Consider the following 54,381-nt stretch of genomic DNA (forward strand, 5'->3'; position numbering starts at 1 on the left):
CCTGGTTAAAGAATGATTTAAGAATAAGGGAGCAGCAACTACCAGATATCATAGAAAAACTAGAAAGAAATGAAGCGATTCTACCTACATATGACGCCGTTTTGATTGATGAAGGGCAAGACTTTGAAGCTGAATGGCTCCGATTAGTTAGTTTACTGATTAATGCAGATACACAGTCTCTATTATTAGTAGAGGACCGCGCTCAAACTATTTATCAGCGGAAGCGTTCCTATGTGCAGGATACGGGCTTAAATTTTCAAGGAAGATCAAAGGTTCTGTCCATCAATTATCGCAACACTCAACAAATTGTAAAGTTTGCTTGGGAATTTTACCGCAAGCATTCGATGTTTAAAAATAAAGTGGTCAATCGTGAACTAGAAGGTGAGATTATAGCACCACAGAGCACGAAGCGTAGAGGCCCAGAGCCTGGTATCGTAAAGGCGGATACTTTTTTTGAGGAAATGAGAATTGTTGCTCGCTCCATAAAGAAATTACATATGGAGAAAAAAGTCCCGCTAGAGGACATCTTAATTCTTTACCGTGTTAAACGGACTCATAAATATCCTATAATTGATATTATCAAGCGTAATTTGAGGGATGAAGGATTACCTTACTATTGGATCACGGAGAACGACGTCTCAAAGCGCTCGTATGCAAAAGATGATGGTAAAGTTAAAATCAGTACCATTGATAGCAGTAAAGGATTAGATTTCAGAGCCGTCTTTATCAATGTGGATTCCATGCCGTTTCCACTTGAGGAAAATAAGGAGAGGGAAGTTTCACTCTTATACATAGGAATGACCAGAGCAAAAGAATACTTATGTCTTTCTTATTCTGGGGAATCTGAATTTACTGCCTACCTAGACAGAATAATGGTAGAGAGAAAACAGAAAAAACCTGGTATTGAAAAAGTTAATTAAGAGTAATCGAAAGAGCCTATGATTGAATATAGACTCTTTCAAATTCCCTATTTTTGTTCGATCAATCCAGTAATCCCAATGCTCTATGAGCATCAGATTAAAGGGTCTGGTACTAAATTTACTCATTTCGCACATTATTATTTTTTTAGTATAAAATATCTATATGTGGTGCTATTATTTAACTAATTTCTCACATACTAGATTAGTGGATTAGTAGGATAAGCATTGTAAAGCTAAAAATGAAAGGTGAAAAAAATGAATACAAATAGAGAAATGATAGAAGAAAAAGACGAAAAAATTGCGCAGCTAGAAAGACAATTAATAGAAATAAAGGAAGCACAACAGCAAAGTGCTGCAACAATTGCGGTAGGTCATAACTTAAGATCTTTATCTCCACCGAAAGGAATATTTAAGTCTTTTTTAAAAGTTGGTGGATTGAAGATTATTTTGGCCTTGGTCATCCTTGTTTTTTTAATCGGCATCACTTTTCGGCTATTAACGGGCAGTACCTCCAAACAAGAGTCTGTTACGTTTGTTGAACAAGTTCAAGAGTTAGCCACATTGGCAACAGCTGAAGCTTATATGAAAGAGGTTATACACGTAGAGGATAATAAGATTTTCGGGAAAGACATCGCTAAGAATCTACCAGGAACAAAGCGAGAACTACTACTCATTGTACCTGCGACGGTTATTGCAGGTGTTGATTTGAAAGGGATTACTTCGAAGGACATGGATATTAATGAAGAAACAAAAGAAATAGATATTACCCTTCCTCATGCAGAGCTCATCCAGGAACCATCCGTACAGATGGATAAAATACAAGCCTTGGACAAGAATGGGCTTCTCCGTGCTGATATTAAAATGGATGAGGGGTTTGAGTTGGCCGCTGAAGCACAAGAGAAAATTCGTCAAGGAGCCATTTCTAGTGGTTTACTAGATACTGCAGAGAAAAATGCAGAAAAAGTGTTAAAGGGATTTTTTAAGAATATTGGTTATACGGTTAATGTCACGTTTAACTAATATGACGGCCTGCTCATATTACTTGGGACAGGCATAGAGGTTGTCGAAATCTACGTATTTTAATCTACTAATCATTGGAGTGATTGGATGTTAAAAAATTTATTTAAGAAGAAAACAGATCTAGTCGACTTATCCTCATCTCATATTGATGAAGTCGACGAAATTGAAATGGAAGAAGAATTAATTGCAGATTTAAAAGATGAAGCAGAAAAACTGAATGCTGAAGATATAAACCAACACGAAGAGCATTTTTCAGAGGAAAGGTTTTGGACTAAAGTTCAAAAGTTTTCTAAAAAAGCTGGAACTTCTGTAGTCTACGCCGTTCTATTACTCTATTACACACTTCAAAAGCCAGATGTACCATTAAAAGTTAAAGCAACCATTGTTGGGGCTTTAGGTTATTTTATTTTACCTCTAGATCTTATACCCGACTTAGCAGTTGGTGTAGGATATGTTGACGATTTAAGTGTTGTACTATTCGCTTTAGTTCAAGTAGCTTTATATGTGGATGATGAAATTAAAATGCAAGCCAAAAATAAACTAAAAGATTTATTTGGCGAGATGGTAGATACAACTGAGATTGATAATAAACTAGGTAGATAATGATCGTATGAGTCTGTTTCCAAGGTTATAGGCAACAGACTTTTTTTCTTGGATTTATAGTAAGAACTTTAACGTCAATAAGAACCATCTAAAATTGGAACTTATAAGCAATTAAATCGACTAATTTTAAGGGAATAATTAGGGAGGGATTTTATGGTTTTCATTTTATTGTTGTACGGAAGTATAGCGGGAGTTGTTATTTCAAAGAGAATAATGAAAATGTCTCAAGCAGTAATCCCAATGATAGCATTCGCCATTCTATCAAGTGTTTCTTTAGCTCAAAATTACACAGCGAGATTAATTCCTGAAGTGAATGATGGTATAGGAATCTCCAATTTATTAGCTGCATTTTTATTGCCAGAAGCTGGTTGGACAAAAGAAATGTTTTTATCAAAATTCGAATTATATCTGGGCATTTCAATTACATTCACTTTTATATATTTTTTACTCGTCATTGTTGAAAATATAAAATCAACTGGTAAAGCATAAAAGATCTTATTGTACTCAAATAACGCATATAAATAGAGCAGGTTGCTATAGCGGACCTTTTCTATAAGTAATATTATCGTTTTAAATATTCAGTATAGTTATAATATTATGTTTTATTGAAAAGGGGGATATGATGATTAGAGGGTCTTGGAGAGCGTTAGCATGGATTGGATTAGCTGAATTATGCGCCTTAAGCTTGTGGTTTAGTGCTTCTGTTATAGCACCCGAACTCATTCAAGTATGGAATCTTAGCTTAAACTCAGAAGCATGGTTGTCTGCTTCTGTCCCCATTGGTTTTGTAATAGGTGCATTCATGAGTTCCTATTTCGGGATAGCAGATCGTTTTAATCCCCGAAAGGTTTTTGCACTTTCAGCGTTTCTAGGGGCACTATTGAATGTCTCACTTATACTAGTAGATCATGCTTTTTTCGGTATCCTACTTAGGATCTTAACTGGTGTATCACTCGCTGGTGTATACCCGACTGCTGTAAAAATTTTATCACAATGGTTTCCAAAAAAACGCGGGCTGGCTATTGGTATTTTAATAGCCACCTTAACACTAGGGTCCTCTTTGCCACATTTTATTGTGATGTTTTTTTCTTCTTTTAATTGGCAATTAGTGATTATTTGTAGTTCAATATTGGCACTACTGGCAGCTATCATTGTCAATTGGGTTTTAGAAGATGCTCCAGTAACAACTAATAAGTTACCTTTCTCTTTCAAATTAATTAAAAAAGTTGTATCGAATAAACCAGTCATGCTTGCGAACTATGGTTACTTTGGGCATATGTGGGAATTGTATGCGATGTGGACGTGGATTCCGATCTTTTTGACCGCTAGTTTTACAAGCTATTCTCCAGGGATTTCTCCTTGGTTCATTGCATTATCCTCTTTTATTACCATCGGAATTGCTGGGGGAATTGGTTGTGTAGTAGGTGGATTAGTCTCAGATAAAATTGGAAGAGCCAACTTAACGATTATTTCTATGTTGATCAGTACTATTTGCTGTATCTTGTTTGGTTTTACTTTTGGTCAATCTATTTGGTTAACTCTAATCCTTTCTATTATTTGGGGAATGTCTGTCATATCTGATTCTGCCCAGTTTTCTGCCGCGGTTTCAGAAGTTGCAGATGTTGAGTATGTAGGAACAGCCCTTACTTTTCAGATGTGCATTGGTTTTCTAATCACTATATTTTCTATAAATCTAATCCCCATTATTCAGAGTTTTGTTGGTTGGGAATGGGTCTTTGCCTGTTTAGCGATTGGACCGATTCTTGGTATCGTATCTATGGTCAAATATAAACGGCATGAAATGAATAATGTCAAAGGGACAATTGGTCATTAAAGAACGACTAACCAAAACAGTTTATTGCACAGTACAAAAATACTGTGCAATAAAAGCTGGTAGTCCAATTTCTGGCGCGACCACGGGAAAGCTTAACAAAAGCCTAATTCAGAATTGAGAGGGGCGATTATAGTAAATAAACAAGCCTGCTTTTATAGGCTTGTTTATCTATGCCTGTTTTTTTAACAACTGATTTTGGTTGCTTAAAAACAAGCTTCTACATATTTATCCTGGCTAGGGTTTGGCCAGTGAATGAGGTATAGATCATAGTAATCTAGGTTAGCTCGGTATAGAGACTCTTGAATGGTTGCAACTGCTTTGTCGTATTCATGATAACTTCTTCATGTAAAGAATTTTGGAACTACTAAACCATTAAAAGGAATAATGTATAATGAATGCAAAATAAAAGTATAGGAGCTAAATTGCATGGAGAATAGGAAAGATGATATTTCAGTAACGGATGAACCTCAAAAAACATATACACTTATGGGTGCAGATAAAAGACCTTATGTGAGTAAAACACCTGGTACATATGGCGGTCACCGCAAAACGGACATTGGGGTCAGTCCCTCGGTGAAATAAAGCTTTAACGCACCGGGGGACTGACCCTAATGCCACAGCTTCTTTACAGAACTCATAAAATGGTCCTTAAGATTGCTCAATTTACATCATTAGAAACCCATTTTTTAGAGAATTTTTGGGAACTTTGTCGTTTAACAACTCATGAGCATGTGATGATGGACCTAAATCTATTAGTCGGAAATAATGTTTTTTGAAGCACCCCATGCAGGAGATAGCTAGTTTTTTGTGTGAACTTTTCTTGCCTTCAATCCACAAACTTGAAATTCCACATATGTACAAAATACTTTTCTCCAATGTATCTGTCTTAAACTTCAACAATCTCACCATCAACATCAACTCGAATTTCTTGAAAAGCATCTGAATAACCTTCAAAGTGATAGAAGTCGTCGGTGCTAAAATCATCAACAATATCAAAATATCCATTGTCTTTAAGGATATTTATGATTTTTCGACCAACCAGTATATCCACCACGATCAATTATTTAAGCAACTTCTCCACACCTTTTTCACTGAGTTTTTGGAAGCCTTTTTTCAGAAGTCCACAGAAATATTGATTTTTCATCACTAAAACCTCTATCTGAAGAATTGTTTACCGATTTAATTGTAGGCGAGAGCCGAAGAGCTGACATTATCATTGAAACAAAACTGAAGGATCTGGAAACACTAATTATTGTTCATGTTCAATTTTTGATGCTTGAATTTAAGAAAATGAATTGGCGTACTTTTGTTGATACAAATAATCCGGTGGCTGCGGCACTTCTTAGTAAGATGGGATACACTAAAAAAAGAAAAAGTCCAAGTAAAAAAAAGAATTTTTGCGATTGTTAGTAAAAATGCAACTAAACTCAGCAAAAGCAGAACTTATTAATGGCTTTTTTGAAACATTTCTTACCTTAAATAATATTGAGGAGGAAGAACTTATGGAAGAGATTAAACAATTAGATCAACAAGAATCAGAACAAATATTTAAGCTGCCAAATTCCTGGCGAGAAAAAAGGAATAGCAGAGGGAATTCATAAAGAGAAAAGACAAATGGCTCTTGAAATGCTAAGAGAAGGTTTATCTATTGAACTCATTGCAAAGGTTACTAAGCTTAGTCGTAATGAGATTGAAGATTTAAGGCGAACTCTTTAACAATAAAGAGAATAAATTCACTCATTTGAGGTTTGATAGCTTGTGGAAGAAAACTCTACAATAACTGTTATGAACGCTGCAATAATTTTGAAAAACTATAGGATTGTTTATTATGAGAGTTATATTTGATATGGTAATACAAAAAAATCCTCGAACCCATATTTGGAGTCGAGGATTTTTTTGCATTATTTCTTTTTAAGAACACCCTTTTTTAAAAGATTAATAAGCGTACCCTTATTTTTTTAGCGATTATAGGCAATTAATCTATTAAGGTCTTTTATCGTTAACATGGATGGCTCAATCACCAGTTCAAATTCATCTTTTACTTTGTCTATCAACGATAGCGCATACTCAACTTACTTTGCTGATAAAGTGTAATCCTCATCCTGCCTAGGAAGTTTTTGTTGGTTTACTTGTTCTGCCAGGGTGGTTTCTAATGCAGTGGCATGCTCTTTTAACTTGGCATCAACAAGTGCCTCTACATATGCTTGGCTGATTGTTTGACTTTGTGGTTTGATGTTTACTGTTTGGGAGTTTCTCTTTATAGGATGCGGTTGGTTTAATCCAGAGGCTAGTGCTTCTGGACTTTTTTGCTAGTTTAATAAAAAACTGATTACCATCTTTTGAGAGAAAAATAAGAAAAAAATAGATGGACAGTCATCTTTTTTTATGTGTGTAAAATCTTTACCTTGGTGGTTAAAATATTGCATAGGATAAATGGTTGTAAAAGTTTATTATCAAAGGAGTCAGATTATTCAAACTAGCAAAATGAAAACACTTACATTATATCGAAAGAGGTGAGTAGAAAAAAGGTTTGCACATATAAGGGAGAATGTTTTTCAATTTTTGATGGATTAAATGAAAATTCAATACATCATCAAATGGATTACATATGATCTTCTGTTTTACTTTTTAACCAAAGAGGAGGATTAAATTGACAAATTTATCTACGATAATGGGTACAATGATTTTAGCTTTTGTGGTTGTTATCGCCACTGTAGTTGCACCACTGGGTGTCCAATATGGTTCTGCCGAAGAAGAAACATTCGACGAGTTTGATATGCTTAGAGAAAAGTGGAAGTCCTATTTGGTGGGGGGCGACTTCTCGCCCGATGATCCGGATGTGGCAGGTAAGGTTGAAATGATTGCCAATACCGCAAATAATCTCTGGGATACCATGGTTAAAACTGACCCAGACAATTATATCTGGCCAGATTTAGACGATAGCTTGATAACAGTAGAAAAGAGTAAATCCAGCCCGATGACTCTGGCCTTTCAACGTTTGGAAGATATGGCGATGGCTTACTCCACGAAGGGGACTGCTGTAAAAAAGAATAATGGGGAAATAGTCCAGTTATATCAGAACCCTCAATTATTGACAGATATTAAAAATGGATTGAACTGGCTATATTCCAAAAAATATAACGAAAATAAGGTCATTGGCAAAACCAATTGGTATGACTGGAGTATCGGGACACCGCTTGTCCTCAATAATATAGTTGTGCTTCTTTATGATAATTTATCACAGGAAGAAATAACAAACTTTATGACAGCAGTTAACAAATTCACCTCGGATCCGACGATAGCCAATGGGAAAAAGGCGACGGGGGCAAATCTTATGTACGTTGCCAAAGTCGTTGGAATTCGCGGTATAATCGTGGAGGATGGCGCAAAAATAGCTGCAGCAAGAGACGCCATTAGTCCGATTTTTAAAAATGTTACAATCGGTGATGGTTTCTATGAAGACGGTTCGTACCTTCAACATGGCTCACATCCTTATACCGGAGGATATGGAAAGGCTCTGCTTGCCAATTTGGTTCCCTTTGTTTCTTTACTGGACGGATCAACGTGGAAAGTAACTGACCCGAATTTGGACAATATGTACCAATGGATTTTTGATACTTTTGAACCTGTAATTTATAAAGGCGGATTGATGGACTTCATTCGCGGCCGGGAAATGGCCAGGGTAAATCAGCAGGATCATGTGATGGGCCATATCACCATTGAACCAATTGTTCACCTTTCACAATTTGCCCCCCCAGAGTATGGTGGAAGACTGAAAAGTATGGTAAAAGAATGGATTCAATCAGATACATTTCTGAATTTTTACGAGTCAGCACCTATCTTTCATGTGGTGTTAGCGAAACAAATTGTTCAAGACTCCAGTATTAAACCAAGAGGGGAGCTTGTGACAAACCGTCAATTTAATAGCATGGGCCGTACTGTCCATCTGCGTCCTGAGTTCGGTTTTAGTATTGCCATGTCTTCAAACCGTATCTATAATTATGAATCTATTAACGATGAAAACCTTAAGGGCTGGTATACAGGAGATGGGATAACCTATTTGTATAACAGTGATTTGTCACAATATAGCGACGGCTTCTGGGCAACTGTAAATCCGTATAGACTTCCTGGGACAACTGTGGATACACAAATCAGGGAGGATGGCTCTGGACAAGGCACCTTGAGCTCAAAGAATTGGGTTGGGGGTACAAATATTGCCGGGCTTTACGGAGTTTCTGGTATGGAATTAGATGCTTGGGACAGTACGTTAACTGCAAAGAAATCTTGGTTTATGTTTGACGATGAGGTGGTAGCACTAGGGATAGGCATTAATAGTAATGACAACCGTACAATTGAAACAACGATCGAAAACAGGAAAATCAGTGAAGATGGCAATAATGAGCTTACGGTTAACGGCAGTACAAAACCATCGGAATTAGGGTGGACTGAGACGATGGAGAATGTAAAATCGATTCATCTACAAGGCAGCAATCCTGGTTCTGATATTGGATACTATTTTCCAAATCCAACAACGATCAATGGTTTACGTGAAGCAAGAACCGACAAATGGAGTACGATCAATAAGTATCCTAAATTTACAGATTCAGCAGATATAACGAAAAATTACGTAACACTATGGCAAGACCACGGAAAGAATCCATCTAACGGGACGTATGAATATGTGATTCTTCCGAACAAATCAATCAATGCTGTTACTAAATATGAGAAACAGCCAGATATTCAAGTATTAGAAAACTCACCTGATGTTCAGGCTGTCAAGGAAAAGAACCTGAATGTTATTGGTGCTAATTTTTGGAATGACGGTAACAAAACTGTTCAGGTAAACGGGAAAAATTTTCTCACTAGCGATAAAAAGGCCACTGTGATGACGATGCAAACCGGAAATGAACTGGAAATCTCCGTTTCAGATCCAACGCAAGAAAACAGTGGCACGATCAATATTGATATTCATAACCCTGCAGCCTTTGTCATTTCAGCTAATGATGCTGTCAAAGTAACGCAGACCTACCCTTCTATTAAATTGTCTGTAGATGTGAATGAAGCAAAAGGAAAATCGTTCAGAGTGAAAGTAGCGCTGTTAAGCATAGACGCAGTTGATCAACTTGTCGAACGCTATGCACAGTCAGGGGAATTGGATGGTGCAATGCTTGTTCAACTTAAAGCCAGCTTAAAGCAAGCACAAAACCATTATAATAAGCAGCAAAATACTCAAGCGATTAAGAGTCTGCAGAACTTCTTAAAGCATATAAATAACAAAACTCAGCAGGATCATGTTTCTAATGAGGCGAAAAATGAATTGAGTATCAAGGTGGAACAATTGATTGAATATTGGTCCCAATCGTAATTTTACCACTAGTTGTATCTCAATTTTTTTAGAGATGATTAGATTGATAAGGCCCTTTCCGAGCGTTCAGCCCAGAGAGGGCCTTTTTTTATTGATCATATTTTCCGTTCTTCTTTCTCTTTTTTTATCCAGTCTTTTTTCATTTCCTGTAACAATCAGGGTTATCTTTTCTGTTGCGAAATGTCTTATCTTTTTTTCCATGGATTATTTTCCCGCATAAACAGGAGGTAGCTAGTTTTTTAGTACTCTATTCTTGCCTTCAATCCGCAAACCTGAAATTCCCCATATGTACAAAATGCTTTTCACCAATGTATCTGTCATATACTTTTACCATTTCACCGTCAACATCAACTCGTATTTCTTGAAAGGCATCTGAATAACCTTCAAAGTGAAAAGAGTCGTCATCCCGAAAATCAAAAACAATATCATAATAGCCATTTTCTATAAGGATATTTATGATTTTTTTGACCAGTTCATCTTTCAATTCATTATCTTCCGAGTCATCCCCTAAATAGGTTACATAAGGACTTCCACTTATTATTTGATAAATCCAAACCTCATTAAATCCACTGCCTTTTAAGTAATGATATTCTTCTTTTAGTTTTTCAAAAGCATCCACCACTGAGTCCGCTTGAACAAAACCTAATACTTGAAAGTTTTCAACTATTATTTCATTTGATGATATGGTTGTACCATCCGGAGAAATGATAATCCAGTCATTCATTTACCTTGCACCTCTTCAAATTTCCTATTCTTTTAAGCCGGATCAGCTTTTACTAAATTACACATTTATATACCTAGTTCATTAAAGATTTCCTAACCAAAAAGAGCGTTGCAATCTATGTAGTTTAAAAGGCGGAAGCCTGTTTTTATAATAATGTTCAGTTATATTTATTTTCATTTCCTTGTAAACGGGATGATTTTTTCTATATGAAAATAGTGTATATAGCCATGCAAAAATGCCATCTCTGCCATTTTTCAGTGCCACTTCGGACAGAATTTAGAGCCACCCTAGGATTCGTTAACGGACTAGATGTGCACATTATATATAGAGCGGCAGGCATGATAGCCTTGTTGGACTAGCCAGCCCTCATGGATCCTGGCTTTTTGGCTGGGAATCCATGCCCGTAGAGGCTCCATGTAAAGTCACGAGTTGATATGTAAGTTTATTGATTGTTTCATAGCTTCTCTGGAATTGATCCGAGTGGTTAGTGGAAAAAGAAGGGGATTTATTTGTGGTTGTCGAAATACGTTACATAGAAAAGATGGTTTTAATTAGGAGATGACAATGGGGATAGGGAGTGCTAATAAATGATATTTATATATTTCATAATTGGCTACATGGCATTATATTCAGTAATTTGGCTCCATGAGGTTGGTCATGGAATAATGTATGCCAAATACAAATGCAAAGAGAATCCTTTCAAAGTCCATGTGCCATTTTACTTATTTTTTTCTACACCAAGTCCTATTGATGAAGAGAAAGCCAAAACTCTAAGTCTTAAACAAATCTATAATGTTGGCATTGGCGGAATAATAGTTAATCTAATATTCGGTGTTCCTATTTCCATTGTTTTGCTGCTAATGGACTTTGGTAACACTCTATTAGTCTACTTTATATTTTCTTTTGCCTTATTTCATTTGGTAGAAGTTGCAACTTATTTAGTGATTAGCAACATTTTCCTTTCAAGTGATATGATATTAGTACAACAATACAAGCCTAAATTGAGAATACCATTTTTTATAATCGGTTTATTTATAGTTGGTCTAATGATTTATATGCTTATCAATTGTCCCGAAAGCTGGAAACTTGGATATATCATAGCTATTGTTATTATGACACTTTGTATGGGTTTAGGGAGGATTATTTTTACTAGATTAAATACATCTAACTAAAACTGTTTCTTCAACTAATGGGATGCGATACTTGAACAAAGGTATCGCTTTTACTAATTGTAGTAACGAAGCTGAATAGTTGAAAGAGCAATTCTAAAATTAAAGAGGGATATATGAAAAAATATTATCTGGTATTCTTTTGCTTAGCAATTACATTACATAATTTAGAAGAAGCCTTATGGTTACCTAAATGGTCTCAGCTCGATACATCTTTTCAAAAAACAGTTACACCCAATGAATTTCATTTTGCAGTGTTGATTATTACCGCACTTGCATATTTAGTGACCTTTCTGTATATAAACTTTTCCAAATCAAATGTAATAAAGTGGGCATTCATTGGCTTCTTAGGATCTATGATTTTTAATGCAATTTTTCCGCATCTAATAGTTACATTATTAATGAAAACATACGCACCTGGCTTAGCCACAGCTCTAATATTAAATATACCAATCAACACCGTTATACTATATAAATTAAATGCTTTAAATTTGGTTACTCTCAAAGAAATAGTTATTTCAACAGTTGTAATTGGAATGATTTTATTAGCTATGATACCTCCTTTGTTTATGTTAGGAGGAAGTTTAATAAATTATTAATCGAATGTAATCTTTCAATCGAAGAAATCACTTTTTCATACTAATAAAGAAGGTTAGTAGAAAAATACTTGTCGATATACATCTGATGAAGCTTTTTTCAGTTGAAGGACCCAATACAGTAATCAACATAGTAGTGAAGAATTATACTTAAAGTAACGGGTTGCTTATGTTGAATAGGAAAGACGAAAAAATATCAGAGTCAGTTGCTGCGCAGTACAACGATACTATGCAATAAAAATAATATTCCAGAATCGGGCGTATTGCGGAAGACCATCAGCCTAAAGATTTTTAGACTCCAAAAAAAATATCATCATATAAAAAATTAGAAGTGGGTGAAGGTTTGTTAGATCTTACATATTATCAATCTCTTTTTAATGAAGACAATACAGAAATTAGATGCCGAAAAGTACTGGATGAGATATCTCCAGCGGTCAAACCGATATTCCAACGGTTTGTTGAAGCGATAGGTGTTCCTCTTGGAAGTGAGTATATCGTTAAAAGCTATGACGTGACACTTTCGACCACTTATAGTGACTCTCGCAATCCTACTTATGCAGAAAAGAAAAAGGACTCGGATATCGGTCGTAAATATTTCGTTAAACTCAATCGTAAAGTTGATGAAAAAGAATACAATTTTTTGACACTCGAATTTGATGGATTGAATAAAATGATGGTTATCCATATGGAGTTAAATTTCATCCCTTTTTGGGCATGGGTTAGGAATGAAAAAATACAAAACGTTTTGAATGCCATTCCTGCCAATTATTCGACTTTTACAGGCTGGGCAGAAAAAAACATTTTAGCAAAAGACGAATTTGTTTCGTTTGTGAAGGGATGTATTAAGCCGCGCAAACGACCTTGGTTTCAAATCGGGACAAGCTTACCGTTAGAAGGAACGATTGATGAAGAAACCTTATTAAAAGCTCTTCATGATTCTTGGGAGGAATTAGGTTCATTTCGTCGTTTTTATATGGAAGAAATCGATGTTTCAAAAAAAGCATATGATGCTCTTTTGAAATTAGCAGCAACAAGAAATATTAAAGAAATAAAATTACTTGGTCGTGAGTATTCAATTGATATTGCTGCATTAGAAAATGAAAAATCAAATGGGAAGCGCCAGGCCTTTTATATTAATGAGGGAAATCAACTGGTAACGAAAGGGTTTATTTATTACCTCCAGTATCATGATAAGAATTCCCCATTTCAAACCATTATCGTGCAGCTAGAAGGTCATAATCATATTTTTACAAGTGCAAGAGAGATAATAGGAACTAGCTCCAAGGAATGGTGGATTACCAAAGTGTTTGCTACTCACAAACTCGACAATCATGCCATTATGACTGAAGCCATGCGGTTGTTAAGGGAGCATGATTTTGATGTCAAAGGCTATTCATATTGCGTCGGTACCTTCAATAATGATACAGAGTCATTTGCCGAAGGGGTGGAACGTGTAAAGAAAAACTTTATTCAATCTGCTCTTTTATTTGCCCATGCCAGCAAAAAACTGGAATTATCGTCGGAGGAACCAATAGGGGAAACGGATGTTGTTAATAGTACAGATCCAGAGGAAGGCTTGGAACCAAATTTTACATTTAACGAAATAATAAATACGATTTCCGCTAGTCAATTTACCTTTTCAAACGATATTATCCGCGACTTACATCTAAATCTAACTGCATTAGATGACAAGCATTTTGTTCTGTTAAGCGGGATATCGGGAACAGGGAAGACACAGCTTTGCCGATTATATGCAAATGCTGTATATGGACTGGAATTTGAGAGTGAGAATCCATATTTTACAATCATCCCTGTCAGACCGGACTGGACCGATGCAAGTGCACTATTCGGTTATTACAGTTCATTTGAAAAACGGTATGTAAAAACAGAATTTCTTAATGTTCTATTGAATTCCCTAAAAGAGCGGGAAAAACCTCATTTTATCTTATTGGATGAGATGAACTTGGCTAGGGTCGAGTATTACTTAAGTGATTATTTAAGCGCAGTGGAATCACGAAAGGAAATTCCTTTGCATCAAGACGATTCCATTATTGATATTCCAAAGAAGCTTTTGATTCCACCCAATGTGTATGTGTTGGGAACAATAAATGTAGATGAAACTACACATTCCATCTCCGATAAAGTCCTTGACCGTGCATTTGTCATGACGCTTTCTGATGTGGATTTTGATTCCTTCTGGGAGCGTGTGGACCAGGACCTAAAAGCAGCGCTTACGAGAGAATTCCAGATACTAAAAGAATTACACCATACCTTATCACGCTTTGAACTTCATTTTGGCTACCGGACGATGGGGGAAATGTTGCAAAAATTATATGCCAACCATCAACTTCCTGAAGAACACCAGATGGATCCGATGGATGCTATGGACCGCGTCATTTCTGAAAAAGTGTTAACCAAAGTCAGGGGAGATGAACGAATTTCCGAAATGCTAACAGAAATGGAGCAGTGGATGGAAGGAAATTTACCTCCTAACTCGATCTCACTTCAGCACGTAAAAAGGATGAAAGAGGAGCTGGAGTACTATGGAGCAACTCAATTCTGGAGGTAGTATTCTTGAATTATGGGATATCCAGCAAGGGTGGATTCCATTTCTCGATGCATTTTTAACAGAGGCTACAGAATATAAGCTTCGACATAAAGGGGATTATTTGGATGTCCGGATACAGGATATTCCACTGCCCTTTTACCAGCAACAAGGTTGTTATTATACAGCGTTCATTACTCCGTTTCAATTCGGAGAATTAAAGGTATATATTAACGGTGGAAACTATGAAACCTATATTTATCCTGATGGTCGAAAGATGACGGTAGAACAGTTTACACTGATGCTGGTGGAAATCCTCGAGGAGGCAAATTGTTGCTTTCAGTTAAGCGGTTTAGAGACGCAAGTGAGCGCGTCTGGGAGAAATCGGGATATTTCTTGGACTCAATGGTGTTATATAGAACAGTCCTTTTTTCAATTAAAACAACTCTTTCCAAAAATAGAAAAGCAGCCGTTTCGACACTTAGAAAAGTTTTCCATGACGATGAAAAGAGAGAAAGTAAAACAATCTGAACACTTAACATTACAATGGTTGGACAAAAGTGGCCATGGGGATGTTATTCCGAGTAATGTGCAAAATGTAAAAATCCTTGAAACGAGTAACCTTTACGAAAATCAAGTATTAAAGCAACAGCTGCACGAGTTATACCGGTTGCTTCGACAATATGAGCGTTTAGCGTTTGAGGGTGCTGCAGGTAAAGCAGCCAAATATAAAGGTGTTGTGGAACGTTGGCTAAACAGTCCGTTTCTGACAGAAATAACCGAAAACAAAGGCCCTTATAGCATTACGCAAAAATTTCGGAAGCATCCAGTCTACCGCCTCTGGTACCTTTGGTTTGACAACCTTTATAAACACAATCGTGAAGGCATCGGGTTTGATTATCCGATTTCCCTAAAGGACACATTTCAATTGTATGAAATGTGGTGTTACATGAAGATCGTCAAAATTCTAAGGGAGTCCGGTTTCGTCCTTAATACGAGCGGTTTATTTAAAACAACAAAAGATGGGATTTTTCTAAATCTAGCTGAAAATAAAGTAAGTCAAATACATTTAACCGGTGGACTTTCCATTTATTATCAACGAACCTATCAATATGATTCAAAGGACTTCCATACCTATACACAAAGAATGATCCCGGATATTGTAATAGAAGGGAAGAAGGATTTCATTATTTTTGACCCTAAGTATCGAGTGCCAAACAATCTCGGAACGGCTCTCGGTGAAATGCACAAATACCGGGATGGTATTATCAATCGGGACACAGGTAAGAGAGCAGTCAGAGTAGTATTTATCTTAACACCCACTAAAGATGAACAGCTGGAAGGGTTAAGGTACTTTCGAGAAGATTTTCAACAAACGTATGGGTTGGGTGCTATTCAAGTATTGCCTGGCTTTGAAGATGAGTATCTAAAGGGAAAAATTCTAAAGAGTATCAAGAGTTTACGGGGTTAATAATAGAACTCATTATAACAAATTACAGCCCTGCGAATGTATATAAAGTATAAGAGACATAGGAGGTGAAAAACCTTTGTTAAAACATGGTTTAAGCAGAACGAAAATATATGGTGTTTGGAAATCTATGCGAGTTAAGTGCTATAGCAGCAATAAAGATAATCACCATAAAAAGGGTCAGATATGGATTTGTGATGAATGGAAAGATGATCCTGTAGCTTTTGATAAATGGGCAAAAGAAAATGGTTATCATGAGGGTTTACAATTAGTAAGAAAAGACAAAGAAGATGGATATCATCCAGGTAATTGCGCTTTTCTAAAAATTGAAGAAGCAAGTAAAACTCATGGAATGAGACGAACAAGATTATATAATACATGGACTCAAATTAAACAAAGGTGTACAAATAAAAATAATGACCGTTATGAAGAGTATGGTGGGAGAGGAATTAAAGTATGTAAAGAGTGGATGGAATCATTTGAAGTTTTTAAAGAATGGGCTCTAAAAAATGGTTACAGAAATGACTTGTCGATTGATAGGATTGATGTGAATGGTGACTACGAGCCTATTAATTGTAAATGGAGTACAGAAATCGAACAACAGAGGAACAAAAGGAATAATCATTATAAAACTATTAATGGTGAAACAAAAACTGTAGCTGAATGGGCGGAAATAAGCGGATTACCATATAAGACGCTCCAAAGAAGAGTTTATACTGGTTGCAAAGAGGAAGATTTATTAGCTCCAGTAGGAAAAATATATGAGCATAAATACCTGATTGAAATAAATGGCGTAAAGAAGACAATGAATGCTTGGGCAAAAGAAGCTGAATTACCTTTTTCTACTGTTAAAAGAAGATATCAAAGAGGTGTTAGAGGAGAAAACTTGCTTAAAAAGGAAGGCTGAATAGCAAAAAACATGATAATCAATTGTCGCTGGATATATAATGTTGGAATTGAAAAAAGGAATAACTATAAATTATCGCACTAAAAACTCTATTAATATGAAAACGGCGTGTTAAAACTGTTGTCAGTTTGCACGCCATTTTCATTGTCATATATATTATATGCACCTCGAAACGGAACGGTTTACTATGTTAATAGGCTTGTTTAGTTATGACCATTTTAAAGTTTAATATCCCCAAAATGGACAAAGTGTTTTTCTGCAATGTATCTGTCATATACTTCAATCGTCTCATCTTTAACATCTACCCGTACTTCTTGAAAGGCATCTGAATAAGCCTCAAAGAAATAGGAGTCCTCTTCGAAGTAGTCATAAGTAATATCCGTGTAGCAGTTTTCTTCAAGGATACAAGTAATTTTATGAACCATCTCTCTTTCAAAATCGTCTTCGAATTCATCTTCTTCTTGTTCTATTCCTAAATATGTGATATTTGGGTTACTAAATCGCAATTGGTAAATCCATACCTCATCAAAACCACTTCCATTAATATATGAATAATTTTCTTTTAATTTCACAAGAGCAGCTTCTTTTGTCGTAGCGGTAACAAAACCTAAAACTTGAAAGTTTTCATAAAATGTATCATTTGGTGATTTAGTGATTCCTTCTGGGGTTATAATAATCCAATTATTCATAGGCCTCACCACTTTTTATTTTGTTTGGAAAAATTTCAAATTGCTCACCATTCGATGCCTCTAGCTGGATCATCTTTAACAAATTTACTGGGATTCATACCCTAACATAGACCAGGACATTTGATTTTATATAAATTTTTCAAAATCCGAACTATCGTTATATAATGGTGGTCAAAGATGCGAAAAAGTAGGTGTAATCCGTACTAAGGGGATTTATCACATCCAGAACGTCAACAACTATCACAGTAGACTAAATGGATGGATACAACGATTTATGGGTGTTGCAACGAAGTATCTGTTTTAAGCGAATTAGAATTTCGAACAAACCTTACACGAAAACAGGTATTGAATATAACAGGAACATAGGAGGTATGGGATATGAAGATCAATAGAATCGATCATGTGAGTATAAACGTAAATGATCTTTCAGCGGCTAAAGCGTTTTTTCTTGATTTAGGACTTGAAGTGCAGGCGGAATGGGAAATGGATGGAGAACTGTTGGACAAAATAGTTGGGCTTAATGATGTTAAAACGGCATGTGTAGGGTTGGGGATGCCAGATGGTCAGGCATGGATAGAGTTAGTCAAATTTTATACGCCGACAGATGAAAAAGATATTCAGCAACCTTTTGCAAATACGCTAGGTATCCGACATATTTGCTTTGCTGTTGAAGATATTGAAGCTATTGTTGCCAAATTGAAAAAGAAGGGCACGGAAATCTTTAGTGAGATACAGCAATATGAAGAAAGTTATAAGTTGTGCTACGTTCGTGGTCCAGAGGGAATTATTTTAGAGTTGGCGGAGAAAATCAGATAAATGTGGAAATTCAACACGTCAAAGTATTCACTCTAACAGATATTGGGACAGAAATCAGGAAAGATAAGAGGGAAGGAAAGGGGCTTTTCGAATTGCTGTCGCAAAACAAAAAGAGTCAATACTAGACTCTTTTTGTTTTGCGAAACATCGCTTTTTAATATAGTTTTATTAACAGACATGGGGTCTGTCCCCCGATTTTTTCGATTTTCAAGTGTTTATTTTTTATTCGTCTCTCTGCATTCGTTTACGTTTAAACAATTTGGCGATCCCAGTGACGGTGAGCAGAAATAGATTTTACAAAATTCTCTGCGAACTCTCTCATATCATCTCCAACTACAACGCCGGGACTGTTCATCCATTTCCACGCTAGCAGCCATTTTTTTCCTTCGTGTGTGGCACCAATCGGCTTGAAGTGAGAGAATGCCTCGTTAATGAAATAGGCTCCCTTTTGGTTAAACTTCGTACATTCTACATTTCCACCAACCGCATAGATAGCATCAAACAATACGGAATCCACCGTTAAAAAAGTGTGGTCAACTTCCAGCTCTGTACCATCAGAACCTTTGCATATTCCGAGCTTATCGCTAATGATTTCAACTTGAATGCCTTCTGCTTTTAGGTCTTTCAATACTTCCGATACATCAGCACCGTTAAAATCGTTGCTAATAATCACTCCTACTTTACGTGTTTCAGGCTGTTTCTTTGTATTTACCTGGCTAAGTGATGGAGATAATTTCATTCCTTCTGATTGTGAGACTTCTCCTTGTGGCGGGTTTGCACCTATCTCATCCGCAATGGTCGTTGCGAGCTCTAAACTAACGTTAGCAAACATATCGACCACTTGCTGCTGCACATCTTTACTCTTTACTTTTCCAAGCTCAAAACAGAACGCGTCAATGATATGCGCTTTTTCAGTTTTACTCATACTGTTCCAAAACAGGCTAGCTTGAGAGAAATGATCTTTAAAGCTTTCGCTTCGGTTTCGTACCTTTCTGCCTTCAATTTTTTCCTGATAATGAACATACCCACCTTCTTCTTCATTTGCGGGAATAGGGGTATTTGAGGCTAGTGAATTATTATGGTAGCTCACTTGCCCTTTGTTAATGGTTTGACGTCCAAAGCCATCACGCTGATTATTATGGAACGGACAAACAGGTCGATTAATCGGCAGCTCATGAAAATTTGGTCCTCCAAGGCGAATTAATTGCGTATCTGTATAGGAAAATAAGCGACCTTGAAGCAAAGGATCATTCGTGAAATCGATACCTGGTACCACATGACCTGGGTGGAATGCTACTTGCTCCGTTTCAGCAAAAACATTATCGACATTACGATTCAATGTCATTTTCCCAATGATCTTTACCGGTACTTCTTCTTCAGGCCATAATTTCGTTGGATCAAGCACATCGAAATCAAATTTAAATTCATCTTCTTCCTCTATCATTTGAACTCCTAATTCATACTCAGGGAAATTGCCGCTCTCGATTGATTCCCATAAATCACGACGATGGAAATCAGGATCTTTTCCTGCTATTTTTTGCGCTTCATCCCATACAAGTGAATGAACACCCAATTTAGGCTTCCAATGAAACTTTACAAACCGTGCTTTACCTTGATGATTAACAAAGCGGAAGGTATGAACACCAAACCCTTCCATCATACGAAAGCTTCGTGGAATTGTACGATCTGACATATGCCACATAATCATATGGGCTGTTTCTTGATTGTTCGCTACAAAATCCCAAAATGTGTCGTGAGCCGTTGCTGCTTGGGGGATCTCATTATGAGGCTCGGGTTTGATCGCATGCACTAAATCTGGGAATTTAATGGCATCCTGAATGAAAAAAACCGGAACATTATTTCCAACTAGATCATAATTACCTTCTTCGGTATAAAATTTTGTCGCGAAGCCACGGACATCCCTAACAGTCTCAGCTGATCCGCGTGAGCCTGCTACAGTGGAAAATCGGACAAAAACAGGCGTTTTAACGGATGGATCCTGCAAAAAACCTGCCTTTGTATACTCTTTCATCGACTCGTAAACTTCAAACTCACCATGGGCAGCATAGCCGCGTGCATGCACAATACGCTCTGGAATACGCTCATGGTCAAAGTGGGTCATCTTTTCACGAAAATGAAAATCCTCCATTAAAGTCGGACCACGTTCGCCAGCTTTTAAGGAAAACTCATCCTCCGAAACCATTAACCCCTGATTGGTCGTCATATGTTTGCCTTCGTCATTAACCCGGAACTGCTCCAGTTGCTCATTTTTACTGTTTTCATTCACTTTCTTCCCCTTGTTGTTCATGATCGTTCCTCCCTATCGGTATTTATTATGTAAAAACATTACATTATTTCGTACCCTAGTTAGAGTTAGATTAAACATTTTTTGTAAATTTCTGTAAATTTAATTCTCGAAAAATCTGGAGTATTTCAGTCTTGGTGCTGGATGTGACTTTCTTCCTGTTTTGACAAGAAGTTGGTTTATTAGACAGAATCCTGGGTATATCTACTGTAGAAAAAAGATTCTAGGAATCTTTTAAAACCAACTAGGGAGGGGCTAACATATGAAAAAAGTAATTGGAAGTATTTCACTTATAGTAATCCTGCTCTTGTCAACAATCCTGTCAGGATGTTCGAACAAGAGCGATGCTGCTAGTTCAAATGGTAAGGTAGTGGTCGACTTTTGGACGTTCTGGGGGTCGGAAACAAGACGACCGGTCATTGAAAAAATTGTCGACGAATTTAACAAATCACAGGACAATATCTTGGTTAAACATACCTTTATTCCTTGGGGAGACATTTGGACCAAAAACCTTGCTGCCGTGGCTGCTGGAAATCCTGCTGACATCGTAATCAATGATATCAATAGTGTTTCGCAGCGCGCCGAAAACAATCAAGCAGAAGATTTATCAAAATACATAGATCAAGATACATTTAAAGAACAATTTTATTCTAATCTTTGGGAAACAGTTTTATATAAAGATAAGCCATATGCGGTTCCGTTCACAACCGATACGAGATTGCTATTTTACAATAAAGACGCATTTAAAGAAGCGGGTTTAGATCCTAACAAACCGCCAGCCACCTGGAAAGAGCTTGAAGAATATGCCGAGAAGCTGGATGTAAAACAAGACGACAAATATACCCGCATCGGATTTTATCCGTTGTTTGGCGGCTTTGGTGCTCCCAGCTGGCTGAAAAATGCGGATAATGGCACTGGATACCTCGAAAACGGAGAGTTAACAATCAACACGCCAAATAAAGTGAAAGCGTTAGAATGGTTAGTTGAATGGCAAAAACGCTACGGAAAAAAGACGATCCAAAACTATCAAGCCGAATTCAGCAACGGGCAAACCAATCCATTTATTGGAGGAAAGGTTGCCATGTTTACAGATGTAGCCACCTTCTATACGCAAATCCGGGACTCAGGTACAAAGATGAATTTTGGTGTGACAACAATGCCTACATTTGATGAAAACAGTAAGCCGTGGAGTGACGGCGGCGGATTTGTGGCGGAGATTCCAAAAGGAGCCAAACATCCAAAAGAAGCCATGGAATTTATAAAATATTTAACTGGGGAAAAAGCTCAAAAATTCTGGGCAGAGAAGAACTATGATAACGTCGCCAACATAAAGGCGGCAGAGAGCGTTTTAAATGGTTTAACAGGTGACGCTAAAACGGTATACCAAAATGCAGTAGATTCTATGCAATATACTACTCTATCACCAGTTCCTAATCAGTATCCTGACTATCAGGAACGTATTAATCCACTGGTAGAGTCAGCGATCGACGGCAAAATAACAGCTGAAGAAGCATTAATTGAGGCCGAAAAAGATGTCGCAAAAATGAAAAAATAACGACGAGAAAAGAAAAGAGAAGCGCTCGACGCTTCTCTTCCTCGTGTAAGAAAGGAATGAGCAGGATGGAAAAAGTGACAGCGGACCAAGCAAAAACAAGATTGCCGAGTATTTCGTTAAGCCCAAAGAAGACGAGAGCCGTGGCTCCGTCGGTTTCCAGTGTAAGGAAACGTAATCTGATAGGCTATATATTTATTTTACCCTGGCTGATTGGTTTTGTTGGATTGATAGCGGGCCCTTTGTTATTTTCCTTATTTGCTAGCTTTACAGATTATAATATTACCTCCAAGATGAATTTTATCGGACTGGAAAACTATAAAAGAATGTTCACTTTAGATGATATGTTCTGGACAGCGCTTTGGAATACTCTTTACTATGTGATTTTTTCTGTTCCATTGACAACGGCGGGAGCGATTATGATTGCCGTTTTATTAAACCAACAGGTGAAAGGAATGAAGGTGTTCCGTACCATCTATTATCTCCCATCTATCCTGTCCGGTGTAGCGGTCTACTTCTTATGGATGCAGCTGTTAAGTCCCTCTACAGGGTTAGTCAACCAATTTTTACATATATTTGGAATCGAAGGTCCCTCATGGCTGTTCGACCCCAACTGGACAAAGCCGGCGCTGATATTGATGAAAATGTGGAGTGTCGGGGGAGGTATGCTTTTATATCTCGGCAGAATGCAAGGCATTTCTCCGTCATTATATGAAGCGGCCGATTTAGATGGGGCGAGCGGTTTTCGAAAATTCTTCCATATTACCCTTCCGATGATAACGCCGATCATTTTCTTTGATATCATTACGAGTACCATCGGATCGTTTCAAATTTTCCAAGAAGCTTATGTCATGACCCAAAATGGACAGGGTGGACCAGGCAATTCGCTGCTGTTCTACAATCTTCATATGTGGAACAATGCGTTCAAATCTTTTGATATGGGATATGCCTCAGCCATGGCATGGTTCTTATTTATCATTATCATGGCGCTGACATTTACTAATTTAAAAGTAGGAAAGAAATGGGTTTATTATGATGGAGGGGATGACAAGTGATTAGAGCAGCAGTAAGAAGAGCAAATCAGAATAAAAGGCTCAACGTCAAAAAATCTATGGTGTTTCTAATCCTTTTCTTAGGAAGTATCATGTTACTGACTCCGCTTTGGTGGATGCTTTCAACTTCTCTAAAATCCCCACAGGAGATCATGCAATATCCTCCTTCTTTTTTTCCAAAGGGTTTTCATCTTTCTAATTATATAGAAGCATGGAAAACCGGTGATTTTACGAGATGGAGTTTGAATACCTTGCTGATTGCTGTTGTGACTACAATTGGTAATGTCTTTGTAAATGCTTTTATCGCCTATGGGTTTGCAAAGGTACGCTTTAAGGGAAGGAATGCCCTTTTTGTTTTGGTACTGTCCACAATGCTGATTCCCGGTTTTGTAACGATGGTACCGCAGTATGTTTTGTTTTCAAAATTAGGGTGGGTTAACACCTACCTGCCGCTCATCGTACCTGCCTTTTTGGGAAGTGCTTTTAATATCTTTCTGATTAGACAATTTATGATGACCATTCCAAACGAAATAATTGAGGCTGCGATTATGGACGGGGCAAGCTATTTTCGGATTTGGTGGCTTATTGCTATGCCGCTAGTTAAGCCAGCTTTAATTACAGTTGCGATTTTCTCCTTTACCGGTGCATGGAATGACCTGCTGGGACCATTATTGTATCTAAGCGATGAAAAGCTGTATACACTTCAATTAGGACTTCAGACCTTTAAAGGCAGTGTCCAGACGCAATGGAATTATTTGATGGCTATGTCTGTGATGGTAATGATTCCGACCATATTGATTTTCTACCTGTTCCAGCGGCATTTTATTAAAGGTTCCAATATTTCAGCTGGAATGAAGGGATAAGTGATATTATGATAAATGAAAGAGTGGTCAACCGACAATAATTAACGATGTTTGTGCTTGTATATAGTAATCTTTACACTTGAGGCTCTCAACTATGTTGGTTGGGGGTCTTATTTTAAAAAAGCTTTTATTAGGTGAATAGGCAATAGTTAATTTTTTCGGTAAGGATTGCTTACATATTTTTTTGCAACTTAGATTTACTACCTATCCCCCGCGTTTACCTTTGTAGAGTGTTGGGGGACAGGCACAAATATTGATAGCTAGGCACTTGGGTACATAAGAAAGAATGGATTCTAGAATATCTTGTGGAATCTGTGATTTAAGGGGTTAGTGGGTTTAGAATTCATGGAATTGGTAAAATAAAGTTTATGAAGTTAATAGAAGAGGAGGAATAAAAATGCCTTATAATTCTCCAAAAGACCTTCCGGATCCAGTGAAAGACAATTTACCCCAACATGCCCAAATAATTTTTATGGAAGCTTTTAATTCCGCAAGTGAAAATTATAAAGAGGAAGAAACTGCATTTAAAGTAGCATGGAGTGCTGTTAAAAAGAAATATAAGAAACGCGATGACAAGTGGGTTGAAAAATAATGTTCTCAAAAATTGAATCGTATAAGAAGTCAACAGAGCTGTTTTATAACTATTTAGAGAATTATCAGGTGCCTAAAAAAGTTCTTTTTGAAAGGATGAGTGTTAAGAACTGTATTTTATTAGTTTTTTCACGATTGATGTACTTAACACGAGAATTAATTGTAACAGGTCCAGTAGAGGTACCTGATATAGAAATCAGAGATAAATCGGAAAATGCTCTTAAAATCTTTTATGATTATTATAAAGAACAATATGAATATGTATCGCCTGCATTATCATTTTGAAAGAAAGGCAGGAAATCCCCTAGTTCACTAGAGTAAAGGGGATTTTTTTATTAACCAAAGTTTCAGAGAAACAGTAATTTTATGATGAACATAGGTGGGAAAATAATCCTTCCTTAATATCAGCCTTTAATCCTATAATAGATATATGAATAGTTCCAATATAGGAGATCAAAGATGACATGAAGAAATTCACAGCAAGTTATTGCCACTCCAATGTAAATTTTATTATTACGAACCTACCTAACTACCAGATCGTAACACCATACACAAATATTATCCGTATTGTACAAAATATGATCATACGTGGGGCACCTACGATTGCTTCAAAATTTTTACGAAATGAGCTCCATTTAGAGAGAGATTATTTAGACACGATGGAAAAGGTGAAGTTTCTTTCGAAGGAAAACTTGAACTGGACCCAGACGATAAAAGGGGATATCAGTAATGATGATTATCCTGCTGCCCAATTTTATAATGACCTAGGATCAATATTAAATACTTTTGGTTTTATCAGGAATGTAACAATTGCTGAATGCCCGATTTCAGATATACTTCCTGAAGTTGATCAAGCGTTTAACAAGCAGCAAGTGGATTTCTATATCCCTCTTCTTAAAACGGTCATTGAAGTCGATGGGTCACACCACAAAAATCAAGTCGTACTTGATCAAAAAAGAGATAAAGCGTTTGAACGTGCGGGAATCAATGTGGTACGGATTAATACAAAAGAAATTAGAAATAGAAATTATGAACCGTTTAAAGCTGAATTCAGAAAGATATATAGGGCCAATAAGGATAACTTCAATCAATATCGGGATTACTTAGCTATAAACCCTAAGGACTATGATGTACAAATTAACTTGACCTCTATTGCTAGATTTCAAGTTTTTATTCTTGAACTGCTTGATCGAGGAGTTCTTTCTTTTGATAACAAGACTTGGAATTTTAATGTGTTTGCAGTGGATGCACGACGTTATTTGGAGTTGGCCTTGAAGGATTTAGAGTTGTGGATTGCCAACATTGCTGCCTTGTTTAATACATATATTGATATGCCCCATATTAAGATAACGGTCTTTGAGAATGAGGCCCAAATGTCACTTCAGAAAGATGCTATCACCATTAAGTTTGATATATTTAAGCGCTGGGATGATTGCATTTACGAACAGAATGTCTATCATATTCGAACCGATTTTGATGATGAGGCAAACTACTTTTCTGTCAAAGTGAATGAACCGGTTGTCTATACTTTAACGACTAAAACACACCAGAGACATCTAGAGTTTATCCTAGAAAATCTATTCGGGCATGAAGAGTTTAGGGATGGTCAGTTAGAAATCATCATTAATTGTTTAAATGGTGAAGACACGATTGGCTTGTTACCAACTGGGGGAGGAAAATCTCTTACCTACCAATTGTGCGTTATGCTCCAGCCGGCAATCAGCTTTGTTGTTGTACCGATCAAGTCACTTATGTTGGACCAAATATCCAATATGAATGTAAAAAATCACATTACGCACGCAAGTTTTATTAATAGCGATATAACTCCTGAGGAATCAAGTAGACGGCTAAGAAATTTTGCTACAGGAAAGTATTTCTTTTTAATTATTTCTCCTGAACGCTTCCAGATGCGTAAGTTCAGAGAAGATTTATCATTAGTTAATCAAACGAAAGCAATTTCATTGGCAGTCATTGATGAGGTTCACTGTTTGTCTGAATGGGGGCATGACTTCAGGACCTCTTACTTAGCTTTGGCTAATACGATCATTAAGTTTGCTCCTTCTTCTCGATTTTTGGCATTGACTGCAACAGCATCTTCGAAGGTCTTGAAGGATATCATGACGGAACTTGATATCAAAAGTAATAATGTCATCACGATTCCAAAATTCACTCGGGAAGAATTGGAATTTTCAATTGTTCAAGTAAAGTCAAAGGACAAACAAGAGTATTTGGTTGATTATTTACGGCATATAAGCAAAAATCGATCTAATTCAAATGATAAAGCTGCTACATTAGTTTTTACATCCATTGTTAATGGCGCAAATGGCTGCTACCAGTTAAGTCGTTCTATACATGATAGGACTGGTTTAGCAACGGAATTTTATTCTGGGAGTGCGCCTAAAAATTGGGGTTCTGATTCATTCTCAAAGTATAAGGATAAAACTCAGCAATCCTTTATGAATGATGAAATCGATGTGTTAGTTGCCACCAAGGCTTTTGGCATGGGCATTGATAAAGGAAATATTCGGCAAACCATTCACTATGGCATACCAGGTTCATTAGAATCGTTTTATCAGGAAGCTGGTCGTGCTGGTCGTGACAAAAGTAAATCAAATTGTCTTATTTTTTATAGTCCCGATCAATTAAATGAAAGGCAATTGCAAGACATCTTTGGAGTGAATACGAATTTACATTCTTTGAATGAAGAAAAGAAAAAGATGAATGGTGATTTAAATACGTTATTATTTTTTCTAACGAACAATTTGAAGAATATAGAAGAAGAAGTGGAAGAAATATTTACTTTTTATCAATCAAACTTAACCACAGGGAATCTTGAGGTGGCTATTAATTTTACGAATGATAGGGAACGAGAACGAGTAGAAAAATGTGTCTATCGGTTAGCCCTACTAGGAATTGTCGAGGATTGGACAATAGATTGGAAGAGTAGGCAGTTGGAGGTAGAAATAGCTGATTGGACGGAGCAAACGGTGGTCGGTAAGTTAACTAAACATATTAAAAAATACGATTACACGTTCACGTTAGATCCAAGTGAAAAATCTTCAGAGCAATATTTTGTCTTAATCAATCATTTCCATAAAAGTAGTGAACCTTTTTTAAAAAGAATTCTTTTCGTGCTATTAAAGTGGTATAACGACAATGTGATTTATTCAAGGAAACGGTCGATGTTATTAATGAAGCAGTACGCCGATGAATTTACGGATAGTGAGTCATTGCAACAAAAGATTGAGGTTTATTTTAAGAGAAATGATGATGTTTACTTTTTAGAGCAGGTTGTTGCGCAGAAAGATCGATTAAAGGATTGGTTCAAAATTTTCTATGTGCAAGAAGAGGGCAAGGACGATCAACCACGCTCCCTTAGTACGTTTAAAAGCTTGAAAATCACTGTAAGTCGTTTCCTAGAAAGCTATAATAATGATATAAGCCTTAATTTGATTACGGGTATCACTAGTCTCGCGGATGGTGAATTTGATTCAATTGATGGACGCGAAAGGATGGCTGTAGCGATTCGTCAAATTTCGAAACTGGATTCTGAAATGAGAGTAGAGATGCTTGGGTCAATCTTGGAGACATCGGATGTCTTCTTGGATGTGGATCAAAGAAGACTATTGAGTGAAGTGTTAATAACAAATGGCTTCGATTTGATGGAGGATTTAAAACAAATTTATTCAAGCCTAGAAGATAGGTTCAGTTATGGCAGCATGATAAAAACACTACATTCCACAATTAAAGAGCAATCTTATGGAGGTTACCCATGGGAAGTATAGAACAAATAGATCAACTAGAAACATATATTATTGATCTTGGTAATGAAATAGAAAGTGTTAAGAAAGCATCTGATTACCTGAAACTTATTGAAGAATTTCAGGAAAAAATAGCAAAAACCTCTGACTCACTGAGCCAGTCAAAAGAGCAGCTTAAGCTTTATCAAGAGATTATGGAAAGTAAGTTAGAGCTATTCCAAACGACTTCTAAAAATATCGAAGCTAAACAGCAGTCACTTGAACAGTCACAATTCAACATCCTTACCAGTCTGACTGAAATGAAACAGCAGCAAGAAAAGAATGAAAAGGGAATGATCTCTTCCTTCCTGGAAATGAACAAAGTGGCCAATCAAAACCAGACCGCACTTGTTGAGGGACTCAAACGTATAAATGATGAACAGCAGTCACAGTTTAATCGTATATCTAAGGCTAATAAAATGTTTTTTGCGATAAACACTGTGCTGAGTGTCTCAATCGTGGGGATTTTAGTCTATCTTATATCGAGGTAGTGTATTTCGGTTTGAATTACCAAATTCTCTTAATCTTCATTATTACTTTAATCACGGCAAAAAAAATCCCCAGCTCGATCAGAGAGCTTGGGGATTTTTTACGTCTAAGAAAAAAGATTTACTTTTTCCGTAACACTCCTTTTTTAACAAGGTTAACAAGTGTGCCCTTTTTCTTGTATCGATTATAAGGCATTATATAAAAACATTCGGAGTTACGCTTGGAACTGAATAATTAGGGAGAGATGCCGTTTACTTTAAAGGTAAGCGGCTTATGTTTTGCATTTCTTCAAACATGAGACGTAAACGGAAATTACCAGAGAACTATTTAGCTACAAAACCAAATTAAGTGTTGACATGGGGCATTACGGCTTTCAGGTTCTAATTTATGATGAAACAAAGTCTTTAATAAATTTCAATAGAGGTTATGATATCTTTACTGCGAGAACAGGGTGGAAAAGCAAATTATTTTATTTAATTTTCAAAATATATAAAAAATAAAAAAACAATCGTTGACATTTACAATTAATTTTAATATATTTAACTCATAAGTTAAATAATCTGTTTATTTAACTCATGAGTAAAGTGAGGAGAAATTCAACAACTATGAATTACCTTATAATGTTAAAAAAACAGAAAGGTCGGATAGTTAGTTATGAGTGTCGGGGGAGAGTTAAAAGCAAAAAGAGCAATTAAAAAAATCGAAGATAAAAAGCGGGAAATAGCAAGTCAAGCTATAGATTTAATGAGAGAAACGGGATATCACAACATGAGCATGGATGAAGTTGCCGAGAGAGTTGGGCTTACAAAACCTACGCTGTATTCTTATATATCAAGTAAACAAGAATTACTATTTTATATATTAGAATCGGCAATGACTTCAGGAACTAAAAGCATAAAAGATATTATTTTACAGTCGAAGTCAGCACGAATACGGTTACGGGAAGCTCTTACTGCTTATGCAGAATTAATCTTAAATAGCAGCAATTTATTTTATTCTGCTTTTACTGAACACAATTCTCTAACAGATGAACATCAAATTATTATACGAAAAATGCAATCTGAATTTCTATCTTTATGGAAAAATTTATATGAGGAAGGTGTTCAAGAAGGAATTTTTGAAAAAATGCCTACAAAAATTGCTATTCAAATGTTACTAGGAGTTATGCATTGGATTCCATTTTGGAATAATGAGATAGACAAATATAATCAAGAGGATAATTTAATGAGAATTGTAAATTTTTGTGAACGTGGCTTACTAAAAAAAGAGGATTAAAAACTACCTAAGACTATAATGTGAAAAGAAGTTTCTATTTTTGACAAGGGAACTCAAAGCTTGAGAAAAAGGAGAGAAAAAATTGAAAAATAAAGTTGGTATTGTTGGTGCAGGTATGACAAAATTTGGAGTTCGCGAGGCCACATACCGTGAACTTATAGCAGAGGCTGGGAAAGCATGTTTTGATTCTCTCAATGGGGCAATAACGCCGAAGGATGTTGATGGATTTATTCTTGCATCTGTTCTACCAGAGAGAAATGCCTTTCAAAGTCATGTTGCCTCGTTAGCTGAAGAAACGCTTGGGATTAGACCTACTTCATTATCTACTCGTGTTGAACATATGTGTGCGAGTGGTAATGTTGCCATTCGGTTAGCATATGCAAGTATCGTGGCTGGTTTAGCAAAAACGGTTATGGTTGTTGGAGTTGAAAAATTAAATACACCTGTAATGACTGAAACTTTTGGAAATATGGGGGCAGGCCTTGATAGAGAATTCGAAAGTTCATTAGGTTTAACTGCTCCACCTGTATTTGCAATTACTGCCCAAGCACATATGAGAAAATATGGAACAACTGAAGAACAGTTGGCAGCGATTTCAGTTAAGAACCGAGAACACGCATCAAAAAATCAAAATGCTCACTTTAGGAAACCAACAACTATTGAGGAAGCATTAAGCGGACGTATTATCTCATCTCCTTTAAGATTGTTTGACTGTTCTCCGATTACAGATGGGGCAGCTGCAGTAATTATAACTTCGGATGAACGAGCCAGAGATCTTGTCTCAAAACCTATTTATCTAGCAGGAAGTGGTCAAGTTGTTAATAACTTTACTGTTTCAAATTCATATAAAGATTTAGCTACTTGGCCGGCCTTAAAATTAGCAGCCCAAAATGCATTTCATTCAGCGGGAATCACTGCTAGAGATGTGGATATAGCAGAGATTCATGATTGCTTTAGCATTGCCGAACTTATGGTTTATGAAGAAATGGGCTTTTGTGAAAAAGGTGAAGGCGGTCATTTTGTTACTAGCGGACGTGCAGGTTATGGGGGAGACGTTGTAGTAAATCCAAGAGGTGGTCTGATTGGCTGCGGACATCCGCTCGGAGCTACAGGTGTTGCACAAGCATGCGAAATTTTCTGGCAATTACGAGGAGAAGCTGGGGAGAGACAAGTAAGTGGAGCTAAAATTGGACTCACACATAATAATAGTGGTCCTGGTGAACATGTTATTAATATATTTTCATCGGAGGTGTTATAAATGGAGTACGCTTATACAATGGATCCATTCCCTCAACAAACGAAACAATTTACTAAGCTATACACTTATTACGATAATTTGCGTAATGGGAACCTAACTACAACAAAATGTCAGAATTGCGAAAATATTAGCTACCCTGTAAAATCAGTTTGTCCAGAATGCCTTTCTGATCAATTTGAGTGGATTTCACTCCCACATGAAGGTACAATCGAAGCTTTTACCATACAGGAAATAGGGATTCCTGCAGGATACAGTGGACCTCTTATCTTTGCATTGGTGAATGTAGGTCCAATTAGAATGTATACACAAATTGTGAATTCACAAATAGAAGATATTGAAATTAATAAAAAGGTGACTCTTCATGTGCTAAAAGTACCTGACAGTCCGTTTTCAAAAGACAGAGTATTACCAACATTCCAATTAATATAATCTAATAATTCTGAAGGGATGATTACAATGAATTACAATCTTGAAGGACAGTTGGCTTTAGTAACAGGTGCAGGGCAAGGAATTGGAAAAATGGATGCTTTAACGATTGCTAGGTGTGGTGCTGATGTTGTAGTGGCTGATTTAAATTTTGAAGCTGCTGTTGAAACAGCAAAAGAAATTCAAAGTATGGGGAGAAAGTCCAAAGCATATAAAATGGACGTAGCAAATTTTGAACAAGTTCAAGCAGTTGTAAATGAAATTAAATCAGATATGAATAGAACTATTTCTTTATTAGTGAATAATGCAGCAAAAATGAATACGATGGCACAAATGAAAGACATGACATACGAAATGTGGCAAACCGATATAAATGTTAATTTAACTGGAACCTTTAATGTTACGAAGGCAGTGTGGGATGACATGCGTCTACAAAATTATGGAAGAATTGTAAATATGTCATCGATTGCGGGTATAATGGGTGGTTTTGGTCAAGTGGTATATTCTGCTGCTAAAGCAGGAGTGATAGGTTTTACAAAATCACTTGCGTTAGAGGGAGGAAAACATAATATTCGTGTAAATTGCATGGCACCATCTTTCCTTAAATCTCCAGCCTGGGAGACGATACCGAAAGAATATCAACAAAGAATGGAAAAGAAAGTTCCTTTGCAAAGAGTAGGTGAAACGCAGGAAGGAGCTAATTTAGTAACATTTTTATTGTCAGACCAATCAGATTATATAACAGGCCAATGTATACCAATTACAGGTGGCGCCGATCTTTTTATTTTTTAAAAATCATTAAGTAAAATTATTTAAGTTAAATCCGATATTTACATATTTTTGTAAATATCGGAAAATAATTAACTTTCGCTCGCAGATAATGTAAGGGTATTCATAGTCAATCCAACTGTATCTAATATAGTACTAGGTTTATGAAGAAACATCGATGTTACTCTTTACTAAAATAATATTCATTATGAATTAGGAGGGGAAATTTTGGAACTTGTTTCAAGTATTGTGGAAAAACAAGCAAGGTTAATACCAGATAAGCATGCTATTATTGACGATTCACATTCAAAAAAAATCACATATTCTCAACTTTTTAAGAGGAGTAAACGCTTTGCAAATGCATTACTTGATATGGGGCTACAGCCTGGAGATAGAGTTGCCATGATATTAAGTAATTCCTATGTTTCTGCTGAATTGATTTATGGTATTACAATGGCGGGAATGGTTATGGTTAACATCAATGAACGGTTAAGAGAACAGGAAATCAAATATATTTTGAACGATTCAAATACAAAAGTAATAGTTACAAGTAGTGAAATTACCAGGCTATTAAACAACATTGATGTCCCTGCTTTGAAATATACGATTTCAATTAATGGTGGTATCTGCGATTACCTGTACGAATCACTTTTGGAGAATTCATGTGATCAAAAGCCTAATATTAAAATGAGTATCGAGGATATCGCATTGTTACTTTATACAAGTGGAACGACTGGAATTCCAAAGGGGGTTCCGCTGAGTCATAAAAATCTTTTAACGAGTGCTATGAATTTTGTAATCGAAGCTATTCATAATCCAAATGGAAGTTACTTGGCTGTTATGCCATATCATCATATTGTCTGCGTTCCTCATATGGCCGCGATTCTAAGAGGAATGCGAGTTGTTGTTTCTAAATTTGAAGTTAATACTGTTTTAGAATTAGTTGAAAAATATAAAATTACACATGCTTTTCTTGTGCCATCAATGATAACGATGCTTTTAGAATCCAATCAGATTGAGCAATATGACACATCTAGTTTGGAGATGATCTTATACGCTGCAGCACCAATGCCGGTTGAAATTTTGAAAAAAGCATTAAAGCGATTCGGAGCAATTTTTTGTCAATTTTATGGTTCGACCGAAACGGCTAGTATTACTACAATTTTAAGAAAAGATGAACATATTTTAAATGGGACAGAAGAATGGACTGAACGTTTGGCCTCCTGTGGACGCGAAATTCTCAATACAAGTATAAAAATTGTTAATGAGAACGGTGAAGAGGTCGAAATAGGTGAACCCGGAGAAATTATCGTTAAAGGCGATAATGTAATGAAGAATTATTTTAATTTTGAGCAGACTCAAGAAGCAGTAAAAGACGGATGGTTCTATACGGGGGATATCGGTAAATTCGATCATGATAGGTTTATCTATATTGTTGATCGTAAAAAAGACATGATTATTAGCGGAGGTTTTAACATCTATCCGAGAGAAATAGAGGAAACTTTATATACACATCCTGCCGTGTATGAAGCTTCAGTCGTCGGCATTCCTGAAAAAATATGGGGGGAATCCGTCCTAGCATTAGTGGTCCTTAAACCTGGTTTTGTAGTGACAGAAGACGAAATTATAGATTTCTGTAAAAAACAAATTGCTAGTTACAAGAAACCTTCAAAAGTTAAGTTTATAGATGTTCTTCCACGAAATGACTCAGGGAAAATCAATAAAGTGGCATTGAGAAAAAAATACTGGGAAGGTCATAATAACTCAGTGATATAGAGGTGAAAAAAATGGAGTTTGGAAGCGGAAAGGTTCTTTGCGAATTTGTGGGTGAAAATATTGCCTTGTTAACGATTCAGTCACCAGAAAATGCAAACGCTTTAAGTGAAGAAATTAATGAGGGTTTACTAAAATCCTTTAACCAATTAAAAGATAACAATAAAGTAAAAGCAGTTATCATTACGGGGACAAATAAGTTTTTTATTGCGGGTGCAGACATAAAAAACTTTCCCATTGGCAATTTTGAATTAGCTCGGAAATATCTAAAAAAACAATTGGAGGTTTTTCGTGAGATCGAGCAATTTCCGAAACCTGTTATTGCTGCAGTTAATGGGGTTACACTTGGTGGCGGTTTGGAGTTGACTTTATTCTGTGATCTGGTCATTTCATCGTCTAGAGCTAAATTTGGATTTCCTGAGGGAGAGCTCGGTATTATACCCCCATATGCTATTTCACGATTAATGAATATTGTTGGAAGGCGAAAAACAAAGGAGTTATTACTGTTAGGGACTCGTTTTACTGCTATGGAAGCAGAGGAAATGGGTCTAGTAAATTGTATTGTTGATCCAGAGGATCTACTATCTAAAGCGTTAGAATGGGGTAACACACTGGCCGAAAAAGCACCATTTTCTTTAGAATTGATTAAACAAGGGATTGATAAAGATTTAGGTGGCGTAAATGAGCAATATTTAATAGATGCTACTACATTTTTATTTGGGACAGAAGACTTCAAAGAGGGCATCCAAGCATTTAAAGAAAAACGCAAAGCAAACTTTGTTGGTCGGTAAAAATATAATATTTCAAGATATATAGGAGGTTCAAATGAGTTTATTGCTTAATGATGACCAAAAATTATTAATAGCAACGTTAAAAAAATATTGCAAAAAAAATATACCTATTGAACGCATCAGAGAATTAGACGTTCATGAGGAGTTTCCAGAAAAAGAAATGCGTGATTTGGCGGAAATGGGATTCCTAGGTGTTCCATTTCCTACAAAGTACGGTGGCATGGAAGGAACAATGAAAGATTTAACCGTTATTATGGAAGAACTTTCGTATCATGCTCCTGTTGTTGCGACTGCTTATATTATGTGTGTAGTATTTGGCGGAAAATCAATCCTTTCTTATGGAACAGAAAGGCAAAAAGAAAAATATATTCCTGAACTTAATAAAGGTAGGATAAAGTTTGCGTTATCCGTAACTGAGCCTAATGCAGGATCAGATATAGCAAATATTAAAACAACTGCAAAGCCAAATGGAAACAATGAGTATATTCTTAATGGCAGCAAGGTGTTTTCAACGGGGGCTCATGTAGCGGATTATTTATTGGTACTTGCAAAAACAGAATCCAGTGCTACAAAAAATAGAGGCTTAACCATGTTTTTAGTGGATAAAAAATCTCCCGGTATCGAAGTAATTAAATTAGATAAACTTGGAATGAAAGCTGTATGGACGAATGAAGTCTTTTTTACGGATGTAGTCGTTCCAGCAGAGAATATATTAGGTACATTGGGAAATGGATTCTATCATTTAATGAGTACGTTTGGAGATGAACGGATTGTAGGAGCTGCAGTAACGGTTGGGTATGCTCAAAAAGTATTAGATGATGCTTTACTATATTCAAAGCAACGACAGCAATTTGATCAGAGTATTTCTGAATTCCAAGTTATCCAACATTATTTGGCAGAAATGCAGACAAAAATCAATGCTTCCCGATTGTTAACGTATCATGCAGCAGAATTGCGTGATAAAGGTGAACTGGCGATTAAAGAGACGAGTATGGCGAAATATTATAGTTCTGAAACATTGACATTTGTGGCCAACAAAGGGATGCAAATCTTCGGAGGAAATGGGTATATGATGGAATTCGATGTTCAACGTGCTTGGAGGGATGCGAAATTTTGGGAAATTGCAGGTGGAACAACGGAAATTCAAAAGAATATTATTTTTTCGCAGTTAAAAATGCGTTAAGTTCCCTCAAATTTAATTAACGTTCATTAAAATTTTTCTGGTTTTCCAAAGTTATCATTCGAGGGGGTGTTTGATTGTTAACTATAAATAACATAAAGGTCTATTACAACGACGTCATTCTTGCCTTAAATGGGATCTCGCTTTCGGTACCAGAGGGAAAAATTGTTGCCCTTCTTGGTAATAACGGAGCAGGAAAAACAACTGCATTAAGGACTATTACTGGTCTTTTGAAGGCTGTTAATGGAAAAGTTGAAATGGGAAGTGTGATATTCGATGGAAAGGAAATTCATCATCAACGTCCAGAGAGCATTGTAAAAAGTGGTATTAGTATCGTCCCTGAGGGAAGAGGAATATTTAAGGAGCTTACAGTTGAAGAAAACCTCAAAATTGGTGGCTTTACTAAAAAATACTCATCTGAAGATATGGAATTTATTTATGACTATTTTCCTGTACTTAGAGAAAGAAGGAAATCATTGGCTGGCTATTTAAGTGGTGGGGAACAACAAATGTTAGCTATTGGTAGAGCCCTTATGGCCAAACCAAGATTGTTGATTCTTGATGAGCCTTCATTGGGATTGGCACCGTTACTCGTGGAAAGGATATTTGAAATTATCAAACGAATAAATTTGGAAAACAATACCACTATTTTCCTGGTAGAACAAAATGCAAATGTTGCTTTAAACATTGCTGATTACGGATATATATTGGAAAATGGACAAATTGTTTTTGAAGACACCGGGATTAATTTGTTAGAAAACGACAATATAAAAGAGTTTTACCTTGGATTAGGTAAAGATGCTAAAAGAAAAAGCTTCCAAAATATTAAATCTTATAAAAGAAAGAAACGATGGTTATCGTGAGGAGGATTCACGTGTCTAAAATTCAACTGCAAATCCAAAACCTTAATTTGTCTTTTCGTGGTCTACATGTATTGCGAAATATAAATATGGTTGTAAGAAGAGGGGAATTGCACGCGGTTATAGGACCAAACGGTGCAGGTAAAAGCAGCTTGCTTAACTGTATTAGTGGACTGTACAAGTTTCAATCGGGTGATATTTATTTCCAAAATCAATCTTTTCGTCGAAAAAAGCCACATCAAATTGCAGAGTTAGGGATTGGCAGATTATTTCAAAATATTGAGTTGTTTAAAAATATGACAGTTATTGATAATTTACTCCTCGGGAGACATCGTTTAATAAAGTCAGGTGTTTTGGCATCAGCATTTTATGTAGGTAAATCTATGAAACAGGAAATTGAACATAGGGAAAAGGTAGAGGAAATTGTTGAATTTTTAGAATTAGAGAATTATAGAATGAAGGCTGTTGGCAGCCTTCCTTATGGAATACAAAAACGAGTAGATCTTGGCCGTGCTTTAGCAGGAGAACCAGAACTTTTGTTACTAGATGAACCGATTGCTGGAATGAATGTTGACGAAAAGGAGGATATGGCCCGATTTATAAATGAAGTTCGGATGACACTTGGAACTACTATGATACTGATTGAACATGATATGAGTTTTGTCATGGATCTAGCAGACCAAGTTACCGTTATAGATTTTGGTGAAAAGGTTGCCGAGGGAGAACCAGAAGAAATTCAAGAAAATCCAAATGTTATAAGAGCTTATTTGGGAAGCATATCCAATTCAAAATTTGATTCTGGGCAGAGGGAGGCTGAAATCAATGAGATCATTAGCTAGCAGCAGAGAAAGGTGTTTATCCGTAAATGGAGCCTCCCCTCAGATTAATGACAAATATAAGGGAAAACTTTCTCTTAATAACACCTTTCCAATAATTTTTGTAAATCAAGTATTAAAATTAGGGGATAAACCAGCTATTCGACACAAGGTGTTAGGGAAATGGAAGGAAACAAATTGGAATGAGTATTACGAGCATGTTGAGCTATTTGCATCTGGATTAAAAGCTACAGGGTTCATAAAGGGTGATAAACTAGCTATTTTAGGTGATAATTGCCCCGAATGGATTTATGCTGATTTAGCGACACAGCATATAGGCGGAATAAGTGTTGGGATTTATCCCGGCAGCACGGAGTCTGAATTGCACTTTATCCTATCCCATTCAGATGCAAAAGTATGTGTAGTATCAGATCAAGAGCAACTAGATAGAGTCTTAGAATGTGAATCGGTCTTACCTAATCTAGAAAAGATTATTGTAATCAATGTTAAAGGAATTCGACATTATCTAAGCGATAAAATTACTACATTTCGCGACATCCAAGAAATAGGAAAAAACTATGCAAAGCTACATCCTGATGAATATTTGGAAAATTTGTTAACTATTGAAGAACATGATGTATCCATGATTGTTTATACATCTGGAAGTACAGGTCCTCCCAAGGGGGCTATGATTAATCAAAATAATATACTAACATCGGTTAAGCAATTGAATTCTGTAAGTCAGATGTACGAAGGCGATACAGTTGTTTCGTATCTCCCCTTGCCTCATATCCTTGAAAGAATATTAGCACTATATATTCCTCTTTATATTGGAGGGATAGTGAATTTTGCAGAAAGTATAGAAACCGTAGAAAAAAATCTTAATGAAATTGCCCCGACGTTATTCTTGGCAGTTCCCCGCATTTGGGAAAAAATCTATTCAAATCATTTAATGAAGATGAAAGAAACTACGTTTTGGGCACGTGTTATTTATAAACAAGCCATTAAGGTTGGTTTGAAATATATTCATAGAAAAAACTCGGGTGTTCATATCAATTTTGGTCTCAATTTGCAATATCGATTTTTTCACTTTCTGGTTTTTAGACCATTGTTAGATCATTTTGGCCTTCGTCGAGTACGGGTATGTTTAAATGGTTTTGGATCAATGGACCCTGAGATTATAAAGTTTTATCATTTGTTAGGGTTAGAAATAAGAGAAGGATACGGGCAATCGGAAAGTTCGGGACTCGTCACTATCAATCAAGGAAATGACTTTTTGTTTGGAACAGTCGGGAAAAAGGTATCTGGAGTTGAGATTAAATTAAATAATGAAGGTGAAGTGCTAGTTAGAGGTAAAAATGTTTTTGCCGGATACTACAAGGATTTTGCAACTTCGGCCTTATCTGTTGTTGATGGTTGGCTGCATACAGGTGATATCGGAAGATTTGGTGAGTCAGGGCATCTTTACTTAGTAGGCAGAAAGAAGGATATCTTTATTAATTCGGAAGGGACTAGAGTCTCTCCACAAGAAATAGAGAACAAACTAAAAATTAGTCCCTATATTAAAGAAGCAATTTTAATAGGGAGAAATCGCAAGTACCTTACAGCATTAATTGAAGTTGACGTAGAGAATGTAGGATATTGGATGCAAAAAAATCGAATACCGTATACGACATTTAAAAATATGTCTCAGAATGAAAAAGTGATTACACTGATTCAACGAGAGATCAAAACAATTAACGATTTATTGCCTTTTGAGGTAACAGTTAAAAAGTTTAAATTATTCGATAAAGAGCTAGTTCAAAGTGACGAAGAATTAACAAGTATTCACATCATTAAACGTGAAACCATTGAAGAGAAATATAAGGATTTAATTGAAAGCATGTACACTGAAAAAGAAGGGGTATTGTAATGGGATATTTTCTTCAATTAGTTGTAAGTGGTTTGTCGGTGGGCTGTATTTATGCATTAGTGGCACTTGGGTTTGTAGTCATCTATAAAGCTTCCAAAATCATTAATATGGCCCAGGGTGAACTGGTAATGATAGGTGCTTACATCGCTCTCTTCTTTTTAGTTGATATTAAGTGGAATATTGGAATAGCATTACTGATGACGTTACTTTGTATGGTTATGCTTGGCTATCTCTTAAACCGGATCGTTATGCAAAGGTTTCTTGAAGAGTCTGTCCTTTCCTCAATTATGGTTACTATTGGAATTGCTAGTTTTCTACGAGGATTAAGTGGAATTGTGTTTGGTTTAAGAGAAACAAGAATTCCCTCTCTATTCGGTGACGGAACGATAAAAATAGGCTCTGCCTCTCTATATGAATTAGAGTTGTGGACTATTCTAATCGCTACAATATTAATTGTTGCAATTACTATTTTTTTTCGTTATTCAAAAATAGGTCTTGCTATGAGAGCATCGGCCGAAAACAAAGAAGTTGCACAGGCAATGGGAATTAGCGTTACCTCTATTCTTATGATTTCATGGCTTATTGCTGCACTAGTAGCAGGAATTGGTGGGATTTTTTATAGTCAAATTAATTATGTTACACCTAGCATTTATTTAGTTGGTTTAAAGGCACTTCCTGCAATTTTTCTAGGTGGAATAGATAGTATAAAAGGATCGATTGTTGGTGGAGTATCAATCGGTTTGATCGAATCTTTTGCAGGAGGATTTATCGGTGGAGATATTAAAGAAATAGCAGCATTTATTGTTTTATTTATCGTTTTAATGGTTAAACCACATGGATTATACGGCACAGTGGAAGTCAAAAGAGTTTGATGTATTACGAGGAGGTGGAAATTTGGCTAGAAGTGGACACTACCATATTAACTATAAGCAAGAAATAACCATACTTAATACAGTAAATCGAAAGTTATTCACGACTATGGGGATTATTTTTTCACTAGTATTGCCTCTTCTTATAGGAAATTATTGGTTAAACACATTAAACTTTGCTTTGATTGCTGTTATAGGTGCTTTAGGATTAAATATTTTAACTGGATTGACTGGGTTAATTTCAATAGGACATGGTGCGTTTGTAGCTATTGGTGCCTATGTGGCGGCGATTTTATCAAGTTATGGATTTTCCTTTATTTTTGTGTTCTTTTTAACTGCAATTATTACAATGTTATTTGGACTCATTGTAGGGTTGCCAGCTTTAAGACTTGAGGGACTTTATTTAGCAGTATCTACTTTTGTTTTCCACTTTATTATATTATATGTAATTGCAAAACTTTCCAATTTTACTGGTGGGCATAATGGAATGAGCATCGCTAAACCTGTAATAGGTTCTTGGGTAATCAACACACAGATAGAGTTTTATTATCTAATTATTCCCTTCATAATTGTATTAATGATTTTTGCTTCCAATATAAAGTTTCGTAGTAAGTTGGGAAGAGCTCTTGTCGCTATTAGGGATAGTGATGTAGCAGCAACAACAATGGGGATAAATCTGATAAAATACAAAGTTTTAGCTTTTGGAATCTCATCTTTTTATGCTGGTATTGCAGGTTGTCTGTTTGCCTATTTGGTAGGGTTTATAAGTCCTGATCACTTTGGTATTGAAATGTCGATTGGATATTTAGCAATGCTTATTGCTGGTGGGATGGGCACTATACCTGGGGCAGTTATTGGTGCTTTGTTTATTTCCATACTTCCAGAAGCTTTACGTATGGGAGTAAATTTCTTTAACGATTTGATTCCTCAATTAACGTCAATTTTTGCATTATTGAGTCAAAGTGTATATGGGCTAATTATCATATTGTTTCTGATGTATGAACCAAAAGGATTATATGGAATATGGCAAAATATCAAAGAAAAAATGAATGCTTTCCCATATAGGCACTCAAAATAGACTGAATATTCCGGTTTATAGAGTTTGATACTTGATTAATAAGAAACTAATGAGAGGTGGTGGTGATTGGGTAATGTTTTATTATTTTACTTAAAAATGAAACCAAAAGGTTAGTAGGGGACAATTTTTATACCAAAAAGTAAGGAGTGATAACTTGGTGAAACGTTTATTGATAATAACCGTAACAATAATGCTTGTTGTCTTGTCAGCATGTTCAGGGGGCGGAAACAAAACAGCCACTGAATCTAGCAATAACGAAGCTCGAGGAATATCTGATGAAGCCATTAATATTGGATTATTAGTAGATTTAACGGGACCATATCAAGCTGCGGGTACACAAATGAAAGTGGGGATTAAGACCTACTTTGATTATATAAATGATAATGGCGGGATAAATGGCCGACAAATCAAGCTTTTTACTGAGGACAATGGAGCCAATCCTGCTACTACTGCAACAGCTATTAATAAACTTGTGTTTAACGACAAGGTTTTTGCGTTGGCAGGTATCCAGGGGTCAGCAGCGTTTGCTGGGGCCTATGACTTCATCGATGAAAATCAAGTACCGACATTTAGTTTAGGTTTTTCATCAGTTAATCATATTCCACATCGTCCTATGATTTTTAGCTCAGCTGTTCCATATAGTTTGCAGGGAAGTAGAGTAATTAATTATATTGTAAAAGAATTGGATATTTCTAAACCACAGATCGGTGTGTTGTACCAAGACGATGACTTTGGTATAGATTTCTTAAACGGTGCAAAAGAAGAGGCAAAAGCACTAGGTGTAGAAATTTTGGCTGAAGAAGCTTTTCCTAGGGGAGCTGAAGATATTAGTTCACAAGTTGCAAATCTCCAACGTAAAGGAGCAGAGCAGGTATTTGTAGCTGGAATTTATACAACTGCGGGTCAATTTATGAAAGAAGCAAATAAAATTGGATATGAACCAGTAGTAATAGGACCAGGACCATCTCGTGGTGACCCTTTCTTTGATATTGCCGGTAAAACTGGTAAAGGGTATTTATTGGTTGACTATTTTGCCCCGTTAGACGATCCGGCATTGGATGAAATCAAAGGAATTGTTGCCAAGTATGCTCCAGGAGAATTGTTAAATAATAATATGATGTTTGGGTTGGCGAATGCTATTACTTTAGTTGAAATATTTAAAGATGTTGGAGACGACATTACACCGAAAAGTTTTGTAACACAAGCAGAAAATATGTCAAATATTGATATGAAGGGGTTAATGACTAATATAACCTTTACTCCTGAGAAACATTATGGAATTACAGAAACAAGAGTATTCGAAAGCAATATTCCTGAAAAAAAATGGACACAAGTATCGGAACCAAAAGCACCTGAGATTAAAGACATCAATAAAATTGGTAAATAAACCTTGGTAAAAACACCCTACCTTAGCAAATGTTCTAAGGAGGGTGTGATTAAATAAAGTTGTCTCTTTGATTCATAATATTGAATTTTTACTGTTTTGTCATTCCGAAAGAGAGAATTACAGATAACCCTGTAACTTAAGTTATTAGTGTCAATTAAAATGAATTCAGTTGAAATGAGGAAAATTTATATGGACTTTCATTTTGTAGTTGATTTCGACGACGTTGACTATGCTAGAGTAGTATATTTTGGTAGATATTACACATATGCAGAAAAAGCAGAGGCTCATATGCTAAGACAATTTGGTTTATCTAACAAAATTCTATGTGAGGAATATAATATTGGTACTCCAATAGTATTTAGCCAATGTCATTACTATCAACCTGCTAGATTGGAAGATCAACTAGTGGTTAAAATTCAATTGCATGACTTATCCGAAAAAGGCTTTAGTATTCATTTTGAGATTTACAAAGAGGGAAATGATAGTAAATTGGTGAGTGGCAAAACAGACCACAGATTTATAAATATTAATAATTTTAAATCAACTAGAATACCCGAAGATCTATATACGAAGTTTTCACAAATCCAAAAAGAGGTGAACAATCAATGGTAATGGTGAATGTAGTTAAAGGAAAGTTTTTTGATGATCTAAATATTGGAGATGAGTTTACTTCAACAATTACTTTAACTGAAACACATCTAGTTTTAGGAAGTGCCTTGTTAGGTGATTTTAATCCCGTGCATGTTAATCAATTATTCGTAGACCAGACAAAATTTAAACAGCGTATTTTTCCTGGTCCCTTTACTTTAGGAGTAATGGCAAGCGCATTAGGAAACTTTTTTTCAGGATCTGCAGTGGCTAATACAGATATTCAAGGGAAATTTACAAATCCAGTTTATGCCAACGACACGATCCAAACAAGATGGATTATTGATAACTTAACTTTTAAAGAAAAGCTTCAGGCAGGCTTTGTTCATTTAAAAGGGTATTGTATTAACCAACATGAAGAAAAAGTGGTTGAAGCTTCTGCTGTTGTTTTGGTGAAAATAAAGTAAAAACTACAGATGGAGAAGTGTAATTAAATGGCAAAAGCTGAAGAAAGTAAAAAAATCTCTAGACGTTTTGAAATTATAGAACACGCCGCGAAAATTTTTCGCGAAAAAGGCTATAAAAATGCTACTTTAAAAGACGTAGTAGAAGAATTAAAAATAACTGCACCAGCTTTATATTATCATGTGAAAAACAAACAAGAAATTTTATTTTTTATTTATCAAAAAACAATGGACCTAGGTTTAAACGCTTTGGATCGAATTGTTAAAGAATCAAATAGTCCAGGGGAGAAATTGAAAAAAGCCATAAAGGAATATATATTCTTGGTTTCAAAAAATATGGATATATTTACGGTATTTTTTCAAGAAAAACACCATCTTACTGATGAACACTTTATCCATATAACTGAGCAAGAAAAGAAATTTGTTAAACTCATTCAAGATATTTATAAGCAAGGTGTAGAGAGTGGAGATTTTATCGAATTAGACTCTGTTATTGTCGTCAATGGAATTTTGGGGGCATGTAGTTGGATTTATAAATGGTATGATCCGAACGAAAAGATAGATATTGACAGAATAGCAGATATATTTTATCGAATGATAACAGACGGACTGAGACGATAAAGAGAAACGATATAACAAGGAGTTGGATTATGAAAAGAGTATCAATAATCGGTGTAGGTATGACAAAATTTAGCAGATACCCTGAATTAACGATAAGGAACTTGACTCATCTATCCGTTGAACAAGCATTGAAAGATGCAGACGTAGAAAAAAAAGAAATTGAAGCGATATTTTTTGCTAATTCGATGGCTGGATTTATTACAGGGCAGGAGTGTATCAGGGGACAGGTTAGTTTGTGGGGATCGGGACTGTCTGGGATACCCATTTACAATATTGAAAATGCTTGTGCAAGTGGATCAACTGCTTTTAATTTAGCAAGTATGGCAGTTGAATTAGGTCAGTATAATACAGTATTGGTTGTAGGTACGGAGAAGCTCTACCATGTAGATAGGAAGAAAACGTTACTTGCTTTAGCCGCGGCAACAGATGTAGAAAAGATTCAGGGAGAACAAAAAAGCAGCGTGTTCTTGGAATCTTATGCAAAAAGAGCAAAACAGTATATGGAACTATATGGGGCTGAACCGATGCATCTAGCCAAAATTGCTAGTAAGAACCGATTTCATGCTTCCTTAAATCCATTAGCACAATACAGAGAGCGTTTGGATATAGAGGAAATACTAGCTTCTCCTAAAGTAGCTGATCCATTGACTCGGCTCATGTGCTCTCCAATAGGAGATGGATCTGCGGCAATTGTGTTATCTAATCGTTCTGTTTCAAATCGAAAAAATTTAAACAAAGCAGTAAGTATTGCAGCTTCAGTAATACGATCAGGTTCGTCCGATACGGAAAATGGAAACAGTGCTGTTGATCTAGCAATTCAGAAGGCCTATTTTGTGGCAGGAGTTGATCCTAGTGATGTTGACTTGGCTGAGGTTCATGATGCCACTTCTCCAGCCGAACTTTTTCTATATGAATCACTTGGATTTGCTAAACAAGGAGAAGGAATTAGATTGATAGAAAATAGTGATACAACATTAGGAGGTAAGATACCAATTAATACCAGTGGTGGATTGGTATCCAAAGGGAATCCAAGCGGAGCCACGGGTGTGGCACAAATATGTGAGATTGTTTGGCAGTTGCGTGGAGATGCAGGAGAACGACAGGTTCAAAACGCTAAGGTTGGGTTAACACATAATTCAGGTGGGCGAATTGGTGAAGATTCTGCAGCTGTCGGTATCCATATTTTTAAAGTGTGATTTTAATTAATATTAATTAAAATTTTTCGAGGAGGAATATAAGGTGACTATACATCTCAAAGAAAGAACGCAAGAGTTTTTTGAATATGTAACAAACGGCGGCAAAGTTGATGCTACAGATTGGATGCCAGAGGAATATAAAATTGAAGTTAGGCGTGTAATGGGATTTCAAGGTCTGGCTGAAATTGTCGGTGGGATGATATTTTCAGAGTGGATTCCTAAAAATCCATCAATTATCCGAAAAATGATGTATACAGCAAAGTCCCAAGATGAAATGGGTCATGCGCATATCCTTATTCGTTCTTGTGAAGATATTGGATTATCAAGGGAAGAAATTGTTGAAGGGTATATCAGTGGAGAAAATAAATTATTAAATATATTTCATTATGATTTCAAATCTTTTGAAGAAATGGTTTCCGGAATGTTGTTACAAAACACAGCAGCCATTGTTCAATTTCAGTCTTTAGTCAATACTAGTTATCTTCCATATCATAGGTCGTTGCGTAAAATTATGAAAGAAGAAGCATTTCATTATAATCTAGCGATTAATATGATTGAACATATATCAAAAAACGGAACAAAGAAGCAAAAAGATGCCATTCAATCTTCGATAGATTTATGGTTTCCAAGAATGTTAGCTTATTTTGGACCATCAGATCGTGACAAACCTAAAAATCATGCAATGAAAATGAGAGTGAAGGTAGATTTTAATGATACGATACGTGACAATTGGTTAAATAAAATTGTTCCATTAGTTAAATCACTTGGATATCAAATTAATGATCCTCAATTGTTAAAAGATAAGGAAACCGCTTATTGGAGTTACACCATGCCAAATTGGGAAGAAGTCAAACATGTCCTAAAGGGGAATGGCCCATGTTCTGAATATTGGCGTAAGAAAGTTGAAAAAAGTTACGAATCCTCACGCTGGATAAGGGAATTGGCCAAAAAAAAGAAAAATATTGTATAGAACATAGAAAGGGAGGATGTAACCATGAATGAATTCAATATTTATGAAGTGATAAGACATGAACAAGCTGAGAGAAATCCAGTACATGTAGGAAGTGTACGTGCACCGAATGAAAAACTAGCTTTACACTGTGCACGCGAAATTTTTGCACGGCGTGAAAATTGCTATAAATTAACTGTTGTTGAAAGACAACACTTTCATACGATTGAGGATTCCGAGTACTTGAGTTTAGCTAAAGAAAAAACATACCGGCAACCATCAGTAACATTCTAACCTAATAATATATTAAAGGAGGAAAAGGGATGAATATAGACCCTCTAATTAAGCAATTTTTACTCGAATGGGCTGAAGATGAATTTTGGGTAGGGCATTTAATGGCGAAAAAAGTATACGATTATGGACCTGATCTGGAAGAAAATATTGCTATAGGTTCCATTTCACAGGACGAGATGGGTCACTGTCGCATGTTGCTACGTTCAATTATAGAATCAAAATCAGAAAAAGAGATGGATAAGTTGATGTATGAAAGGCCGCCTGAGGAATTGAATGTCTCTCGTTTAGCTGAATACTGGTATGAATATGATTGGGTAAAGTTCATAATCAAACAATTATTCTATGATGTAGTCGATCATGAAAGATTAAAGTTTAGCGAAAAGCTGGCATTACCTATAATTGACAATATTTCAAATATAATGAGGAGGGAAGAATCTATACACCTTGAGCATTGGACAGAGTGGGCACTGATTATTTCAGAAGATAAATATGGAAGAATGAAGATTCAAGAGACAGTCGATGAAATTTATCCTCTTCTTTCTGACTTTTTCTCTGGTACGTTATACAAAGAAATTTCGGAAAAATATTTGGATGTCACTTTAAAGCCGGAAGATCTTTTATCACAATCTTTACAAAAAATAAAGGATATCTTATTTCTCCTTAATGTAGAAATTCCATATTCTGAAGAACAAATGATCGCTAAATTGGTGCAAAAAGGAGGGCGTAACGGAATACACTCTGAAGGCTTTTCAGAATTGTACAATGAGCTAACCACTGTATACAGAGAAAACCCCGAGTTCGTTTGGGGATAATTGAAAGGAGTGGATGATGGTGGAGTTGATCTCGGCTGAAGTGAGGAAAAACAGCGTTTATGAATTATTAGAGTCAGTAGATGACCCCGAATTGCCGATTAGTATTATAGACTTAGGAATTGTCAAAGATATTTCGGTTTCAAATAAAACCATTCATATTCGGCTCATTCCCACCTTTTCGGGTTGTCCCGCGTTAGAGTATATTGAAGATTTGGTTAAAAAAACCATTGAGAAGATACATACAAATATGAATGTGTATGTAGATTGGGACTTTAATGGTGACTGGGGTGCTGAGTTGATAAGCAAAAAAGGTGTTACAAAACTCCAGGAATTTGGGATTGCTGTTGCATTGAACAATCATGTGAACTGTCCATATTGTAATTCAGTTCATGCAGTTCAAGAGACGGTTTTTGGAACAACACTTTGTCGGGAAATTTACTATTGCAAGACATGTAAAAATCCTTTCGAAAAAATGAAACATCTAAAAAATAAAACGTTAGCAATAACCAGTAATAAGAAAATATTTAAAAACCTTGTTATTTAAATAAAGTTTACTGAATTTTTAGATTTGATTAAACTTCTTGTTTGGAGGATAAATATGATAAAACAGAAATTTTTATGGGAAGAATTAATCAGCGAAGATAATCATTTAAATATGTTTGTAAATGGTAAGTGGGTAACAGCCGAATCTAATGAATGGGATCCAGTATATGACCCAGCAACAAAAGATATAATTGGTTATGTGCCACTTGGTGGAACAGCTGAGGCAGAACTAGCTGTTGATTCTGCATCTAAAGCATTCCCAATTTGGTCGGCTAAGAGTGGAAGAGAACGTTCTAAATATTTATATAAACTAGCTAATTTGTTACGAAAAGAGTTGGATCCAATCGCATCTTTATTATCGGCCGAAAGTGGAAAAACCTTGCAGGAGGCTATGGGTGAAGTTAGGTCGGCAATTGCTTATGTAAGTTGGTATACGGAGGAGGCGAAACGTGTTTATGGTACGGTCATTCCTCCAGCGGATAGAGATAAGCGTATATTTGTAATAAAACAACCTGTTGGAGTTGTAGCATCTATTTGCCCATTTAATTTTCCTTTTGGAATTATAGCTAGAAAATTGGCTGCCTCACTAGCTGCAGGTTGTACGTATGTAGCTAAACCGGCACCAGAAACACCTCTAACTGCGTTAATATTAGCTCGTTTAGTTGAAAAAGCGGGATTTCCAGACGGTGTTATAAATATTATTACTGGTAATGCTGAAGAAATTGGTAATGTTTTTTGTGAACATCCTGCAGTCCGGAAAATTACATTTACAGGTTCAACACATGTGGGAAGACATTTGGCTGTTAAAGCAGCTAGCAATTTGAAGCAAACACATATGGAATTAGGAGGTAACTCCCCATGCATTATATTTCCGGATATAGACCAAGAAAAAATCTTGGATTCACTCGTTTATGCTAAGTTTCGAAATGCAGGGCAAATCTGCGGTTCACCAAATAGAATTTATGTACATGAATCAATTGCTGATGAATTTTTTGATCGCTTTATCCAAAAAATCAACACCCTTAAAGTAGGGCCTGGTCACCATAAAGAGTCAAATATTGGCCCCTTAATTAACCAACGTGCTGTTGAAAAAGTTGATAGGTTAGTCAACGATGCTATACAGAAAGGGGCCGAAGCTTATGTGTGCGGAGATGTTGTTACCGAGGTAGACTTATCTGAAGGTTACTATTATCGGCCTACATTGATTAAGAATGCAAATGAAGAAATGGATATTTGCAAAGAAGAAACCTTCGGCCCTATTGGAACATTTTTGACTTTCAAGGATGAGGAAGAAGTAATTAAACGAGCAACAGCTACCCCTTATGGTTTAATGGCTTTTGTATATTCGCAAGACATTACACGAGTATTGCGTATGTCAGAAAAGCTTGAGGTAGGAAATGTAGGTGTTAACGGTGCTGTTTCTGCTAATATTGAATCTCCTTTCGGAGGTATAAAAAATAGTGGTTGGGGTAGAGAAGGTGGACAGGAAGGCATTAATGATTTCCTTGAAAGTGTGACTGTTTCTATACAATTATAATTTTAAACATTTATCGTATTTAAGAAATACTGTCTTCAGGTCATTGGTCATTTAACTGTTCATCAAGTACATTGTTTATTGAATTCGAAATTAAAAGTGAAAAATAATAACACAAAAGTCCTTAAATAATCCCCCACCTTTATATAAAGATGGGGATTTCATTTATTTGCTATGTATTCTTTTTAAAGACACGACAACCATTCATAATATCACCATTGAAAATTCAACAGGTTGTAATTAAAAAAATAAGGAGGAGATGTTTAAATGGTTAAAAATATTGTTGTTGTGGGCTCAGGAGTAATGGGTAGAGGCATAGCCTACATAGCAGCTATTGGCGGTTTTAGCACTATAGTGGTAGATGTTAATCCAGTTGCATTAGAAAGTGCAAAAAAAGAAATTAATACAATTTTTAAAAAGGGAATTCGTTATGGAAAATTGTTAGAAGTGGAAGCAACAGATGCTAAAAATAGAATCCTATATTCCTCTAATTTAAAAGAAACTGCAACTCTAGCAGATTTAATTATTGAAGCAGTGCCGGAAAAAGAGGAAATTAAAAGAGCGGTTTATGAAGCAATTGAAGAAGCTGCACCATCTCATTGTTTTTTTGCTACTAATACATCTACAATGAGCCCTACGGAAATAGGTTCTTATGGAAAGAGACCTGAAAAAACCATTGCCATGCATTTCTTTAATCCTGTCCATAAAATGCCGCTAATTGAGATTATACGTGGTTTAGAGACAAGCGATGAAACAACAGAGGTCATTAAAGAAGTTGCACAAAAAATGGGCAAAGAAATTGTTGTAATTAATGAATTCCCTGGATTTGTAACAAGTAGAATTAGTGCTCTCGTTGGTAATGAAGCATTCTATATGCTTCAAGAAGGATTGGGGACACCTCAAGAAATTGATAAAGCGATTAAGCTCGGACTAAATTATCCGATGGGACCATTTGAGCTAGGAGACTTAGTGGGATTAGATACCCGATTAAATAATTTACGATATCTACATGAAAAGCTAGGTGAGAAGTATCGACCTGCTCCATTATTAGAGCAATACGTCAGTGCTGGCCGCCTTGGTCGTAAATCCGGAAAAGGTGTGTACGATTATACAATAAAAAATGAGGAGGTACTTCAAAAATGAAAGAAGTTGTAATCGTTGACGCTGTACGAACGCCAATAGGAAGGTATAATGGTGCTTTAAAAACCGTTCGTCCTGATGATTTGGGCGCCATTGTAATTAGGGCACTCTTAGATAGAAATCCCAATGTTCCTATATCGGAAATTGATGAAGTAGTATTTGGAAATGCAAACCAAGCAGGGGAAGATAACCGTAATGTAGCTCGTATGTCAGCTTTGCTTGCAGGTCTACCCGTTGAAGTGGGGGGTACAACTCTTAACCGTCTATGTGGTTCAGGTATGGACGCTGTGATATATGCAGCCAGAGCAATAACAATAGGAGATGGGGACATTTTCATAGCAGGAGGAACGGAAAGTATGACCCGTGCTCCTTATGTAATGGCTAAACCAGATAAAGAATTTCCTAGAGGATCAATGGAGCTTCAAGATACAACTATTGGGTGGAGATTTACGAATAAGAAACTTGAAGAAATGTATGGGTCGGAAACTATGCCAAAGACAGCTGAAAATGTTGCAGAACGTTTTCAAATCTCTCGTGAAGCCCAAGATGAATTTGCATTACAAAGCCAATTAAAAACAAAGAAGGCTATTGAAGAAAATCGTTTTGCCAATGAAATTATTCCAGTCGTGATTCGTGATCACAAAGGAAACGAAACAGTTGTAGACACAGATGAGCATCCACGCCTTGATAGTACTTTAGAAAACCTTAACAAGTTAAAGCCTATTTTTCAAGGGGGCACTGTAACAGCGGGAAATGCATCTGGAGTAAATGACGGTGCTTCTGCTCTTTTACTCATGAGTGCTGACAAAGCAGATGAGTTAGGACTCAAACCACTAGCAAGATATGTAGTGGGTGCTACAGCAGGATTAGAACCTTCTATTATGGGTCTCGGACCAATTTTTGCGACAAGAAAAGCATTAAACAGGAGTTGCCTTTCTATGGATGAAATCGGTCGAATAGAATTGAACGAAGCTTTTGCTTCTCAGTCTTTGGAATGTATCCGCCAATTAGAATTAGATCTAGAAAAAGTCAATGTAAACGGGGGTGCTATCGCCTTAGGGCATCCACTAGGTGCAAGTGGGGCCAGAATCTTAACTACCTTAATACACGAGATGAATAAAGAAAATATTAAGTACGGCCTGGCTACCATGTGTATTGGCGTTGGTCAAGGGATCGCAGTAATTGTTGAAAATAAATCTTAAAATGTGAATGTTAATCTTTTTTAATGGTTAGAATATAAGAAATATTTTTATAACATAAAATCTATTAAGTTAGAGGACATTAAAAATAGCATTAGGTGAGGGAGACATGGACAATAATAAAGTGTTGTTTGAGGTACGAGATCAAATTGGATATTTAACCATTAACCGACCAGACGTCTTGAATGTATTTGATTATCCGACGCTTCTTTCCTTGGAAGAAAAGTTGGAGGACATTCAATTCAGTTCGGAAGTACGTGTTGTAATAATCACTGGGGCCGGAGAAAAGGCTTTTAGTGCTGGAGCAGATTTAAAAGAAAGGACAACATTGTCCGCTAGTGAAACAAGAAGGAATGTCAAAAAAATTCGTGGCGTTTTTGATAAAATAGCCAATCTTCCTCAACCAACGATTGCTGCAGTAAATGGCTATGCATTTGGTGGAGGGTTTGAGCTTATATTGGCTTGTGATTTAAAGATTGCAGCGAAGGATGCGAGAATGGGGCTGACTGAAGTGCAATGGGGAATTATACCAGGTGCAGGAGGAACCCAACGTTTACCTAGACTTATTGGAGAGACAAAAGCTAAGAAACTAATTTTTACGGCTGAGAAAATTAGTGCTGATGAAGCCTATTGTCTGGGCATCTTAACTAAAGTTGTCGACAAAAAACTATTAATGTCAGAATGTGAAGATTTAGCAAAAAAAATACTTAATAACGCACCCATTGCTCTTAAACAAGCAAAGTATGCAATTAACTATGGGTTAAGCACAGATATTCAGACTGGTTTAGCCATTGAATCCAAGGCTTATGAAATTACTATTCCAACCAAAGACAGATTAGAGGCACTCAAAGCATTTAATGAAAAACGCAAACCTAATTTTAAAGGAGAGTAGCCTAATACCTATTGGAATACCTTTTAGCAAAATAGATATTAATATTGGGATTAAACGAGAGTAATGAATAGCCTTTTCTTATTATGATCAAATTTCTGTTCATGAGAAGATGAAAAAACTCGCTAATTCAAACATTAAGATATGGAAGAGTACATTTGGAGAAATATAGATTTACACATAATTTCATAGGAAATTTTACACTTTGAAATATCAGTGAAACAAGGGTATTTAATGATCTTAAACTTGATAATCACATAGAATTGCTAATGCTTCTAGAATGTTAAGTTCACGAAAATGAAAGTAGTTATGACGTGGCTAGGTTTTTTGAATAAGAAAAACAGATCAGGCACCATAGAATTCCACACATACATGTATAACATTTTCAGATATATAAATAAATCTTGGTGCCTGTCACGCCCCGCAAGAACTTTTCCAAACGACTTCTAAAA

General features: G+C 36.1%; 51 protein-coding genes and 1 pseudogene. 47 read left to right on the forward strand and 5 right to left on the reverse strand.

Annotated elements, in window-relative coordinates; all coding sequences use genetic code 11:
- From V7124_RS21830 to V7124_RS21850, 5 genes are all read left to right on the forward strand, one after another.
- Positions 1-920, forward strand: a 920-nt coding sequence (locus V7124_RS21830) for a 3'-5' exonuclease (protein WP_335493423.1), incomplete at its 5' end; no start/stop codon positions are given.
- A 255-nt stretch (positions 921-1,175) separates the two neighbouring features.
- A complete protein-coding gene (locus V7124_RS21835; RefSeq protein ID WP_335493427.1) occupies positions 1,176-1,940 on the forward strand; it encodes a DUF4230 domain-containing protein in 765 nt (254 codons plus the stop codon).
- 168 nt (positions 1,941-2,108) lie between these two features.
- Entirely contained in the window at positions 2,109-2,543 is a 435-nt protein-coding gene (locus V7124_RS21840) for a YkvA family protein (protein ID WP_420490581.1), read from the forward strand.
- Positions 2,544-2,696: 153 nt separating this feature from the next.
- Complete coding sequence (locus tag V7124_RS21845; RefSeq protein WP_335493434.1) at positions 2,697-3,032, forward strand: hypothetical protein; 336 nt, start codon at positions 2,697-2,699, stop codon at positions 3,030-3,032.
- A gap of 133 nt (positions 3,033-3,165) precedes the next feature.
- Positions 3,166-4,377 (forward strand): MFS transporter, encoded by a 1,212-nt coding sequence (locus tag V7124_RS21850; RefSeq protein ID WP_335493437.1) that lies wholly within the window; start codon positions 3,166-3,168, stop codon positions 4,375-4,377.
- A gap of 212 nt (positions 4,378-4,589) precedes the next feature.
- On the opposite strand, the pseudogene V7124_RS21855 reads toward V7124_RS21850, so the two are convergent.
- A pseudogene (locus tag V7124_RS21855) lies at positions 4,590-4,712 on the reverse strand (aldo/keto reductase); the annotation flags it as partial.
- Positions 4,713-4,803: 91 nt separating this feature from the next.
- On the opposite strand from V7124_RS21855, the gene V7124_RS21860 reads away from it, so the two are divergent.
- Complete coding sequence (locus V7124_RS21860; protein ID WP_335493441.1) at positions 4,804-4,959, forward strand: hypothetical protein; 156 nt, start codon at positions 4,804-4,806, stop codon at positions 4,957-4,959.
- A 304-nt stretch (positions 4,960-5,263) separates the two neighbouring features.
- Here V7124_RS21860 and V7124_RS21865 read toward each other — a convergent pair whose 3' ends face one another.
- Complete coding sequence (locus V7124_RS21865) at positions 5,264-5,431, reverse strand: hypothetical protein (protein ID WP_335493444.1); 168 nt, start codon at positions 5,429-5,431, stop codon at positions 5,264-5,266.
- 113 nt (positions 5,432-5,544) lie between these two features.
- Between V7124_RS21865 and V7124_RS21870 the strand changes: the two genes are divergently transcribed.
- The 3 genes from V7124_RS21870 to V7124_RS21880 all read left to right on the forward strand — a co-directional run bounded on the left by V7124_RS21870 (position 5,545) and on the right by V7124_RS21880 (position 9,742).
- Positions 5,545-5,787 (forward strand): hypothetical protein, encoded by a 243-nt coding sequence (locus V7124_RS21870; RefSeq protein WP_335493447.1) that lies wholly within the window; start codon positions 5,545-5,547, stop codon positions 5,785-5,787.
- A gap of 5 nt (positions 5,788-5,792) precedes the next feature.
- Entirely contained in the window at positions 5,793-5,978 is a 186-nt protein-coding gene (locus V7124_RS21875; RefSeq protein WP_335493450.1) for a hypothetical protein, read from the forward strand.
- A 1,049-nt stretch (positions 5,979-7,027) separates the two neighbouring features.
- A complete protein-coding gene (locus V7124_RS21880; protein WP_335493455.1) occupies positions 7,028-9,742 on the forward strand; it encodes a polysaccharide lyase 8 family protein in 2,715 nt (904 codons plus the stop codon).
- A gap of 259 nt (positions 9,743-10,001) precedes the next feature.
- On the opposite strand, the gene V7124_RS21885 is transcribed toward V7124_RS21880, so the two are convergent.
- On the reverse strand, positions 10,002-10,466 hold the full coding sequence (locus tag V7124_RS21885) for a hypothetical protein (RefSeq protein ID WP_335493458.1): 465 nt from the start codon (positions 10,464-10,466) through the stop codon (positions 10,002-10,004).
- Between the two features lie 617 nt (positions 10,467-11,083).
- Here V7124_RS21885 and V7124_RS21890 point away from each other — a divergent pair.
- From V7124_RS21890 to V7124_RS21910, 5 genes are all read left to right on the forward strand, one after another.
- Positions 11,084-11,638: a hypothetical protein gene (locus V7124_RS21890; protein ID WP_335493461.1), complete on the forward strand. Its 555-nt coding sequence runs from the start codon at positions 11,084-11,086 to the stop codon at positions 11,636-11,638.
- A gap of 113 nt (positions 11,639-11,751) precedes the next feature.
- Positions 11,752-12,234, forward strand: coding sequence for an HXXEE domain-containing protein (locus V7124_RS21895; RefSeq protein WP_335493464.1), 483 nt, complete (start codon positions 11,752-11,754; stop codon positions 12,232-12,234).
- A 340-nt stretch (positions 12,235-12,574) separates the two neighbouring features.
- Entirely contained in the window at positions 12,575-14,800 is a 2,226-nt protein-coding gene (locus V7124_RS21900) for an McrB family protein (protein WP_335493468.1), read from the forward strand.
- Entirely contained in the window at positions 14,775-16,247 is a 1,473-nt protein-coding gene (locus tag V7124_RS21905) for a DUF2357 domain-containing protein (protein ID WP_335493471.1), read from the forward strand. Before V7124_RS21900 ends, V7124_RS21905 begins: the two co-directional genes overlap by 26 nt.
- Before the next feature lie 76 nt (positions 16,248-16,323).
- On the forward strand, positions 16,324-17,151 hold the full coding sequence (locus tag V7124_RS21910; RefSeq protein WP_335493473.1) for a hypothetical protein: 828 nt from the start codon (positions 16,324-16,326) through the stop codon (positions 17,149-17,151).
- 218 nt (positions 17,152-17,369) lie between these two features.
- Here V7124_RS21910 and V7124_RS21915 read toward each other — a convergent pair whose 3' ends face one another.
- Positions 17,370-17,840, reverse strand: coding sequence for a hypothetical protein (locus V7124_RS21915; RefSeq protein ID WP_335493475.1), 471 nt, complete (start codon positions 17,838-17,840; stop codon positions 17,370-17,372).
- A gap of 378 nt (positions 17,841-18,218) precedes the next feature.
- On the opposite strand from V7124_RS21915, the gene V7124_RS21925 reads away from it, so the two are divergent.
- Positions 18,219-18,656 carry a VOC family protein gene (locus V7124_RS21925; protein WP_335493477.1) on the forward strand — a complete coding sequence of 146 codons (438 nt, stop codon included), beginning with the start codon at positions 18,219-18,221 and terminating at the stop codon, positions 18,654-18,656.
- Positions 18,657-18,906: 250 nt separating this feature from the next.
- Here the strand turns inward: V7124_RS21925 and V7124_RS21930 are convergent, their stop codons facing one another.
- Positions 18,907-20,964, reverse strand: a complete 2,058-nt coding sequence (locus V7124_RS21930) for a catalase (RefSeq protein WP_335493479.1) — start codon at positions 20,962-20,964, stop codon at positions 18,907-18,909.
- 259 nt (positions 20,965-21,223) lie between these two features.
- Between V7124_RS21930 and V7124_RS21935 the strand changes: the two genes are divergently transcribed.
- The 32 genes from V7124_RS21935 to V7124_RS22090 all read left to right on the forward strand — a co-directional run bounded on the left by V7124_RS21935 (position 21,224) and on the right by V7124_RS22090 (position 53,932).
- Positions 21,224-22,516, forward strand: coding sequence for an ABC transporter substrate-binding protein (locus tag V7124_RS21935; RefSeq protein WP_335493481.1), 1,293 nt, complete (start codon positions 21,224-21,226; stop codon positions 22,514-22,516).
- A gap of 65 nt (positions 22,517-22,581) precedes the next feature.
- Positions 22,582-23,568, forward strand: coding sequence for a carbohydrate ABC transporter permease (locus V7124_RS21940; RefSeq protein WP_335493483.1), 987 nt, complete (start codon positions 22,582-22,584; stop codon positions 23,566-23,568).
- Positions 23,565-24,428, forward strand: a complete 864-nt coding sequence (locus V7124_RS21945) for a carbohydrate ABC transporter permease (RefSeq protein ID WP_335493485.1) — start codon at positions 23,565-23,567, stop codon at positions 24,426-24,428. Before V7124_RS21940 ends, V7124_RS21945 begins: the two co-directional genes overlap by 4 nt.
- Before the next feature lie 397 nt (positions 24,429-24,825).
- Positions 24,826-25,020 (forward strand): ChaB family protein, encoded by a 195-nt coding sequence (locus tag V7124_RS21950; protein WP_335493487.1) that lies wholly within the window; start codon positions 24,826-24,828, stop codon positions 25,018-25,020.
- The gene (locus V7124_RS21955; protein ID WP_335493489.1) at positions 25,020-25,304 is read left to right on the forward strand and encodes a hypothetical protein; all 285 of its coding nucleotides are present in this window, start codon (positions 25,020-25,022) and stop codon (positions 25,302-25,304) included. The genes V7124_RS21950 and V7124_RS21955 overlap by 1 nt, the downstream gene beginning before the upstream one ends.
- 179 nt (positions 25,305-25,483) lie before the next feature.
- Positions 25,484-28,804 carry a RecQ family ATP-dependent DNA helicase gene (locus tag V7124_RS21960; protein WP_335493491.1) on the forward strand — a complete coding sequence of 1,107 codons (3,321 nt, stop codon included), beginning with the start codon at positions 25,484-25,486 and terminating at the stop codon, positions 28,802-28,804.
- The gene (locus tag V7124_RS21965; protein ID WP_335493493.1) at positions 28,792-29,310 is read left to right on the forward strand and encodes a hypothetical protein; all 519 of its coding nucleotides are present in this window, start codon (positions 28,792-28,794) and stop codon (positions 29,308-29,310) included. The genes V7124_RS21960 and V7124_RS21965 overlap by 13 nt, the downstream gene beginning before the upstream one ends.
- A gap of 652 nt (positions 29,311-29,962) precedes the next feature.
- Positions 29,963-30,583, forward strand: a complete 621-nt coding sequence (locus V7124_RS21970; protein WP_335493495.1) for a TetR/AcrR family transcriptional regulator — start codon at positions 29,963-29,965, stop codon at positions 30,581-30,583.
- A gap of 82 nt (positions 30,584-30,665) precedes the next feature.
- Positions 30,666-31,841, forward strand: a complete 1,176-nt coding sequence (locus tag V7124_RS21975; protein ID WP_335493497.1) for a thiolase family protein — start codon at positions 30,666-30,668, stop codon at positions 31,839-31,841.
- The gene (locus tag V7124_RS21980; RefSeq protein WP_335493499.1) at positions 31,842-32,270 is read left to right on the forward strand and encodes a Zn-ribbon domain-containing OB-fold protein; all 429 of its coding nucleotides are present in this window, start codon (positions 31,842-31,844) and stop codon (positions 32,268-32,270) included.
- A gap of 27 nt (positions 32,271-32,297) precedes the next feature.
- Positions 32,298-33,059, forward strand: a complete 762-nt coding sequence (gene fabG / locus V7124_RS21985) for a 3-oxoacyl-ACP reductase FabG (RefSeq protein WP_335493501.1) — start codon at positions 32,298-32,300, stop codon at positions 33,057-33,059.
- Positions 33,060-33,263: 204 nt separating this feature from the next.
- Positions 33,264-34,811 carry a class I adenylate-forming enzyme family protein gene (locus V7124_RS21990; RefSeq protein ID WP_335493503.1) on the forward strand — a complete coding sequence of 516 codons (1,548 nt, stop codon included), beginning with the start codon at positions 33,264-33,266 and terminating at the stop codon, positions 34,809-34,811.
- 11 nt (positions 34,812-34,822) lie between these two features.
- Positions 34,823-35,599: an enoyl-CoA hydratase/isomerase family protein gene (locus tag V7124_RS21995; RefSeq protein ID WP_335493505.1), complete on the forward strand. Its 777-nt coding sequence runs from the start codon at positions 34,823-34,825 to the stop codon at positions 35,597-35,599.
- Between the two features lie 34 nt (positions 35,600-35,633).
- Entirely contained in the window at positions 35,634-36,782 is a 1,149-nt protein-coding gene (locus V7124_RS22000) for an acyl-CoA dehydrogenase family protein (protein ID WP_335493507.1), read from the forward strand.
- Between the two features lie 74 nt (positions 36,783-36,856).
- On the forward strand, positions 36,857-37,642 hold the full coding sequence (locus tag V7124_RS22005; RefSeq protein ID WP_335493509.1) for an ABC transporter ATP-binding protein: 786 nt from the start codon (positions 36,857-36,859) through the stop codon (positions 37,640-37,642).
- Between the two features lie 11 nt (positions 37,643-37,653).
- A complete protein-coding gene (locus V7124_RS22010) occupies positions 37,654-38,478 on the forward strand; it encodes an ABC transporter ATP-binding protein (RefSeq protein WP_335493511.1) in 825 nt (274 codons plus the stop codon).
- Positions 38,462-40,366 carry an AMP-dependent synthetase/ligase gene (locus V7124_RS22015; protein WP_335493513.1) on the forward strand — a complete coding sequence of 635 codons (1,905 nt, stop codon included), beginning with the start codon at positions 38,462-38,464 and terminating at the stop codon, positions 40,364-40,366. The genes V7124_RS22010 and V7124_RS22015 overlap by 17 nt, the downstream gene beginning before the upstream one ends.
- Positions 40,366-41,238: a branched-chain amino acid ABC transporter permease gene (locus V7124_RS22020; protein WP_335493515.1), complete on the forward strand. Its 873-nt coding sequence runs from the start codon at positions 40,366-40,368 to the stop codon at positions 41,236-41,238. Before V7124_RS22015 ends, V7124_RS22020 begins: the two co-directional genes overlap by 1 nt.
- Before the next feature lie 22 nt (positions 41,239-41,260).
- Complete coding sequence (locus V7124_RS22025; protein ID WP_335493517.1) at positions 41,261-42,313, forward strand: branched-chain amino acid ABC transporter permease; 1,053 nt, start codon at positions 41,261-41,263, stop codon at positions 42,311-42,313.
- Positions 42,314-42,470: 157 nt separating this feature from the next.
- The gene (locus tag V7124_RS22030) at positions 42,471-43,700 is read left to right on the forward strand and encodes an ABC transporter substrate-binding protein (RefSeq protein WP_335493550.1); all 1,230 of its coding nucleotides are present in this window, start codon (positions 42,471-42,473) and stop codon (positions 43,698-43,700) included.
- Between the two features lie 159 nt (positions 43,701-43,859).
- Positions 43,860-44,312, forward strand: a complete 453-nt coding sequence (locus V7124_RS22035; protein WP_335493520.1) for an acyl-CoA thioesterase — start codon at positions 43,860-43,862, stop codon at positions 44,310-44,312.
- A complete protein-coding gene (locus tag V7124_RS22040) occupies positions 44,306-44,755 on the forward strand; it encodes a MaoC family dehydratase (RefSeq protein WP_335493522.1) in 450 nt (149 codons plus the stop codon). The genes V7124_RS22035 and V7124_RS22040 overlap by 7 nt, the downstream gene beginning before the upstream one ends.
- A gap of 27 nt (positions 44,756-44,782) precedes the next feature.
- Positions 44,783-45,373, forward strand: coding sequence for a TetR/AcrR family transcriptional regulator (locus V7124_RS22045; RefSeq protein ID WP_335493525.1), 591 nt, complete (start codon positions 44,783-44,785; stop codon positions 45,371-45,373).
- Positions 45,374-45,402: 29 nt separating this feature from the next.
- Positions 45,403-46,569: a thiolase family protein gene (locus V7124_RS22050; RefSeq protein ID WP_335493527.1), complete on the forward strand. Its 1,167-nt coding sequence runs from the start codon at positions 45,403-45,405 to the stop codon at positions 46,567-46,569.
- A 43-nt stretch (positions 46,570-46,612) separates the two neighbouring features.
- On the forward strand, positions 46,613-47,539 hold the full coding sequence (locus tag V7124_RS22055) for a Phenylacetic acid catabolic protein (protein ID WP_335493529.1): 927 nt from the start codon (positions 46,613-46,615) through the stop codon (positions 47,537-47,539).
- 24 nt (positions 47,540-47,563) lie between these two features.
- Positions 47,564-47,812, forward strand: coding sequence for a hypothetical protein (locus tag V7124_RS22060; protein WP_335493531.1), 249 nt, complete (start codon positions 47,564-47,566; stop codon positions 47,810-47,812).
- A gap of 29 nt (positions 47,813-47,841) precedes the next feature.
- A complete protein-coding gene (locus V7124_RS22065; RefSeq protein WP_335493533.1) occupies positions 47,842-48,624 on the forward strand; it encodes a Phenylacetic acid catabolic protein in 783 nt (260 codons plus the stop codon).
- Positions 48,625-48,643: 19 nt separating this feature from the next.
- Positions 48,644-49,168 carry a 1,2-phenylacetyl-CoA epoxidase subunit PaaD gene (gene paaD / locus V7124_RS22070; RefSeq protein ID WP_335493535.1) on the forward strand — a complete coding sequence of 175 codons (525 nt, stop codon included), beginning with the start codon at positions 48,644-48,646 and terminating at the stop codon, positions 49,166-49,168.
- Between the two features lie 54 nt (positions 49,169-49,222).
- Positions 49,223-50,704, forward strand: a complete 1,482-nt coding sequence (locus V7124_RS22075) for an NAD-dependent succinate-semialdehyde dehydrogenase (RefSeq protein ID WP_335493537.1) — start codon at positions 49,223-49,225, stop codon at positions 50,702-50,704.
- A gap of 264 nt (positions 50,705-50,968) precedes the next feature.
- Entirely contained in the window at positions 50,969-51,844 is an 876-nt protein-coding gene (locus tag V7124_RS22080; RefSeq protein ID WP_335493539.1) for a 3-hydroxyacyl-CoA dehydrogenase, read from the forward strand.
- Entirely contained in the window at positions 51,841-53,043 is a 1,203-nt protein-coding gene (locus V7124_RS22085) for an acetyl-CoA C-acyltransferase (RefSeq protein ID WP_335493541.1), read from the forward strand. Before V7124_RS22080 ends, V7124_RS22085 begins: the two co-directional genes overlap by 4 nt.
- Before the next feature lie 106 nt (positions 53,044-53,149).
- The gene (locus V7124_RS22090; protein WP_335493544.1) at positions 53,150-53,932 is read left to right on the forward strand and encodes an enoyl-CoA hydratase-related protein; all 783 of its coding nucleotides are present in this window, start codon (positions 53,150-53,152) and stop codon (positions 53,930-53,932) included.
- The last annotated feature ends 449 nt before the right edge of the window (positions 53,933-54,381 follow it).

Source organism: Neobacillus niacini, from assembly GCF_036961885.1.
Taxonomy (GTDB): Bacteria; Bacillota; Bacilli; order Bacillales; family Cytobacillaceae; genus Neobacillus; species Neobacillus niacini_H.

Excerpts from the sequence above, each read along its gene's own strand:
- V7124_RS22085 (WP_335493541.1), top strand. The coding sequence starts at position 51,841 with ATGAAAGAAGTTGTAATCGTTGACGCTGTACGAACGCCAATAGGAAGG.
- V7124_RS21885 (WP_335493458.1), bottom strand. The coding sequence starts at position 10,466 with ATGAATGACTGGATTATCATTTCTCCGGATGGTACAACCATATCATCA.
- V7124_RS21890 (WP_335493461.1), top strand. The coding sequence starts at position 11,084 with ATGGCATTATATTCAGTAATTTGGCTCCATGAGGTTGGTCATGGAATA.
- V7124_RS21940 (WP_335493483.1), top strand. The coding sequence starts at position 22,582 with ATGGAAAAAGTGACAGCGGACCAAGCAAAAACAAGATTGCCGAGTATT.
- V7124_RS22080 (WP_335493539.1), top strand. The coding sequence starts at position 50,969 with ATGGTTAAAAATATTGTTGTTGTGGGCTCAGGAGTAATGGGTAGAGGC.
- V7124_RS21845 (WP_335493434.1), top strand. The coding sequence starts at position 2,697 with ATGGTTTTCATTTTATTGTTGTACGGAAGTATAGCGGGAGTTGTTATT.
- V7124_RS22020 (WP_335493515.1), top strand. The coding sequence starts at position 40,366 with ATGGGATATTTTCTTCAATTAGTTGTAAGTGGTTTGTCGGTGGGCTGT.
- V7124_RS21955 (WP_335493489.1), top strand. The coding sequence starts at position 25,020 with ATGTTCTCAAAAATTGAATCGTATAAGAAGTCAACAGAGCTGTTTTAT.
- V7124_RS21965 (WP_335493493.1), top strand. The coding sequence starts at position 28,792 with ATGGGAAGTATAGAACAAATAGATCAACTAGAAACATATATTATTGAT.
- V7124_RS21840 (WP_420490581.1), top strand. The coding sequence starts at position 2,109 with ATGGAAGAAGAATTAATTGCAGATTTAAAAGATGAAGCAGAAAAACTG.
- V7124_RS21915 (WP_335493475.1), bottom strand. The coding sequence starts at position 17,840 with ATGAATAATTGGATTATTATAACCCCAGAAGGAATCACTAAATCACCA.
- V7124_RS22035 (WP_335493520.1), top strand. The coding sequence starts at position 43,860 with ATGAATTCAGTTGAAATGAGGAAAATTTATATGGACTTTCATTTTGTA.
- V7124_RS22065 (WP_335493533.1), top strand. The coding sequence starts at position 47,842 with ATGAATATAGACCCTCTAATTAAGCAATTTTTACTCGAATGGGCTGAA.
- V7124_RS21850 (WP_335493437.1), top strand. The coding sequence starts at position 3,166 with ATGATTAGAGGGTCTTGGAGAGCGTTAGCATGGATTGGATTAGCTGAA.
- fabG (WP_335493501.1), top strand. The coding sequence starts at position 32,298 with ATGAATTACAATCTTGAAGGACAGTTGGCTTTAGTAACAGGTGCAGGG.
- V7124_RS22015 (WP_335493513.1), top strand. The coding sequence starts at position 38,462 with ATGAGATCATTAGCTAGCAGCAGAGAAAGGTGTTTATCCGTAAATGGA.
- V7124_RS22050 (WP_335493527.1), top strand. The coding sequence starts at position 45,403 with ATGAAAAGAGTATCAATAATCGGTGTAGGTATGACAAAATTTAGCAGA.
- V7124_RS21950 (WP_335493487.1), top strand. The coding sequence starts at position 24,826 with ATGCCTTATAATTCTCCAAAAGACCTTCCGGATCCAGTGAAAGACAAT.
- V7124_RS21980 (WP_335493499.1), top strand. The coding sequence starts at position 31,842 with ATGGAGTACGCTTATACAATGGATCCATTCCCTCAACAAACGAAACAA.
- V7124_RS21935 (WP_335493481.1), top strand. The coding sequence starts at position 21,224 with ATGAAAAAAGTAATTGGAAGTATTTCACTTATAGTAATCCTGCTCTTG.
- V7124_RS22045 (WP_335493525.1), top strand. The coding sequence starts at position 44,783 with ATGGCAAAAGCTGAAGAAAGTAAAAAAATCTCTAGACGTTTTGAAATT.
- V7124_RS21925 (WP_335493477.1), top strand. The coding sequence starts at position 18,219 with ATGAAGATCAATAGAATCGATCATGTGAGTATAAACGTAAATGATCTT.
- V7124_RS22000 (WP_335493507.1), top strand. The coding sequence starts at position 35,634 with ATGAGTTTATTGCTTAATGATGACCAAAAATTATTAATAGCAACGTTA.
- V7124_RS21875 (WP_335493450.1), top strand. The coding sequence starts at position 5,793 with ATGCAACTAAACTCAGCAAAAGCAGAACTTATTAATGGCTTTTTTGAA.
- V7124_RS21970 (WP_335493495.1), top strand. The coding sequence starts at position 29,963 with ATGAGTGTCGGGGGAGAGTTAAAAGCAAAAAGAGCAATTAAAAAAATC.
- V7124_RS21930 (WP_335493479.1), bottom strand. The coding sequence starts at position 20,964 with ATGAACAACAAGGGGAAGAAAGTGAATGAAAACAGTAAAAATGAGCAA.
- V7124_RS22075 (WP_335493537.1), top strand. The coding sequence starts at position 49,223 with ATGATAAAACAGAAATTTTTATGGGAAGAATTAATCAGCGAAGATAAT.
- V7124_RS22090 (WP_335493544.1), top strand. The coding sequence starts at position 53,150 with ATGGACAATAATAAAGTGTTGTTTGAGGTACGAGATCAAATTGGATAT.
- V7124_RS21960 (WP_335493491.1), top strand. The coding sequence starts at position 25,484 with ATGAAGAAATTCACAGCAAGTTATTGCCACTCCAATGTAAATTTTATT.
- V7124_RS21835 (WP_335493427.1), top strand. The coding sequence starts at position 1,176 with ATGAATACAAATAGAGAAATGATAGAAGAAAAAGACGAAAAAATTGCG.
- V7124_RS22040 (WP_335493522.1), top strand. The coding sequence starts at position 44,306 with ATGGTAATGGTGAATGTAGTTAAAGGAAAGTTTTTTGATGATCTAAAT.
- V7124_RS21905 (WP_335493471.1), top strand. The coding sequence starts at position 14,775 with ATGGAGCAACTCAATTCTGGAGGTAGTATTCTTGAATTATGGGATATC.
- V7124_RS21895 (WP_335493464.1), top strand. The coding sequence starts at position 11,752 with ATGAAAAAATATTATCTGGTATTCTTTTGCTTAGCAATTACATTACAT.
- V7124_RS21860 (WP_335493441.1), top strand. The coding sequence starts at position 4,804 with ATGGAGAATAGGAAAGATGATATTTCAGTAACGGATGAACCTCAAAAA.
- V7124_RS21995 (WP_335493505.1), top strand. The coding sequence starts at position 34,823 with ATGGAGTTTGGAAGCGGAAAGGTTCTTTGCGAATTTGTGGGTGAAAAT.
- V7124_RS22060 (WP_335493531.1), top strand. The coding sequence starts at position 47,564 with ATGAATGAATTCAATATTTATGAAGTGATAAGACATGAACAAGCTGAG.